The 44,123-nt window shown below is 68.3% G+C and carries 41 protein-coding genes (1 of these 41 running past the window's edge); 15 read left to right on the top strand and 26 right to left on the bottom strand.

What is annotated here, in order from left to right; translation table 11 throughout:
• Positions 1-438 precede the first annotated feature (438 nt).
• Positions 439-879 carry a Fur family transcriptional regulator gene (locus H7A85_RS17565; protein ID WP_182087263.1) on the top strand — a complete coding sequence of 147 codons (441 nt, stop codon included), beginning with the start codon at positions 439-441 and terminating at the stop codon, positions 877-879.
• Between the two features lie 41 nt (positions 880-920).
• Here H7A85_RS17565 and H7A85_RS17560 read toward each other — a convergent pair whose 3' ends face one another.
• Positions 921-1,355 carry an OsmC family protein gene (locus H7A85_RS17560; RefSeq protein ID WP_182087262.1) on the bottom strand — a complete coding sequence of 145 codons (435 nt, stop codon included), beginning with the start codon at positions 1,353-1,355 and terminating at the stop codon, positions 921-923.
• Between the two features lie 184 nt (positions 1,356-1,539).
• Here H7A85_RS17560 and H7A85_RS17555 point away from each other — a divergent pair, with 184 nt between their 5' ends.
• The 4 genes from H7A85_RS17555 (at position 1,540) to H7A85_RS17540 (ending at position 4,403) form a co-directional block, all read left to right on the top strand.
• Entirely contained in the window at positions 1,540-2,499 is a 960-nt protein-coding gene (locus tag H7A85_RS17555) for a tyrosine recombinase XerC (RefSeq protein WP_182087261.1), read from the top strand.
• Complete coding sequence (locus H7A85_RS17550) at positions 2,462-3,682, top strand: TraB/GumN family protein (protein WP_244631257.1); 1,221 nt, start codon at positions 2,462-2,464, stop codon at positions 3,680-3,682. Before H7A85_RS17555 ends, H7A85_RS17550 begins: the two co-directional genes overlap by 38 nt.
• Before the next feature lie 105 nt (positions 3,683-3,787).
• Positions 3,788-4,087, top strand: a complete 300-nt coding sequence (locus tag H7A85_RS17545; protein WP_182087260.1) for a hypothetical protein — start codon at positions 3,788-3,790, stop codon at positions 4,085-4,087.
• A gap of 76 nt (positions 4,088-4,163) precedes the next feature.
• A complete protein-coding gene (locus tag H7A85_RS17540; RefSeq protein WP_182087259.1) occupies positions 4,164-4,403 on the top strand; it encodes a hypothetical protein in 240 nt (79 codons plus the stop codon).
• 86 nt (positions 4,404-4,489) lie between these two features.
• On the opposite strand, the gene lpdA is transcribed toward H7A85_RS17540, so the two are convergent.
• The 14 genes from lpdA to H7A85_RS17470 all read right to left on the bottom strand — a co-directional run bounded on the left by lpdA (position 4,490) and on the right by H7A85_RS17470 (position 19,511).
• The gene (gene lpdA / locus H7A85_RS17535; RefSeq protein WP_182087258.1) at positions 4,490-5,908 is read right to left on the bottom strand and encodes a dihydrolipoyl dehydrogenase; all 1,419 of its coding nucleotides are present in this window, start codon (positions 5,906-5,908) and stop codon (positions 4,490-4,492) included.
• Between the two features lie 21 nt (positions 5,909-5,929).
• Complete coding sequence (locus H7A85_RS17530; protein ID WP_182087257.1) at positions 5,930-6,328, bottom strand: MAPEG family protein; 399 nt, start codon at positions 6,326-6,328, stop codon at positions 5,930-5,932.
• 85 nt (positions 6,329-6,413) lie between these two features.
• Positions 6,414-6,893: a hypothetical protein gene (locus H7A85_RS17525; RefSeq protein ID WP_182087256.1), complete on the bottom strand. Its 480-nt coding sequence runs from the start codon at positions 6,891-6,893 to the stop codon at positions 6,414-6,416.
• Positions 6,893-7,654 carry an SDR family oxidoreductase gene (locus H7A85_RS17520; RefSeq protein ID WP_182087255.1) on the bottom strand — a complete coding sequence of 254 codons (762 nt, stop codon included), beginning with the start codon at positions 7,652-7,654 and terminating at the stop codon, positions 6,893-6,895. The genes H7A85_RS17525 and H7A85_RS17520 overlap by 1 nt, the downstream gene beginning before the upstream one ends.
• Positions 7,655-7,720: 66 nt before the next feature.
• Complete coding sequence (gene odhB, locus H7A85_RS17515) at positions 7,721-8,992, bottom strand: 2-oxoglutarate dehydrogenase complex dihydrolipoyllysine-residue succinyltransferase (protein ID WP_182087254.1); 1,272 nt, start codon at positions 8,990-8,992, stop codon at positions 7,721-7,723.
• Between the two features lie 51 nt (positions 8,993-9,043).
• Positions 9,044-12,052: a 2-oxoglutarate dehydrogenase E1 component gene (locus H7A85_RS17510; protein ID WP_182087253.1), complete on the bottom strand. Its 3,009-nt coding sequence runs from the start codon at positions 12,050-12,052 to the stop codon at positions 9,044-9,046.
• 248 nt (positions 12,053-12,300) lie between these two features.
• Positions 12,301-13,206, bottom strand: coding sequence for a succinate--CoA ligase subunit alpha (sucD, locus tag H7A85_RS17505; protein WP_182087252.1), 906 nt, complete (start codon positions 13,204-13,206; stop codon positions 12,301-12,303).
• 53 nt (positions 13,207-13,259) lie between these two features.
• A complete protein-coding gene (gene sucC / locus H7A85_RS17500; RefSeq protein ID WP_182087251.1) occupies positions 13,260-14,447 on the bottom strand; it encodes an ADP-forming succinate--CoA ligase subunit beta in 1,188 nt (395 codons plus the stop codon).
• A 412-nt stretch (positions 14,448-14,859) separates the two neighbouring features.
• Positions 14,860-16,041 carry a cell division protein ZapE gene (zapE, locus tag H7A85_RS17495; RefSeq protein WP_182087250.1) on the bottom strand — a complete coding sequence of 394 codons (1,182 nt, stop codon included), beginning with the start codon at positions 16,039-16,041 and terminating at the stop codon, positions 14,860-14,862.
• A gap of 96 nt (positions 16,042-16,137) precedes the next feature.
• Positions 16,138-16,677, bottom strand: a complete 540-nt coding sequence (locus H7A85_RS17490; protein ID WP_182087249.1) for a protease inhibitor Inh/omp19 family protein — start codon at positions 16,675-16,677, stop codon at positions 16,138-16,140.
• 167 nt (positions 16,678-16,844) lie between these two features.
• Entirely contained in the window at positions 16,845-17,507 is a 663-nt protein-coding gene (locus H7A85_RS17485) for a carbonic anhydrase (protein ID WP_182087248.1), read from the bottom strand.
• A gap of 30 nt (positions 17,508-17,537) precedes the next feature.
• The gene (locus H7A85_RS17480; protein WP_182087247.1) at positions 17,538-18,335 is read right to left on the bottom strand and encodes a DUF429 domain-containing protein; all 798 of its coding nucleotides are present in this window, start codon (positions 18,333-18,335) and stop codon (positions 17,538-17,540) included.
• Entirely contained in the window at positions 18,332-19,234 is a 903-nt protein-coding gene (pdxY, locus tag H7A85_RS17475; protein ID WP_182087272.1) for a pyridoxal kinase PdxY, read from the bottom strand. The genes H7A85_RS17480 and pdxY overlap by 4 nt, the downstream gene beginning before the upstream one ends.
• Positions 19,235-19,256: 22 nt before the next feature.
• Positions 19,257-19,511, bottom strand: a complete 255-nt coding sequence (locus tag H7A85_RS17470; protein WP_182087246.1) for a hypothetical protein — start codon at positions 19,509-19,511, stop codon at positions 19,257-19,259.
• Between the two features lie 124 nt (positions 19,512-19,635).
• Here H7A85_RS17470 and H7A85_RS17465 point away from each other — a divergent pair, with 124 nt between their 5' ends.
• The 4 genes from H7A85_RS17465 (at position 19,636) to H7A85_RS17450 (ending at position 26,723) form a co-directional block, all read left to right on the top strand.
• Positions 19,636-20,265, top strand: a complete 630-nt coding sequence (locus H7A85_RS17465) for a LemA family protein (RefSeq protein ID WP_182087245.1) — start codon at positions 19,636-19,638, stop codon at positions 20,263-20,265.
• A gap of 14 nt (positions 20,266-20,279) precedes the next feature.
• A complete protein-coding gene (locus H7A85_RS17460) occupies positions 20,280-21,080 on the top strand; it encodes a TPM domain-containing protein (protein ID WP_182087244.1) in 801 nt (266 codons plus the stop codon).
• A gap of 2 nt (positions 21,081-21,082) precedes the next feature.
• On the top strand, positions 21,083-21,721 hold the full coding sequence (locus H7A85_RS17455) for a TPM domain-containing protein (protein WP_182087243.1): 639 nt from the start codon (positions 21,083-21,085) through the stop codon (positions 21,719-21,721).
• Positions 21,722-21,839: 118 nt separating this feature from the next.
• Complete coding sequence (locus tag H7A85_RS17450) at positions 21,840-26,723, top strand: NAD-glutamate dehydrogenase (protein ID WP_182087242.1); 4,884 nt, start codon at positions 21,840-21,842, stop codon at positions 26,721-26,723.
• Between the two features lie 260 nt (positions 26,724-26,983).
• Here H7A85_RS17450 and H7A85_RS17445 read toward each other — a convergent pair whose 3' ends face one another.
• From H7A85_RS17445 to H7A85_RS17415, 7 genes are all read right to left on the bottom strand, one after another.
• A complete protein-coding gene (locus H7A85_RS17445) occupies positions 26,984-27,310 on the bottom strand; it encodes a hypothetical protein (RefSeq protein WP_182087241.1) in 327 nt (108 codons plus the stop codon).
• Positions 27,311-27,433: 123 nt separating this feature from the next.
• Positions 27,434-29,047 (bottom strand): bifunctional phosphoribosylaminoimidazolecarboxamide formyltransferase/IMP cyclohydrolase, encoded by a 1,614-nt coding sequence (gene purH, locus H7A85_RS17440; RefSeq protein WP_182087240.1) that lies wholly within the window; start codon positions 29,045-29,047, stop codon positions 27,434-27,436.
• 118 nt (positions 29,048-29,165) lie between these two features.
• Complete coding sequence (locus H7A85_RS17435) at positions 29,166-29,957, bottom strand: DUF2189 domain-containing protein (protein ID WP_182087239.1); 792 nt, start codon at positions 29,955-29,957, stop codon at positions 29,166-29,168.
• Positions 29,958-30,098: 141 nt separating this feature from the next.
• Entirely contained in the window at positions 30,099-30,269 is a 171-nt protein-coding gene (locus tag H7A85_RS17430) for a hypothetical protein (protein ID WP_182087238.1), read from the bottom strand.
• Positions 30,270-30,346: 77 nt separating this feature from the next.
• Positions 30,347-32,041, bottom strand: a complete 1,695-nt coding sequence (locus H7A85_RS17425) for a heparinase II/III family protein (protein WP_182087237.1) — start codon at positions 32,039-32,041, stop codon at positions 30,347-30,349.
• Positions 32,042-32,240: 199 nt separating this feature from the next.
• On the bottom strand, positions 32,241-33,608 hold the full coding sequence (locus H7A85_RS17420) for an RsmB/NOP family class I SAM-dependent RNA methyltransferase (RefSeq protein WP_182087236.1): 1,368 nt from the start codon (positions 33,606-33,608) through the stop codon (positions 32,241-32,243).
• A gap of 138 nt (positions 33,609-33,746) precedes the next feature.
• Positions 33,747-34,481: a Uma2 family endonuclease gene (locus H7A85_RS17415; protein ID WP_182087235.1), complete on the bottom strand. Its 735-nt coding sequence runs from the start codon at positions 34,479-34,481 to the stop codon at positions 33,747-33,749.
• A 69-nt stretch (positions 34,482-34,550) separates the two neighbouring features.
• On the opposite strand from H7A85_RS17415, the gene H7A85_RS17410 reads away from it, so the two are divergent.
• Positions 34,551-35,069, top strand: a complete 519-nt coding sequence (locus H7A85_RS17410) for an ankyrin repeat domain-containing protein (protein ID WP_182087234.1) — start codon at positions 34,551-34,553, stop codon at positions 35,067-35,069.
• Between the two features lie 73 nt (positions 35,070-35,142).
• Here the strand turns inward: H7A85_RS17410 and htpX are convergent, their stop codons facing one another.
• Positions 35,143-36,084: a zinc metalloprotease HtpX gene (htpX, locus tag H7A85_RS17405; RefSeq protein ID WP_182087233.1), complete on the bottom strand. Its 942-nt coding sequence runs from the start codon at positions 36,082-36,084 to the stop codon at positions 35,143-35,145.
• A 184-nt stretch (positions 36,085-36,268) separates the two neighbouring features.
• Between htpX and H7A85_RS17400 the strand changes: the two genes are divergently transcribed.
• The 4 genes from H7A85_RS17400 (at position 36,269) to H7A85_RS17385 (ending at position 39,022) form a co-directional block, all read left to right on the top strand.
• Positions 36,269-36,487, top strand: a complete 219-nt coding sequence (locus tag H7A85_RS17400) for a DUF1674 domain-containing protein (protein ID WP_182087232.1) — start codon at positions 36,269-36,271, stop codon at positions 36,485-36,487.
• Positions 36,488-36,709: 222 nt separating this feature from the next.
• Complete coding sequence (locus tag H7A85_RS17395) at positions 36,710-37,126, top strand: thermonuclease family protein (RefSeq protein WP_244631256.1); 417 nt, start codon at positions 36,710-36,712, stop codon at positions 37,124-37,126.
• Between the two features lie 220 nt (positions 37,127-37,346).
• On the top strand, positions 37,347-37,667 hold the full coding sequence (locus H7A85_RS17390) for a multidrug efflux SMR transporter (protein WP_182087230.1): 321 nt from the start codon (positions 37,347-37,349) through the stop codon (positions 37,665-37,667).
• Between the two features lie 44 nt (positions 37,668-37,711).
• On the top strand, positions 37,712-39,022 hold the full coding sequence (locus tag H7A85_RS17385) for a cyclopropane-fatty-acyl-phospholipid synthase family protein (RefSeq protein WP_348519701.1): 1,311 nt from the start codon (positions 37,712-37,714) through the stop codon (positions 39,020-39,022).
• Here H7A85_RS17385 and H7A85_RS17380 read toward each other — a convergent pair.
• A complete protein-coding gene (locus H7A85_RS17380; protein WP_182087229.1) occupies positions 39,013-39,510 on the bottom strand; it encodes a DUF1003 domain-containing protein in 498 nt (165 codons plus the stop codon). The genes H7A85_RS17385 and H7A85_RS17380 overlap by 10 nt on opposite strands.
• Positions 39,511-40,297: 787 nt before the next feature.
• Between H7A85_RS17380 and H7A85_RS17375 the strand changes: the two genes are divergently transcribed.
• Positions 40,298-41,308 carry an HD-GYP domain-containing protein gene (locus H7A85_RS17375; RefSeq protein ID WP_182087228.1) on the top strand — a complete coding sequence of 337 codons (1,011 nt, stop codon included), beginning with the start codon at positions 40,298-40,300 and terminating at the stop codon, positions 41,306-41,308.
• A 6-nt stretch (positions 41,309-41,314) separates the two neighbouring features.
• On the opposite strand, the gene acs is transcribed toward H7A85_RS17375, so the two are convergent.
• Together acs and H7A85_RS17365 are read right to left on the bottom strand one after the other, a co-directional pair.
• Positions 41,315-43,264: an acetate--CoA ligase gene (gene acs, locus H7A85_RS17370; RefSeq protein ID WP_182087227.1), complete on the bottom strand. Its 1,950-nt coding sequence runs from the start codon at positions 43,262-43,264 to the stop codon at positions 41,315-41,317.
• Positions 43,265-43,358: 94 nt separating this feature from the next.
• A protein-coding gene (locus tag H7A85_RS17365; protein ID WP_182087226.1) for an AI-2E family transporter crosses the window boundary here: on the bottom strand, positions 43,359-44,123 show its 3' portion. Its footprint extends 306 nt past the window's final position; 765 of the gene's 1,071 nt are visible here — the last part of the coding sequence; its start codon lies off the right edge, out of view — the gene reads right to left on this strand; its stop codon occupies positions 43,359-43,361.

Here is a 44,123-nt window from a genome sequence, read left to right as displayed (position 1 = left end):
GGAAGAAATCCCCCAGAACCAACCGTCAGCTCAACTTCCCGGCTGACGCTTCAGAACCTCAAGGCCCCGTCCCGTCCGCCCCGGCGCCACCGCCGTCGTCGATGAGCGGTGTATAGGGGGAACCAACGGGGAAGGTCAACAGGGAAATGCAGGAAATTTGGAGAAAGTTGAATTTCGCAATTCAAGCAATGAGTTGGCGCGACCCGACTTCGTCACCTCGGTGAAACATGCCTGTCATTCTACCTCACCCGCCCCGTCACCTGTACTCTTCTACTCCCCGGATCCTCGATTTTCCCGCACTCCGCGGTTCGGAACGCGGGCCTTCCCGCGTTTCGGCAATTCAGGCCGCTCCTTCTTTCCTTCTCGCTCGAGAGCGTCCCGTCTTCGACGACATCCTTCGCCGTTTTCCCTCCGCGCATGATCGGCTATGGAAAACGCATGAGCACGTTGCAGCCATCGCCCGCGACCACACCGGACTACGAGACGCTTCTGCGCGAGGCGGGCGTGCGCATCACGCGCCCGCGCCGCACGATCCTGGCGATCCTGCGCGATCATCCCAATCATCCGGACGCGCTCGAGATCTTCCGCAGCGCCTCGGCGGTGGACCCATCCATCTCGCTGTCGACCGTCTACCGGACGATGCGGCTCCTCGAGGAGAAGGGCGCGATCCACCGTCATGCCTTCGGCAACGGCCCCTCGCGCTTCGAGCAGGCGGACGGCGAACACCACGACCATCTGATCGACATCGACACCGGCGACGTGATCGAGTTCTCGTCCGAGCGCATCGAGGCACTGCAGGACGAGATCGCCCGCTCGCTCGGCTACGAGATCGTCTTTCACCGGCTGGAGCTTTACGGGCGCAAGCGCACGAAAGGCTGAAAGGTCGCGGCGCGGGTCGCCCGCGCCGCGACTGGTCGTTTTCAGACGAGCTTGGCGTCCAGCGTGACCTCGATGGCGCCGAGCGCCTTGGAGATCGGGCAGCCGGCCTTGGCCTTGTCGGCGAGTTCGTGGAACTTCGCCTCGTCGATGCCCGGCACCTTGCCTTCCAGCGTGATCGCGCTGGAGCGCACCTCGAAGCCGCCGGACGCCTGTTCGACGCTGACCACGGCGCGCGCCTTCAACTCGTCCGCAGGCGTGCCGTTCTCGGCCAGGAAGTGCGACAGCTGCATGGCGAAGCAGCCGGCATGGGCGGCGGCCAGAAGCTCTTCCGGATTGGTGCCGGACTTGCCGCTTTCGTCCTCGAAGCGGGCCTTGAACGAGTAGCCGTGATTGTCGAGCGCGCCGGACTGGGTGGTCAGGGCACCCTTTCCGTCCGCAAGCGCTCCGTTCCAGATGGCGGTGGCGTGACGCTTCATTCTGGGCTCTCCTTTGGCAACCGCTTGGCGAAAGCGGTTCTTTCATCGGTTTTTGGGGCGTTCGGGTTCGAACGCCGCTCGAACCTGCGAAATGGAAGGCGCGCCGGGATCGTCCAGCGGCAACCCGGCATTTACCAATCGCGCGCTTTGGTAGTGCCTACCGATCTCGGGAAAGAAAGCCCCTATGCCCGAAGCGCTTCTCCTGCCCGCGACACCCGCCCTTCTGGACCATAAGGCGGCCTGGCTGGAGCGGCTGGAGCACGAGCGGCATGTCGGTGCGAACACCCTGACGGCCTACGAGCGCGACGTTCGGCAGTTCTTCCAGTTCCTTGGGAGCTACCATGGCCGCCCGGCGACGCCGAGCGACTGCGCCGATCTAAAGACTGCGGACCTGCGCGCCTTTCTGGCCGAGCGGCGCCGCGACGGGGCGGGGCCGCGCTCGCTGGGTCGCATCCTGTCGGGCGTGCGCTCCTTCGTGCGTCACCTGGAACGCGAGGGACTGGCGAGCGCCGCCGGCGCCGCGGCGATGCGCGCGCCCAAACAGCCGAAGACCCTGCCCCGTCCGCTGGCCGTCCCGGATGCCCTGGCGGTGACGGAGGAGGCGGGCGCCATGGCCTCGTCGCCCTGGATCGCGGCGCGCAACGTCGCGGTCTTCACCCTTCTCTACGGATGCGGTCTTCGCATATCGGAAGCCTTGGATCTCGATGGCGGGGCGTTGCGCGATCCCCGCGCCCGCTCGATGACGATCCTTGGCAAGGGCCGCAAGGAGCGTCTCGTGCCTCTCCTGCCGGCGGTGTTTCAGGCGGTCGACGAATACCGACGCCTTTGCCCCTTCGATCTGGCACCGGGTACCACCCTGTTTCGGGGCGCGCGCGGCGGGCCGCTCCGCCAGCAGATCATCCAAGGCGAGATGGCGCGCCTGCGCGGTCTTCTCGGCCTGCCCGATTCCGCCACGCCCCATGCGCTGCGCCATTCCTTCGCAACGCATCTCCTGGCCAAGGGGGGCGATCTGCGCACCATTCAGGACCTTCTGGGCCACGCGTCCCTGTCCTCGACGCAGATCTACACGGCCGTGGACGGGGCGCGTCTTCTGAAGGTCTACGAGGATGCCCATCCCCGGGCGCGGCGTGCCCGTGCCGGTTGAAGGGGAGCTGTTCAGCTTTTCGTCGGATTTCGCTGATAGCGGTGGGATCCCCTCGCTCGGCGGGCCCGGCTCGCTGGCCCGGGCCTTCGAAACCATGGATCCGACGATGAAGCGCGCCTGGCGTCAAACGCTGCCTCTTCTTCTGACCGCGCTGCCGCACCTGTTTCCGCTCCTCCTGTGTGCGGCGCTGCTTCTGGCCGCCACGGTTTCGCGCGCGGATGCGCAGACGCCGGGCGAAGCCGCGCTCCAGTGCCGGACGAGCCGCAGCCTCCTGCCCGATCTGCGGCAAAGCGCCGGGTGGGACGCGTCCCAAGCGAAAGCGGACGCCACGCCCCACGGCCGGGGCCGCTTCTTCCGCGTCGAGCGCGACGGGGTGAAGCCGTCCTGGCTGTTCGGCACCATGCACCTGTCGGACCCGCGCGTCCTCGACCTGCCGCCGGCCGTGGACGCGGCGCTCGGGCAGGCTGACGGCGTGGTGATCGAGACCACGGACATTCTCGACCCTACGAAGATGGCCGGCACCCTTCTCGCCCGCGCCGACCTGACCACGCTGCCCCCCGGCCCGTCGCTGCCCGAGCTCCTGGGCGAGGCGAACATGGCCAAGGTCGCACCGGCGCTGGAAGCCAGGGGCATGCCGCCGGCGACCGTGTCCCGCCTCCAGCCCTGGTTCGTCGCCGCCGGCCTTCTCCTGCCCGATTGCGAGGTGGCGCGCGGCAAGACCGGGGCCAAGGTTCTGGACGTCACGATCGCCGAGCGGGCGAAAACGACGGGCAAGTCGCTGGAAGGCCTGGAAACCGCAGCCGAGCAGCTGGAAGCGCTGGCTTCCATGCCCCTCCCCCTTCAGGCCGACAATCTCGTCGCCAGCGTCGATCTCACCGACCGGCTGCCCGACCTCTTCGAGACGATGATCGATCTCTACCTCCGGGGCGAGATCGCCCTGATCGGCCCGGCTACGGAAAGCGCGGTTCCCGCCGGCACCACGGACGCGAACTCGGTCGCCATCACGCAGGAGTTCGAGGATCGCGTCGTCCATCGTCGCAACGCGCTGATGGCCGAGCGCCTCCAGCCGATCCTCGATCAGGGCGGCCGGTTCGTCGCGGTCGGCGCGCTGCATCTTCCCGGCGAAACCGGGTTGGTGGAACGTTTGGAAAAGGCCGGCTGGCGCGTGACCCCGGTCGAATAGCCGCACGGGGAACCTGGGGTTCCGGCTTCGTGTTGAAGCTTCTGAAAGGCGCTGTCGCCCCGTGCCGAGGGCACCGGAACCGGCGGACGGCGCGGCAGGCTCCCGATGCGCGCTCGCACCCTCCTCCTTCTCCTGCCGCTTCTGAGCGGTTGCACCGCAGTCGACGGCCCCGCCTTTTCGGAGCGCGGCCCGGCCTACGACCCGCCGATCGGCGTCGTGCCCGATTTCTATCGCAAGCCCGTCTCACGCACCTGCGAGAACTATGCCGACCAGACCGCGCGCAATTCCTTCGAGAACCTATCGGACGGCGAGGATTCCTTCGGCGTGTCCGCGCTCAACCGCACCCGCGCCGAGCGCGAGGGCGACCGGGCCTACCAACGCTGCCGGGAGGGGCGCCTCTCCTGACATGAAGGATAGGTGACAGCGCCCCGCGATGGGTCCACACTCCCTCCCGTGTTCCATCCTTGGGAGGTTTGAACGGATGTCGAGATACCGGATCGAAACGGGGCGGGTCGAAGGTGCGACCTGGGTTCCCGGCGCCTGGCATGACGCGATCAACGCGGTCACGCCGGATCAGGCGGTCGGCGCGGTGCGCGATGTGCTGACCCAGTCCGGCTTCGAGGAAAGCTGGGGCGACCATGCGCGGGTCCTGGATGCCGAGCGTCACGAGGTCGCCCGTGTTTCGCTCGACCAATCCTTCTGGACCGCCGGCACCGCCTGACTCCGGCGCCGGATCGTCGTGGTCTGAAAAAAGGGCGGCCCCTCTGGAGCCGCCCTTCTTCGTTTGCGTCAGGATGCCGGCGCGGATCAGACGTGGATCGGCTTGGCGAAGGCGCCGAAGGCGGCCTCGCGCACGGCTTCCGAAAGGGTCGGGTGCGCGTGACAGGTGCGCGCCAGATCCTCGGCCGAACCGCCGAACTCCATCAGCACCGCGATCTCGGCGATCATATCGCCCGCGCCGAAGCCGACGATATGGCCGCCGAGTACGCGGTCGCTCTTCGCTTCGGTCAGAACCTTCACGAAGCCGTCGGTGTGCAGCATGGCGCGGGCGCGCCCGTTGGCGGTGAAGGGGAACTTGCCGACCTTGTACTCGATCCCGTCCGCCTTCAGCTCTTCCTCCGTCCGGCCGACGGAGGCGATCTCGGGCGAGGTGTAGACCACGGACGGAATGACGCCGTAGTTCACGTGGCCGGCCTGGCCCGCCAGGATCTCGGCCAGCGCGATGCCCTCGTCCTCCGCCTTGTGGGCGAGCATCGGTCCCTTCACCACGTCGCCGATGGCGTAGATGCCGGGCACGTTGGTCTGGTAGTGCGCGTCGATCTCGACCCGGCCCGCCTTGTCGCGGGCGACGCCCGCTTCGTCGAGGCCGAGCCCGTCGGTGAAGGCGCGCCGGCCGGTGGCGACCAGCACGACCTCGGCTTCCAGCACTTCCGGAGCGCCGCCCTTGACCGGCTCGAAGGTGACGGAGGCGCCCGCCCCCGTCTTCTCCACCGCCGTCACCTTGGCGCCGAGCTTGAAATGGAAACCCTGCTTCACCAGCATCTTCTGGAACTGGGTGGACACCTCGACGTCCATCGGCCCGAGGATCTTGTCGAGATACTCGACCACGGTGACGCGGGCACCCAGCCGCGACCAGACGGAGCCGAGCTCCAGGCCGATCACGCCGCCGCCGACGACGACCATGGTGGCCGGCACCTTCCCCAAGCCGATCGCATGGTCGGAGGAGACGATCGTCTCGCCGTCGAAGGCCACATCGAGGCCCGGAATGCCGGCGACCTCGGAGCCCGTGGCGATGCAGATCGCCTTGGTCCGGAGCGTGCGCTTGCCCCCGTCCGCGCCCGTTACCTCGACCTCTCCCGCCCGGACGATGCGGCCCGTGCCGGTGATGCCTTCGATCTTGTTCTTGCGGAACAGGAAGGCGACGCCGTCGACATTCGCCTTCACCGTCTTGTCCTTGTGGCCGAGCATTGTCGGCAGATCGAGCTCGGGGGCCACCTTGATGCCGAGATCGGCGAAGGAATGGCCGGCCTCGGCATACATTTCGGAGGCGTGCAGCAAGGCCTTGGACGGAATGCAGCCGACGTTGAGGCAGGTTCCCCCGTAGGTCTGGCGCTTTTCCACCACGGCGACCTTCAGGCCGAGCTGCGCGGCCTTGATGGCGCCGACATAGCCGCCGGGGCCCGAGCCGATGACGACGAGATCGAAGGGGGTGGAGGTGTCGGACATGGGGAACTTCTTCTCAACGGTTCAAAGAAAGCGGAACAGCATCAGGACGAGCCCGAGAACGGAGCCCAGCCAGACGAGGGAGCGGATATAGGGGATGCCGGCGAGGTAGAGCGGCACATAGACGATTCGGGCGACGAACCAGAGGATCGCGCCCCATTCGCCGATGCCACCGGTGCGCCCCGAAACGGCAAGGCCGAGCGCAAGCGCCACGAAGGCCGGATAGGTTTCCTGGAAGTTCGAAAGGCAGCGCGCGGCGCGGCCGGCATAGGTGCCGAGCGGCTTCGCCTCGCCGTCGCGCGCGCCGGCGTTCCAGTCGGTCCCGCGCTCGCGCGTCGCCAGCTGCCCCTGCAGCATGATCTGCACGAACAGAAGAACCACGGACCAGCCGAGAAGAACGAGTTCGGTGGGAAGAGCGGTCATCGGCGTCCAGCCTCCAATGGCAGGCGCCAGCCGCCCGCGTTGCGCCAGCAACTGGAACGAAAGCGCGCGGAGGGAACGGGGAGCGTCACTCAGTGCCCTCGCCGGTGCAGTGCCCTTTCGCCGCGTCGAACGTGTCGCGCACCTCAGCCAAGCTGCCTTTGGTGATCGCCAGCGGGCGGAACGGCGGCTCGATCTGCGCCGCCGGCTGGACGAGGCGCAACTCGTAGCATCCGGCAAAGACGCTCGTCCCCGCGTCGCTCACCGCTTCGACCACCGTCGGCACACTGGAGAAGATCGATCCGGCCGCGCCCTCGCTCGATGGCGTGAATAGCCGGACGCGCACATGCCGCGTCGTATCGTAGCCGGCCGCGAACTCGGCGAAGGGCTTGGCGGCATCGCCTTCGAAATACGACCACGCCCGCGCCAGCTCTTTCCGCTCGATCGCGTTGTAGAGGGACTGAACGACGGCCTCCGGCGTCGAGCGATCGTCGCGGTAGTCCGGCAGGGTCTGCGCCGTGGCGGGCGCGGCGGCCAGAACCAGCAGCAGGATCGAGGCGGCGCGCATCACGGCAGGATCGAGCGCGCGCCGGACACGTCGAGGATCGTGCCGGTGGAATAGCTGGCCTCATCGGAGGCAAGCCAGAGAATGGCGCGCGCCACCTCGTCGACCGTTCCCGGACGGCGCATGGGCAGCGTCGGCGTCAGGTCCGCGACGCGGCCCGGCAGACCGCCGGAAGCATGGATCTCGGTGTCGATGATGCCGGGGCGCACCGCGCAGACGCGAACGCCCTCATCAGCCACTTCCTTGGCAAGGCCGACCGTGAACGTGTCGATCGCGCCTTTGGAGGCGGCGTAGTCGACGAACGTGCCCGGCGCACCGAGCTTGGCGGCGGCCGAAGACAGGTTGATTATCGTCCCTCCCCGGCCGCCGTGCCGCGTCGACAGGCGGCGCACCGCCTCTGCCGCGCACAGGATCTTGCCCGAAACGTTGATTCGGAACATCCGCTCCAAACGCGCGGCATCCATCTCGTCGACGCGCGCCGGCTGGTCGACGACGCCGGCATTGTTGACGAGAACGGCCAGCCGCCCCATCCGGTCGGCAGCCTCGAAGATCCGCGCGATGCCTTCGGGCGACCCGACGTCGCCGCGCACCGTTTCGGCCCGCCTGCCCACCCGGCGGATGTCGTCGGCCACCGCCGTCGCCGCCGCTTCGTTGGCCGCGAAGTTGACGAGCACGTGGTAGCCGGCAGCACCTGCCAGACGCGCCGTCGCCGCGCCGATACCGCGCGAGCCGCCGGTGACGATCAGGACGCCGCGTTCGCTCATGACGAGTTCCTGCTTTGGCTCATGAAAACGAGGGGCCGGTCGCCCGGCCCCTCGAACGACGTGGGATTAGAGATCGAGAACGAGACGCTCCGGATCTTCCAAGCTGTCCTTGACGCGCACCAGGAAGGTCACGGCTTCCTTGCCGTCTACGATGCGGTGGTCGTAGGACAGCGCCAGATACATCATCGGGCGGATCACGACCTGTCCGTTCACGGCCATCGGCCGCTCCTGGATCTTGTGCATGCCGAGAATCCCCGACTGCGGCGCGTTCAGGATCGGCGTCGACATGAGAGAGCCGTAGACGCCGCCATTGGTGATGGTGAAGGTGCCACCCTGCATGTCGGCCATCGTCAGCTGGCCGTCGCGCGCGAGCTTGGCAAGGCGCCCGAGTTCCTTCTCGACCTCGGCGATCGACATCTGGTCGGCGTCGCGGATGACCGGCACCACGAGGCCCTTGTCGGTGCCGACCGCCATGCCGATGTGGGCGTAGTTCTTGTAGATGATGTCGGTGCCGTCGATCTCGGCGTTGACGGCAGGGATTTCCTTCAGGGCGTGGGTGATCGCCTTGGTGAAGAAGCCCATGAAGCCGAGCTTCACGCCGTGCTTCTTCTCGAAGAGATCCTTGTACTTCTTGCGAAGCTCCATCACCGCCGTCATGTCCACCTCGTTGAAGGTGGTGAGCATCGCGGCCGTGTCCTGCGCGTCCTTGAGGCGGCGCGCGATGGTCTGGCGGAGCTTGGTCATGCGCACGCGCTCTTCGCGCGACGCGTCGTCGCCCGAGGACGGCGCACGGGGCGCGGCCGGCGCCTTGGCCTGCGGGGCGGTCGGCGCCGAGGCGCCCTTGGCGATGGCGTCGAGAACGTCGCCCTTGAGCACCTGGCCGCGCTTGCCCGAGCCTTCGACGTCGGAGGCCTGGAGGCCCTTCTCCGACAGGATCTTCTGCGCCGACGGAGCGGCCGGAACGGCGGCCGACTGGCCGGCGGCAGCGGGAGCGGCCGGCGGCGCGGACGCGTTGCCGTAGCCCTCGACGGCGCCGGAAGCGGCGGCCTGCTCACCGGCGGCTGCCGGCTTCTCGGTCGGCGCCTTGGTGCCGGTGCCCGAACCCTCGCCGATCACCGCGATCAGCGCTCCGACCTCGACCGTTTCGCCTTCCTTGACGAGGATCTCGGACAGGACGCCGGCGGCGGGCGCGGGCACTTCCACCGTCACCTTGTCGGTTTCCAGTTCGGCGATCGTCTCGTCCTGCGCGACGGTGTCGCCCGCCTTCTTGAACCACTGGCCGATCGTGGCCTCGGTCACGGATTCGCCAAGGGTCGGGACTTTGACTTCGGTGCTCATCTAAGATCTCACTGAATGGTGTCTTGAGGGGAAGGCGAGGCGAGGCGGCCGTCAGGCCGCCGCGTCTCCGAGCGCTTCCTCCAGGAAGGCTTCGAGTTGGGCGAGGTGCTTCGACATGGTGCCGACAGCCGGGGATGCCGCCGCTTGGCGCCCGGCATAGCGGGCGCGCCGCTTTTCCGTGCCGATCCGGTCGAGCACCCATTCCAGATAGGGCTCGATGAAGCTCCAGGCGCCCATGTTCTTGGGCTCCTCCTGGCACCAGACGATCTCGGCTCCCTTGAAGCGCGACAGCTCGTTGATCAGGGCTTTCGCCGGGAACGGATACAGCTGCTCGACGCGCAGGAGGTAGATGTCGTCGACGCCCCGCTTTTCGCGCTCTTCCAGAAGGTCGTAATAGACCTTGCCGGTGCAGAGCACGACGCGGCGGATGTCCTTGTCCTTCCGGAGCTTCACCGTGACCGAGTTCGGCTTCATCTCGGCATCGTCCCAGAGGAGACGGTGGAACGAGGTTTCGCCGGCGAGTTCCGACAGGTCCGAGGTCGCGCGCTTGTGGCGCAGGAGCGACTTCGGCGTCATCAGGATCAGCGGCTTGCGGAAGTCGCGCTTCATCTGCCGGCGCAGGATGTGGAAGTAGTTCGCCGGCGTCGTGACGTTGGCGACCTGCATGTTGTCCTGGGCGCAGGCCTGGAGGAAGCGTTCCAGGCGCGCGGAGGAGTGCTCCGGCCCCTGCCCCTCGTAGCCGTGCGGCAGAAGCATCACGAGGCCCGACATGCGCAGCCACTTGGCTTCGCCCGACGAGATGAACTGGTCGATCACGACCTGCGCGCCGTTGACGAAGTCGCCGAACTGGGCTTCCCAGAGCGTCAGCGCGTTCGGCTCGGCGAGGGAGTAGCCGTATTCGAAGCCGAGCACGGCCTCTTCCGAGAGCATCGAATTGATGACCTCGTAGTTCGCCTGCCCCTTGGCCAGATGCCCGAGCGGAATGTAGCGCTCCTCGTTGCGCTGGTCGTAGAGGACCGAATGGCGTTGGCTGAAGGTGCCGCGCTCCGAATCCTGGCCCGACAGGCGGATCGGCGTGCCTTCCGTGAGGAGCGAGGCGAAGGCCAGCGCCTCGCCCGTCGCCCAGTCCAGATTCTCGCCGGTCTCGATCGCCTTGGCGCGGTTGTCGAGGAAGCGGCCGATGGTCTTGTGGACCTCGAAGCCTTCCGGCACCTCGGTCAACTTCTGGCCGAGCTCCTTCAGCGTCTTGGCGGCGACGCCGGTGACGCCGCGGCGCTGCTCGTCTTCCTGGTCGGCCCGGCGCAGGCCCGACCACGCGCCGTCCAGCCAGTCGGCCTTGTTCGGGTTGTAGCTCTGGCCGGCCTCGTACTCGCCGTCGAGTTCGGCGCGGAACTCGGCGCGGCGCGCCTCGACGTCGGCGTCCGACAGGACGCCGGCTTCCACCAGGCGCTTGGCGTAGATTTCCAGCGCCGTCCGGTGCTCGCGGATCTTGCGATACATGATCGGCTGCGTGAAGCCGGGCTCGTCGCCCTCGTTGTGGCCGAAGCGGCGATAGCAGAACATGTCGATCACCACCGGCTTGTGGAACGTCTGCCGGTATTCGATCGCGATCTTGGCGGCATAGGTCACCGCTTCCGGGTCGTCGCCGTTGACGTGGAAGATCGGCGCCTCGACCATCTTCGCCACGTCGGACGGATAGGGCGAGGAGCGCGAGAAGCGGGGATTGGTGGTGAAGCCGATCTGGTTGTTGATGATGAAGTGGAGCGTGCCGCCGACGCGGTGTCCCTTCAGGCCCGACAGACCAAAGCATTCGGCCACCACGCCCTGGCCGGCAAAGGCCGCATCGCCGTGGATCAGAAGCGGCAGGACGCGGTTGCGGTCCTCGATGGCGACCGGCTCGGTGCGCGTGCGCCCGCCCCCGATCTGGTCCTGCTTGGCGCGCGCCTTGCCCATCACGACCGGATTGACGATCTCAAGGTGCGACGGATTGGCCGTCAGCGAGAGGTGGACCTTGTTGTTGTCGAACTCGCGGTCCGACGAGGCGCCCAGGTGATACTTGACGTCGCCCGAGCCTTCGACGTCCTCCGGCTTGTAGGAGCCGCCCTTGAACTCGTGGAAGATGGCGCGGCGCGGCTTGTGCATGACCTGGGAGAGGACGTTCAGGCGGCCGCGATGGGCCATGCCGAGAACAATCTCCTGAAGGCCCATCTGGCCGCCGCGCTTGATGATCTGCTCGAGTGCCGGGATGAGCGCCTCGCCGCCGTCGAGGCCGAAGCGCTTGGTGCCCTTGTACTTGACGTCCAGGAACTTCTCGAAGCCCTCCGCCTCGATCAGCTTGTTGAGGATGGCGCGCTTGCCCTGGTCGGTGAACTCGACGCCCTTGTTCTCGCCCTCCATGCGCTCCTGGATCCACTGCTTTTCCAGCGGATTGGAGATGTGCATGAACTCGACGCCGATCGTGCCGCAATAGGTGCGCTGCAGGATGTCGACCATCTGGCGGAGCGTGGCGAACTCGACGCCGAGCACGTTGTCGATGAAGATGCGGCGGTCGTAGTCGGCGGCGGTGAAGCCGTAGTTCTCAGGGGAAAGCTCGTTGTAGTCCTCCTCCGGCGCCGCCAGACCCAGGGGGTCGAGCTTGGCGTGGAGGTGGCCGCGCACCCGGTAGGCGCGGATCAGCATCAAGGCGCGCACCGAATCGCGCGTCGCCTGGAGGATGGCGGCCTCCGACGGCGCCTCGCCCTTCGGCGCGGCGGCTGCCGCCTTGTCGCGCAACTTCTTCTCGACGCGGATTTCCGCCTCGCCCCAGTTGCCGTCGAGAGCGGCGACGAGTTCGCCGTTGGGCGTCAGCGGCCAGTTGGTCCGGCCCCAGGAGGGCCCTTCCGCGTTCTTGACGACGGTCGCCTTGTCGTCCGCGACCGAGGAGAAGAACGAGCGCCATTCCTCCGAGACCGAGGACGGGTCGCGCTCGTAGGCGGCGGCCAGCGTCTCGATGTAGTCGGCGTTGCCGCCGTAGAGGAAAGAGGTCGCCGCGAAGGTTTCGTTCGCCGGATTGCGTGCCATGATGGTGACAAAGCGGCTCCCGCCGAACCGGGCGCCGTCTCCCTGAAAGATAACGGAAGGCGAAGGCTTGGATTTAAGCTTTCGCCGCTCACTCGAACGCGTTCCGACTGGGGGACTTGCCCGGAGAACCGAACAGGCCGCGCGGTGTCGGAACACCCGCGCGGCACGTTTCTGCGTGTCCTATCAATCCGACGAGATAGGGGCGGGATCGTTAAGATTCGATCCTTTTCGCCCCTTGTCCCCGGTCATCAGCCCTTAAGGACCTCGACCAGCGTCTTGCCAAGGCGCGCCGGCGAGGGCGACACCTTAATGCCGGCCGCTTCCATCGCCGCGATCTTGGATTCCGCGTCGCCTTTGCCGCCTGACACCACCGCGCCGGCGTGGCCCATGGTGCGACCCTTGGGCGCCGTGCGGCCCGCGATGAAGCCGGCCATCGGCTTCTTGCGACCGCGCTTGGCCTCGTCGATCAGGAACTGGGCGGCGTCCTCTTCGGCCGAGCCGCCGATCTCGCCGATCATGATGATCGACTTCGTCTCGTCGTCGGCGAGGAACATTTCGAGAACATCGATGAACTCGGTGCCCTTGACCGGATCGCCGCCGATGCCGACCGCCGTCGTTTGCCCCAAGCCCTCGTTGGTGGTCTGGAACACGGCCTCGTAGGTCAGCGTGCCCGAGCGCGAGACGATGCCGACGTTCCCCTTCTTGAAGATCGAGCCCGGCATGATGCCGATCTTGCATTCTTCGGGCGTCAGGATGCCCGGGCAGTTGGGGCCGAGGAGGCGCGACTTCGACTTTTCGAGGCGCGCCTTGACGCGCACCATGTCGAGCACCGGAATGCCTTCGGTGATGCAGACGATGAACGGCACTTCCGCTTCGATCGCCTCGATGATGGCATCGGCCGCGCCCGCCGGCGGCACGTAGATCACGGACGCGTCTGCCCCGGTCTTCTCGCGGCCTTCGGCGACGGACGCGAAGATCGGCAGCGCCGTGCCGTCGACGCCGGACGACCAGCTTTCGCCGCCCTTCTTGGGATGGATGCCGCCCACCATCTTGGTGCCGTAGTAGGCGAGCGCCTGCTCCGTGTGGAAGGTGCCGGTCTTGCCGGTCAGGCCCTGGACGAGGACCTTGGTGTTCTTGTCGACGAGAATGGACATGGTGTCTTATCGGACTCCGGAAATGGGATCGATCGGCAGCAGACGGGCGCGGCTCAGACCGCGGCCACGATCTTCTGCGCGGCGTCGTCGAGATCGTCAGCGGCCGTGATGGCAAGCCCGCTCTCGTTGAGGATCTTCTTGCCGAGATCGACGTTCGTGCCCTCCAGGCGCACGACCAGCGGAACTTTCAGGCCAACCTCCTTCACCGCCGCGACGACGCCCTCCGCGATCACGTCGCAGCGCATGATGCCGCCGAAGATGTTGACGAGGATGCCCTGCACCGCGGGATCGGCCGTGATGATCTTGAAGGCCGCCGCGACCTTTTCCTTCGAGGCGCCGCCGCCGACGTCGCAGAAGTTCGCCGGCTCCTTGCCGTAGAGCTTGATGATGTCCATCGTCGCCATGGCCAGCCCGGCGCCGTTCACCATGCAGCCGATGTTGCCGTCGAGCGCCACATAGGCGAGATCCCAGGCCGAAGCCTCGATCTCCTTGGCGTCTTCCTCGGTCTCGTCGCGAAGCGCCTTCATGTCGTCGTGACGGAAGAGCGCGTTGCCGTCGAACGAAACCTTGGCGTCGAGAACGCGCAGGTGACCGTCGGTCATGACGATCAGCGGGTTCACCTCCAGAAGCGCCATGTCCTTGTCGGTGAACGCCTTATAGAGCGCCGGGAACAGGCTCTTGGCATCCTCGCGCGCCGCGCCGTCGAGGCCGTAGGCGTCGGAGATCCCGGCCACGTCCGCGTCCGTCACACCCGTTTCGGGGTCGATCGCGATCGTGTGGATCTTTTCCGGCGTGTCGTGGGCGACCGCCTCGATGTCCATGCCGCCCTCGGTGGAGACGACGAAGGCGACGCGCCCGACCGAGCGATCGACGAGGAGCGAGCAGTAAAGCTCACGCGCGATGTCGGCGCCGTCCTCGATATAGAGGCGGTTGACCTGCTTGCCGGCCTCGCCCGTCTGCGCGGTGACCAGCGTGTTGCCAAGCATTTCCGTGGCGTGGGCGACGGCTTCCTCGACCGACTTCGCCAGGCGCACGCCGCCCTTCGCATCGGGGCCGAGTTCCATGAACTTGCCCTTGCCGCGCCCGCCCGCATGGATCTGCGACTTCACCACATAGAGCGGCCCGGGGAGCTGCTTGGCCGCAGCTTCCGCCTCGGAGGCGCTGGTGATGGCGACGCCGGACGCCACCGGCGCGCCGAAACCCTTGAGGACCTGCTTGGCCTGGTATTCGTGGATGTTCATGAAAACTTCCCGTCTCGGATGAATGCGAGGAACGATGGGGAGGATGCCGGACCGATGCCCCGGGCCATGCCACGCATCGTGGTCCGGCGAGGGGAAGGAGGAACAGGTCGGGTCATCGGGAACCGGGGACTTTTGCAAACTGCCGGGCCCGTATGAGCCCGTTGAAGGAACACGCCGCGCCCTGATGGTCCATTCCCGGAAGAACCGGACGAAAACCACGCGCCAGATGGGCACGAGATATCCCGGCCTGAACCTTTCTGCAACGCTTCCAAACCGGTGCGAGCAATTTCAACCGGTTAGCTCATGTGGGGCTTACGTAAGCGTCATTCGTCTTTTCATGTGTTTCCAAGGGGTAGCCAGAGAAACGGCATGTCGGAGAATTTTCACATAAAGGCGAAGCCGCGGGTCGCATTCAGCCGTCGTTCGATGCCGCCCGCCGCTCCGTCTCCACTAGATAGTCGTCCGAGCGCATCTCGATCAGGCGCGACACGGTTCGATCGAACTCGAAAGCTTCGGTGCCGTTGGCCGCGACATACAGCCGATCGGCCGGCGCTTGCGCCGAGACGATCAGGCGGCGATGCGCATCGTAGAGCGTATCCACCAGAAGGATGAAGCGCTTGGCCTCGTTGCGCTCGGCCAGCCCCATCACCGGCAGATGGTCGACGACCAGTGTCCGATAGCGCGCGGCGATCGCCAGAAAGTCGGCGGCGCCCAGCGGCTGCGAGCAAAGGTCGGCAAAGGCAAAGCGCGCGGCACCGGCCCCCGCGCGCGGCACGGGGATCGTGCGCCCACGCAGGGACACCGTGTCCGGCGCTTCCCTCTCGCCGCCGAGGACCGAACGCCACAGGGCGTCCATACGGCGGTCGGTCTCGGCCCCGAGCGGCGTCACGTAGAGATCGCCCGCCCCGATCGTCTCCATCCGGTAGTCGGTCGGCGCGTCGAGGAACACGACGTCGGTATGGGCCTTCAACGTATCGACGAAGGGCAGAAAAAGCGGGCGGTTCAGCCCGTCGCGGTAGAGATCGTCCGGCGCGACGTTGGAGGTCGCGACAAGCGTCAGCCCGCGCGCGAAGAGCGCGTCGAAGAGGCGCGACAGGATCATCGCGTCGGCGATGTCGGTGACGGTGAACTCGTCGAAGCACAGGAGCCGGGTTTCCGCCGCCACGCTCTCGGCGACGGGCGGGATCGGATCGTCGCCCTTGGCCTCGCCCGCCTTCACCGCCGCCCGGTGCGCGTTGATGCGCCCGTGCATCTCGGCCATGAACTCGTGGAAATGGAGACGGCGCTTGGCCCCGATCGGCGCCTTCTCGAAGAACAGGTCCATCAGCATGGACTTGCCGCGTCCGACCGAGCCGTAGATGTAGAGCCCGCGCGGTGCGGATGCCTTTTCGCGCTTGCCGAAGAGCCAGCCGAGCGCGCTGGATTTGACCGGCAGCGCCGCCGTCTTCAACTCGGCGCCCAACCGGTCCAGCCGGTCGGCGATGCCCGCTTGTACGGCGTCGTCGCGCAAGGCCCCCTCGCGTACGCGGCGCGCCAACTCGGCGCGCACCGGGCCCCGTTCCGACCCGACGGAGCCGTAGCCTTCATGCGCCATGGGGAACCGATGCCTCTGACATGAATGCCGGCTTCGTTTCGCCACTGAAACGAAGCCCTTCGGGGCCGCGCGAGCCGCGCGGCCTTCCCGCTAGGATCAGCGGTAGAGGCTGACCGACTGCCCGCCGCTGGTGGTGCCCTCGTAGCGGGTGCCGCCGGTGTTGGAAAGGGTCGCGACGGTGGAGCCGCCCGAATCCTTCAGGACCACTTGGGAGCCAGAAACGTCCCAGGCCGATACGTCGGCGACCTGGCCTGGGCAGCCGCGCGAGGCGGCGCGGTAGCCGCCGGTCCACTGGGTCAGCGCCATGAAGATCTGGCAGTTTCCGCCGCCCGACGACACGCGCCATGCACCAACCAGCCCTTCGCGCGTCACCGGCGCGGCGGATGCGGTCTGCGTCGGAGCGGGCGCGGCGCCGTTCGCCGCCGTGTCGGTGACCGGCGGGGGCGTCTGCGTCACGGGGCTGGCCGGCGGCGGCGGCGGGGGCGGCAGCTGGTTGGAATAGACCTGACCGGTCGGGGCCGGGCGCAACGGGGCCGGGCCGCCGGACGAGCCACCGAAGGTCGGAGCCGCCGACTGGCAGCCTGCCACCGTCAGAAGCGCCGCGAGCGCCGTGCCCGTCTTGAAAATATGGGTCATCCCGTTCCCCGTCTGGTTGGTCGCCGCACCCGGTCGCGGGCTCGTCGCGTATCCCCTTTTAAAAAGGGTGTTTACCAAGTTTCGCAAGCAAGGCTCCGGCGAAAACCCCAAACCATCCCCCATTCTGTGGCCTCCCCGACACGGCGAAGCGGAATGGGGAGCGCCGATCAGATCACCGCGTCTTCGACGTCCACGAGCGGGCGGTGGAAATCGCCGGTCTCGGCATCCATCGCCCAAAGCTCTGCGGTGGAGATGTCGAACCAGGCGCCGAACAGGCTGAGTTCGCCCGCCGCCTCTCGCGCGGCGATGTAGGGGAAGGTGCGCAGGTTGGCGATGGAGGTGCGGATCGAGATGCGCTCCAGCGCGGTCTGCTTCTCGCCCGCCGTCATCATCGGGCTGGCGGCGATCGGCTCGGCCACCGGCTCTAGGATGCTCATCCACTTGCCGATGAAGTCGCCGGGCGACAGCGGCTCGGCCCCGACGTTCAAGGCCGCCTTGATGCCGCCGCAGCGCCCATGGCCCATGACGACGACGTTGCGCACGTTGAGCGCCTGCACGGCGAACTCCAGCGCCGCCGACGTGCCGTGGAAGTCGCCGTCCGGCGCATAAGGGGGCACGAGGTTGGCGACGTTGCGCACCACGAAGAGTTCGCCCGCGCCCGCGCCGAAGATGGTCTCGGGCGCCGCCCTCGAATCGCAGCAGGCGATCACCATGGTTTCGGGCGCCTGCCCGTCGCGCGCCAGAGCGCGGTAGGTCTGCGTTTCCTGGAGGTAGCGGCCTTCCACGAAGGTGCGGTAGCCGTGGAGGAGGGAATCGGGAAGAAGGGGCATCCGGCGCTCCGTCGCGGGTTCGGAACGCTTCTAACCCGATTTGTCCCGCGACGCACAAGGGGGTAGCCAGATCGCCACCGGCAGCCCGTGCGCGTCGCGCTCCAGGGGTTCGGGACAGGGCCGCGCTTCCCCTCGCGCGGCCGAACGCGCCACGAGCAGCATGGCGCAGGCATCGATCCGGTCGTCCTCTCCCGCCCCGCGAGGGCGCGGCGCGCCCAGAAGCGCCGGGGGAAGGTCATGGCGACGCAGAACCGCGCGCCGTTCCTCCAGCCCCGGCGCCTCGCCGATGCCCTTGCGCTTCTTGGGATGGGCCATCGCTGCGCCCCCGTTCAGCCGCGCGAAGGCGGCTTCCGGGTGGCTTTCCAGAACCCGCTCGGAAAGCGCCGGGTCGGCGCGCAGGAGCGTGTCGAGCTCGAGGATCTTAGGAAACAGCATGAAGCCTTGTCGCGAAACGCCACGCGGCGGGTTGGACAGGGCGCGGGCCAGCGTCGAGACGCGGGCATGAGCGATGGCGAGTTCCGCCATCGCGCGACGGGGCCCGGCCGCCGCTTCCACCACCGCGCGCGCGGGAATGGCGAAGATGCTGGACCGGCGGGCCCCGAGACCCTCGCGCACCGCCTGTTCGGCACCGCGACCATGCCCCGAAATCCGCTCCGGCAGGCCGATCGGCATGTCGACCACGACCAGAGCGTCGCCGGGAAGATCGGCCAGAAGCGTCTCGAAACGGGGAAAGACCTCCAGCTCCCCTTCGCCCGGGCGGCGCTCGATCGCCGCCACCCAGCCGGCCGGGCATCCGTCGACCCCGGCGAGCGCGCGAAAGGCGCTCAAGCCCTCGTCTTGCCTCCGACGGGCGCCAAGCGGCGCATCTGCACCATGGCCATCGGCGTCTTCAGGCTGTCGGCGTCGGTTTCCAGCGCCAGCTCGTCGCGGCCGCGTTTGGTGGTGCGCGCCAGGATCTCGAACACGGCGGCCGTCGTGCTCTGCAGCGCCTTTTCGCCGGAGATGCCGGACAGGATGCGCGCCAGGAACACCGCGCCCGTGAGGTCGCCGAGCCCGTTCGGCACCTCCTCGATGCGCCGGTGCTCGGCCAGCACGGAAAGGCTGCCCTCCACCAGGAGATTGCCGATACCACCGCGTAAGAGAGGAAAGGCCGAGGTGACGACGACGCTGGAGGGCCCGAGCGCGGCGGCCGCCTCGGCCAGATGCGCATTGGTGGAAAGCTCCAGCCCGGTCAGGAATTCAAGCTCGAAGCGGTTGGGCACCGCGATGTCGGCGCGCGGGATGAGGTGATCGCGGATCGCCTCCAGCGTCTCGGCCGGCTGGTAGAGCCGCCCCCCCGCTTCCGTCCCGTCGCCGACCACCGGGTCGCACAGATACACCGCCTTCGGATTGGCGCGCCGCACCGCGTCCACGAGGCGCGCCACCGGCTCCACCTGATGGCTCGCCCCGAAATAGCCGGTGACGACGCCCCCGACCTCGCCGAGCCAGGGCGCGCGCACGAGGTCGTCGACAAAGGCCGAGAACGCCGCCTCATCCGGCACGATGCGCGTTGCGGGCCCGTGGCCGGGATGCCAGGGCAGGGTGACGGTCGGCACCGACCACACGGGAAACCCGAGCGATTCCAGCGCGAACACCGCGGCGCGGTTGCCCACCGTGCCGCGCGCCACGTGGCTGGAGATGGAGATGACGGCCGGCTTGTCGCCGGGGCTCGGAGAAGCGACGGACACGATGCGATCGGCTCCGCTTAAATCAGGAGGAAAGCTGGTTCGCCAGCATGGCGGCGAGCACCACGAAGGCGAGGAGGCCGGCGAGCCGGCCGATGCGCATGCCCCAGACCTCCATCCGGTCGGCGGGGTCGGCGTCCGCGCCCCAAAAGTGACGGCGCACGCCATGGGCCATGCTTCCGGCCGCCGCCCCGGTCTGCGGGTCGGTTTCCTCCCGCACGCGGCGCAGGATCGCCTCGGCTTCGGCCTGCCGGGCTCGGTCGTCGGAGGGGCTCGTCATGAAGCGGGACCCTGACGGAAAAGCCGATCGAGGGCAAGTTGCGGGATCGGGCGCCGCCCCACGCGCGACAAGCGGCGGCATCGCTCTATAACGGGTTGCGACCATCCGGCTCGAAGAGGGACCCATGATCGCCGCAGCCTTCCGCCTCCGCGCCCTGCCCCGCGCCCGCTCCCTCCTGCCGGCGCTGGCCGCGCTTCTTCTCGTTCCGCTCCTGTCGGCCTGCGGCGTCAACAACGTGCCGACCTACGAGGAGCAGGCAAAGGCCGCCTGGGCCGAGGTGCAGAACCAGTATCAGCGCCGCGCCGACCTCATTCCCAACCTCGTGGAAACGGTGAAGGGTTTCGCCGCGCAGGAGCGCGAGGTGCTGACCGCCGTGGTGGAAGCGCGTGCCAAGGCGACGCAGACCACGATCAACGCCGACCAACTCACCGACCCGGCCGCGGTCCAGCGATTCCAGGCGGCGCAGGATCAGCTGTCGGGCGCTCTGTCGCGCCTTCTCGTCACCGTGGAGCGCTATCCCGACCTGAAGTCCAACGCCAACTTCCTCGCCCTCCAGAGCCAGCTGGAAGGGACGGAAAACCGCATCGCGGTGTCGCGGCGCGACTATATCGAGGCGGTGCGGGTCTACAACACGGAGCTGCGCACCATTCCGGGCCGCTGGATCGCCGGCATCCTGTATCCGGAAGCCAAGCCGATGCAGGCCTTCGAGGCGAGCGCCGGGGCCTCGACGCCGCCCACCGTGTCCTTCCAATAGGGATCTTGAGCGCGATGCGCGCCTTGTCCCCCCTCCTGATCGTCGTCTGCTTCTTCCTCGCGCTGCCGGCCGGCGCGCAGGACTTTCCCGCCCTGACCGGGCGCGTGGTGGACGAAGCGAACCTCCTCTCCGCCGGCCAGCGCGAAGGGCTGGAAACGAAGCTTGCAGCCCTGGAAGCCAAGACGAGCGACCAGCTCGTCGTCGCCACCGTGCCGAGCCTCGGCGGTTACGAGATCGAGGACTACGGCTACCGCCTCGGCCGCGCCTGGGGCATCGGCCAGGCTAGGCAAAACAACGGCGCCATCCTCCTCGTGGCGCCAGCCGAGCGGAAGGTGCGTATCGAGGTCGGCTACGGGCTGGAAGGCACCTTGACCGACGCCCTCACCCGCACCGTGATCGAGGGCGACATCCTGCCTCTCTTCCGCTCGGGAGATTTTGCCGGCGGCATCGAGGCCGGCACCGGCACGCTCGTCGAAATCCTGTCGGGCAACGGCGCGGCGGTGGCCGAGCGCGCCGAACGCCTGCCTCCCTGGGAGCGGGGAACCCGCAACGAGGATCCGCGCTTCCTGGCGCTTTGGAGCCTCCTGTTCTTCGGCGGCTGGGGCTTCTTCCTGCTTCTGGCGTTTCTGGCCGCGCGCCGGACCGGCACCTACGGCACCCGCACCACGCGGCGTGGGCGCAACGGGCGCGTCGTCACCACCTTCGGTCCGACGATCGGCGGCATGGGCGGCGGCGGCTGGTCGAGTTCGGGTGGCGGCGGCTTTTCGGGCGGGGGCGGCTCGTTCGGCGGCGGCGGATCGTCGGGGAGCTGGTAGCCATGACCTTGCGCTTTTCCCCCGAAGACCATGCCCGCGTGCGGGACGCCATCGCGCGCGCCGAAACGCGCACCAGCGCCGAGATCTACGCCGTGTTCGCCCGCTCGTCGGGCGAGAACGGCGGTTTCGGCGCGGCGGCCATCGCGGTGGCGGCCCTGATCCCGGCGGCCTTCGCCGCGACGCTGATCCTAGAGCTTGCCGGCCGCCCCGTCGGCGGCGTCGAGGCGACGGGCATCCTCTTCATTGTCGCAGCGCTCCTGTCGCTCGCCCTCGCCGCCCTGCCCGGCCTTCGCCGCCGCCTCGTGCCGGCGGGCTTCGCGCGCGCCCGTGCCTCGCGCATGGCCGCCGCGCAGTTCCTCGCCCACAACCTCCATGTGACCGCCGATCGAACCGGCGTCCTCCTCTTCGTGTCGGAGGCCGAGCGCCATGCCGAGGTGATCGCCGATGCCGGCATCGCCGCCCATGTCGACCAGGACACCTGGGACGAAGTGGTGGCGGGCCTCGTCGAAGCTGCCCGTGAGGACCGGCTGGCCGACGGGTTCGCGGACGCCGTCACCTATGTCGGCGAAATCCTCGCCGGCTCGTTTCCGCCCCGCGTGGGGGTAGGCAACGAGATCCCCGACCGCCTGGTGGAAATCTGAGCACGATGCCTGTTGTTCCGCCACCGGACCCATGTTCCCGTCATCCGATCGTGAGATGATTCGCCAGGGGCTTTCCGACGGGGAGCCCTTCGAGACGACCGCCCGAGCGAGGACCGCCATGACGCCCGAACCGACCCTGCAGAAGAACCGGATCCTGGCCGACGTCCTCGCCCATCTTCCGGCGGAAGGCCCCGCCGCCCGGCTGAGCCCGCTCCTGTTCGCCCGGCCGCCGGCGGAGGATCTTCTCGCCATCCAGCCCGAAGCGCTCGCCCGCCTCGCCGAGGAAGCGGTCTCGGTGCTCGGCCGACACCAGCCGGGCGAGGCCACCGTTTCGGTGCGGCGCCTGCGCGGCGAACTGCGTGCCGGCGAGCCGATCAGCGTCGCGACCCTCGTCCATGACGACATGCCCTTCCTGTTCGACTCGGTTCTGGCCGAGATCGCCGACCGGGCGCCCGCGATCCACGAGATCTCCCACCCGATCCTCGCCGTCCAGCGCGACGGGGCGGGCGCGATCGCGGGGTTCGGCGACCAGCGCTCGGGGCCCGAGACCGGCGAATCCGTCAGCCTGATCCAGGTCGTGTTCGAGCCGATGCCCGACCCCGCCGGCGAGGAGGCGCTCGCCGCCCGCCTGCGCGAAATCCTCGCCGAGGTCGCCGCCGCCAATGCCGACTTCGAGGCGATGCGCGAGCGTGTGCGCGCCGAGGCGCAACGGATAGAAGTGCGCGCAAACGAGCGCACCGAGCCCGATCTCGCGGCGGCCGACCGCGAGGGCGCGGCGCTTCTCGACTGGCTGTGCGAGGGCAACTTCATCTTCCTCGGCATCCGCGAGTTCGCCTATTTCCGCGAGGGCGAGGCGCTGCGCCAGGTGGAGGGCGGCGAGCTCGGCATCCTCCGGAACCCGGAGGTCCGCGTCCTGCGCCGCGAGGGCTCCGCCGGCGAGCCGAGCCCGGAGCTGCGTAGCTTTCTGGAAGACCCCGAGCCGCTGATCGTGGCCAAGGCCAACGCGCGCTCGCGCGTCCACCGGCGCACCTACATGGACTATGTCGGCATCAAGCTGCGCGACGCGCAAGGCGCGCTCGTCGGCGAGCTTCGCGTCGTCGGCCTGTTCGCGGCCAGCGCCTACACCCGCCCGCTCGCCACCATTCCCTATCTCCGACGCAAGGCGGCCGTGGTGACGGAGCGCTTCGGCTTCGCCCCGCGCTCGCATTCGGGCAAGGCGCTCGCGGTGGCGCTCGAGACCTATTCGCGCGACGAGATGTTCCAGATCGACGTGGATCTTCTGGAGCGCTTCGCGGGCATCGTCACCGAGCTCGGCGAGCGCCCGCGCATCCGCGTCCTGCCGCGCATCGACCGGTTCGACCGCTTCGTGTCGGTTCTCGTCTTCGTGCCGCGCGAGCGCTATGACGCGCGCCTGCGCGACGAGATCGGGGTGCTGCTCGCGGAGCGCTACGACGGCCACGTCTCGGCCTACTACCCGAACTTTCCCGAAGGCGCGCTCGCCACCATCCACTTCATCATCGGCCGCACGGGCGGGCCGACGCCCGATCCCGATACCGGCGAGCTGGAAGCCGAGATCACGGGGATCGCGCGCGACTGGTCGCTCGGCTTCGAGCGCGCGGCCGCGCGCACCGGCCAGCTCGGCGCCCTGATGGCGCTCGGCTCCGGCCTGCCCGGCGGATACCGCGACGCGGTCGACCCCGACGAAGCGGTGGAGGATGCCGGCCACATCCTGTCGCTGACCTCCGCCGCCCCGCTCGGCCTCGACTTCTACCGCCGCGACGACGAGCCCGGCGCGCCCTTGCGCCTTAAGCTCTTCAACCTCGGCGAAGCGCTGTCCCTGTCGCGGCGCGTGCCGATCCTGGAGAACATGGGCTTCTCGCCGCTGGCCGAGCAGACGCACGAGATCGTGCGCCCCGACGGCACCCATGTCTGGCTGCACGACATGGAACTGACGCCGCGCTCGGGGTTTGAGGCCGCGCTCGGCGACAAGGGCCTCGCCCTCGAGGCGACGCTGGAGGCGGTGATCGACGGGCGGATCGAGAACGACGCCTTCAACGCACTGGTTCTTTCGGCCGGGCTCGACTGGCGCGAGGCCAACCTTCTGCGCGCCTATGCCCGCTATCTCCGCCAGACGGGTTTCGCCACGACGCCCGACTTCATGGCCCAGGTTCTGGAGCGCCAGCCGGCGGTCGCCCGGGCGCTCGTCGCGATGTTCGCGGGCGCCTTCGACCCGGCGCTGGAGCGACGCACGGACGATCTGCCCGAGGAGCTCGCGGGCGACGCGGAGGCCGCCCGCGCGGCCGCGCGCGGCGCCTTGCAGCCGCTCCTGGACATCCGCGCCGAGCTCGACGCGATCACCAGCCTCGACGAGGACCGTGTGGTGCGCCGGCTTCTCGGCGTCGTTCTCGCCACGCTGCGCACCAACTTCTACGCGGTGCCGGACGTCTCGGCCGATCCCGGCTCGACGCCCGCCGCTGTCAAGCCGGCGCTCGCCTTCAAGCTCGATCCGCACGCCATCGAGGGGCTGCCCGCGCCCGTGCCGTTCCGCGAGATCTTCGTGTTCGACGCGCGCGTCGAAGGCGTCCACCTTCGCTTTGGCCCCGTGGCGCGTGGCGGCCTGCGCTGGTCCGACCGGAGCCAGGACTATCGCACCGAGATCCTCGGCCTCGTGAAGGCGCAGCAGGTCAAGAACGCGGTGATCGTGCCCGTCGGCTCCAAGGGCGGCTTCTACCCCAAGCAGCTCCCCGACCCGTCCAACCGCGAAACGTGGTTCGAGGCGGGGCGCTCGGCCTATGTCGTCTTCATCGCCTCGCTTTTGTCGGTCACCGACAATATCGAGCCCTCGGGCGAAACCGCGACGCCGACCGGTGTCGTGCGCTACGACGACCTCGACCCCTATTTCGTGGTGGCGGCCGACAAGGGCACGGCGACCTTCTCCGACACGGCGAACGCGGTGGCGCGCGCGCGCGGCTTCTGGCTGGACGACGCCTTCGCCTCCGGCGGCTCGGCCGGCTACGACCACAAGGCCATGGGCATCACCGCGCGCGGCGCCTGGGAAGCGGTCAAACGCCATTTCCGCGAGATGGGCCACGGGGGCCAAGCCTGGGACATCCAAAACGAGCGGTTCACGGTCGCCGGCTGCGGCGACATGTCGGGCGATGTCTTCGGCAACGGCATGCTCCTGTCGCGCCGGATCCGGCTGGTCGCCGCTTTCGACCACCGCGACATCTTCATCGACCCGAACCCGGACGAGGCCCGCTCCTTTGCCGAGCGCGAGCGCCTTTTCGCCCTGCCCCGCTCGTCCTGGGCCGATTTCGACCGCTCGGCGATCTCGGCGGGCGGCGGCGTCTTCTCGCGCCGCGACAAGGTGATCCGTCTTTCCCTGCAAGCCGCCGAGACCATCGGCTTCGACAAGCTGTCCGGCACCCCGGCCGAGATCATCGCCGCGATCCTGCGCAGTCCCGTCGATCTCCTCTGGTTCGGCGGCATCGGCACCTACATCCGCGCCTCGACCGAAACCAATCTCGACATCGGCGACCGTGCCAACGATCCCGTGCGCATCACCGCGCGCGAGCTTCGCGCCCGGGTCGTCGGCGAGGGGGCCAATCTCGGTCTCAGCCAGGCCGGCCGCATCGAGGCGGCGCGCGCGGGCGTCCGGCTCAACACGGATGCGATCGACAATTCGGCGGGCGTCAACACGTCCGACGTCGAGGTGAACTTCAAGATCGCCCTCCGGGCTGCGCTCGCCGAAGGTCGCATCTCGCGCGAGGAGCGCGACACGCTGCTCGGCTCGATGACGGAGGACGTGTCCCATCTCGTGCTCGCCAACAACTACGCGCAGACCCTGGCGATCTCGCTGGAGGAAAAGGCCGGCGTTTCGCGCCTTGCGCTCCAGGCCCGGCTGATGGCGGCGCTGGAGGAGACCGGCGCGCTCGACCGCGCGGTGGAAACCCTCCCCTCGCCTGCCGCGATCGCCGACCTTCGCGCCCGGGGCCAGACCCTGTCGCGACCAGAGCTGGCCGTACTCCTCGCCTATGCCAAGATCGACCTCTTCAACGCCCTCGTCGCCGGTCCGCTGCCCGACGACCCCTATCTTGCCGGCCGCCTCCTCCATTACTTCCCAACCCCCATGCGCGCGCGCTTCGAAGCGGACATCCTCGCCCATCGGCTCCACCGCGAGATCATCGCGACGGGGCTCGCCAACGAGTTCGTCAACCGGCTCGGCGTGTCCTTCGCCACGGTCTTGCGCGACGCCACCGGCCGCTCCGCCAGCGCGCTCGCCGCCGCCTATGTCGCCGTGTTCGACGGGTTCGGCATCGCCGACCTTCTAAAGCGCATCGACGCGGTGGATGCGCGCGTGCCGGGCGACGTCCAGAACGAGCTCTACGCCGCCGTGTCCTTCTTCCTACAGGTCGGCGTCAGCATTCTCGCCCGGCGCGGCGCGTTCGATCTCGCGGAGACCGTCGCCATTTTCGGGCGACTTTCGTCCGAACTTGCGCCCTCGCTTTCCGAACTGGCCGGCGGCGATGCGAGCCGCGAGGTCGCGAGCCGTCAGGCAGACTGGACGGCGAAGGGCGTGCCCGACGAGTTGGCCTCCCGTGTCGCCGCCCTCACGCTCCTACGTCTCGTCCCGGACATCGAAGATGTTTCACGTGAAACAGGTCGATCGGTGAAGGAAGCGCTCCAGGCCTATGTCGAGATGAGCCGTTTCCTTCACGTCGATCAGTTGGAACAAGCTCTCATCGCGCAGCAGCCCGGCGACTACTACGAAACCCTGGCGCTGGAACGGGCCGGTAGTCAGATCGCTCGGGAACGGCGGCGCCTGACGATCCTCGCGCTGCGCGACGGGACGGGCGACGATCCCGTCGCCGAGTGGGCAGGAGCGCAAGGTGACATGCTCCAGTCCGCCGCCGAGCGGTTGCAACGGCTGGCGGGAACGGGCGACACCTCGGTCGCCCGCCTAACGCTGGCCGCCGGCCTGCTTCAGGACATAGGCATCTAGTCGGCCGATCCGAACGCGCAAGGAGGAGGATGGTGGGTGGCTCCACCATCCGCCGGCCACGCTCGGGCAGACCGGTGAACCTCCCAACTAACCAAAGCCTAGCCATCCCGCGAGTGGGCGGACACGACATCGAGCGGTGAAGCGGGGCGCCCGCATGCGCAACCCGCTTCACCGCTCGCGCGAACGAACGCTCCGGGTGCACAAGCTTACCGGGCATCCCGTAAACGCCCTTCGTTCGCCCGGCGGTCAGCCGGTCAGCATCACGTCGGATGCGGCTGGTCCGGTACGGCGGAGGGCGGGATCACCGGCGTCGTGCCCGGGTCGGGGGCGGGAACGGGCGCTTCGATGGCGCTGCCGCCCTCGTCGGGCGGCGTCAGAACACCGCCGCAATCCTGCAACTGACCGCTCAGCGTCTGCGCTTCTCCGGTTTGGGGTAGCGCGGAACACGGATCGGTGGAGGGAGGAATGGCTTGCCCGGGTGCATCCTCGTTGCCCGAAAGCGGCGGCGGTTCGGCCGTCTGCGACCATCCGGGCGAAGCGCCGAGGATCAGGGCGGACAGCAAGGGGGCGGCGAGACGAAAGCGCATGGCAGGTCTCCTTTCGAAAAGGAAACGCCGCGCCCCGCGGATGGCTCCCTTCCCTTCCGCCCGCGCCACCTCAGGCCTCCCGGCGCCGCCGTGTTCCGCGCGGCGCCGGGAGGGCGGGTCCCTTCAGTGGCGGAAGTGGCGCATGCCGGTGAACACCATGGCGATGTCGTGCTCGTCAGCGGCCGCAATCACCTCGGCGTCGCGCATCGAGCCGCCGGGCTGGATCACGGCGCGCGCGCCGGCCGCGACCGCCGAGAGAAGACCGTCGGCAAAGGGGAAGAACGCGTCCGAGGCCACCACCGAGCCCCGCGTCAGCACCGCACTGCCTGCGGTTTCGGCCGCATCCTCGGCTTTCCTCGCAGCGATGCGGGCGGAATCGACGCGGCTCATCTGGCCGGCCCCGACCCCGACCGTCGCCAAGTCCTTGGCGTAGACGATGGCGTTGGACTTCACGTGCTTGGCGACGCGGAAGGCGAAACGGAGGTCCGCCATCTCGGCGTCGGTCGGCGCGCGCTTCGTCACCACCTTGAGATCGAGACCCTCCACCGTGCCGTTGTCGCGCGACTGGACGAGAAGGCCGCCGGCGACGGATTTCACCGCGAGCCCCGCCTCGCGCGGGTCCGGAAGGCCGCCGGTGAGGAGCAGGCGAAGGTTCTTCTTGGCGGCGACGAGCGCGATCGCCTCCTCGTCGGCGTCGGGCGCGATGATCACCTCGGTGAAGACCTTGACGATCTCGGCGGCGGAGGCGGCGTCCAGCTTGCGGTTCAAGGCGACGATGCCGCCGAAGGCCGACACCGGATCGCAGGCGAGCGCGCGGGCATAGGCTTCTCCGAGGCTCGCCCCTTCGGCGACGCCGCAGGGGTTGGCGTGCTTGATGATGGCGACGGCGGCCGTGCGCTGGGGATCGAACTCGGCGACGAGCTCGAAGGCGGCATCCGTGTCGTTGATGTTGTTGTAGGAGAGTTCCTTGCCCTGAACCTGGCGCGCGGTGGCCACGCCCCGGCGCCCCGACCCGTCGAGATAGAAGGCGGCGGACTGGTGCGGGTTCTCGCCGTAGCGCAGGGACGACTGGAGCGTGCCCGCAAAGGCGCGGCGCGCGGGCGCCGGCTCGTTTTCGGTCGCCGCAAACCACGTGGAGACGGCCGCGTCATAGGCGGCGGTAACCCCGTAGGCCTTGCCCGCGAGGCGTCGGCGCGTGTCGACGCCGATCTCGCCCTTGCCCTGCGTCAGCTCGGCGAGAAAGGCGGCGTAGTCGGCGGGGTCGGTCAAGACCGAGACATAGGCGTGGTTCTTGGCGCCGGCCCGGATCATCGCGGGTCCGCCGATGTCGATGTTCTCGATGATCGCCAGCCGGTCGGCGCCCGACGCCACCGTTTCGGCGAACGGGTAGAGATTGACGACGAGAAGATCGATGCCGGAGATCCCATGCTCGTCCATGGCTTGAGCGTGCGCCGGGTCGGCGCGCACGCCCAGAAGCCCGCCATGAACGCCCGGATGCAACGTCTTCACGCGGCCGTCCATGATCTCGGGAAAGCCGGTGAGTTCGGAAACGTCGCGAACGGTGAGCCCCGCCGCCTCGATCGCAGCGCGCGAGCCGCCGGTGGAGACGAGCTCGACGCCGAGCGCGGAAAGACCCCGCGCCAGATCCACCAGCCCCGCCTTGTCGAACACCGACAGGAGCGCGCGGCGCACCGGATGACGGTCGGGGGCGGGAGTGCGGTTGGCGGCGACAGCCATCGGAAGCATCCTTTTCGAAGCATGGGGCACGCCCATCGACGGGATGTGCCTTTCCATCGCCCCCCATTAGGCCGGGCCGGCACGCGAAACAACCGCCGCGCCGGCCCCGATGGGACCTTCAGCCCATCGCGCGGCGGTAAAGATGCCAGGTCGCGTGGCCGAGAACCGGTAGAACCAGGGCGAGCCCGACCAGCAATGGCACCGAGCCGAGGATCACGAGCCCGGCGACGATCAGCCCCCAGGTGCCCATGATGCGTGGGTTGGCGCGCACCGCTTCCACCGAGGTCGCCATCGCCTCGCCCGCGCCGACATGCCGGTCGAGGATCAGGGGCAGGGAAATGGCGCCGAGCGAAAAGGCGACCGCCGCGAAGGCGAACCCGACGATGTGCCCGACCATCACCAGCGTCCATCCGGCCGGCGTCGACAGGAGGTCGCCGAGGAAGCCGAGATAGCTCGAGGTGCCGGTTTCGGGCGCCAGCAGCGCGAACAGGCCTTTCGCGCTGACGAGCCAGAGAACGAACAGCGCCAGGAGGGCGAGCGCGACACGCGCGATCGCGCCGCGCGCCGGGCTTTGCAGCGCGTCGAAGGCATGGCGCCACGAGGTCGGCTCACCCCGCTCCTCGCGCCGGCTGATTTCGTAGAAGCCGAGCGCGGCGACTGGGCCGAGAATGGCAAAGCCCGACACCAGCGGAAACAGGAGGGGAAAGGCGTCCGAGTTCGTCAGGCCGAAAGCGATGGCAAGGCCCGCCAGGGGATAGATGAAGGCGAGAAACACGAGATGCGTCGGGCGGCGCAGGAAATCGGCCCAGCCGAGGCGCAGGGCTTGCGTGAGGTCGGTGAGCTCGATCCGTCGGATCGCGGGCACCGGGTGCGCGGCTCTTTGGCCGGCGTCGAACGGCATGGCTTTCATGGGATCGTCTCCTCCGGCCTGGGGGGACAACCGATCGATACGCGACGCAACCGGCGGGAGCGGGCGGCCGGGAGCCGAACTCCCCATGCGTGAAGCCCGGGAGGTTACGCCCCTTCGCGGGGCTTGGCGACCCCTCGCCGTTCAAGGGCGGACGGCCAGCGCCTCGTCACCCGGCTGCCGGGGCCCACGAAGCGGCTCCGTCTGGCGCCCGAGGTCGTCCAGCGTATTGGGAAGGACGGTGACGGCGCGGTTCATGCCGCCGCAGCCGGACAGGAGAAGGCCCAGCCCCGCGAGAAGAAGTGTTCGGTGCATGGGACCTGCCGCCTTCCGTGATGGACAAACGAGCAGATAGGGCGGCGGGGGACGGGCGTTCAGCCCATGCGGTTTTTTCACCCCTGGCGCTCGAAGCGCCAGTTGAGGTCGGTCCGGTCGAGGCAGTCGAGCGGCAGGACGATCTGCTGAGTGCGCCGGGGGCCGGCGGCATCGGCGAAGAAGATGGATTCTTCCAGCTGCGCCTCGCCGTCGGAGAAGAACCACCAGATCTCCTCGCCATGGACGAGGCGGAGCCCTTCGCCCGCTTCCTCCACCCGCACGTCGGGGTGGAGATGGAAGCGCAGCGTTCCCATCGGCTCTTCCGAGGCCATTCGGTGGCAGCGGCCGGCGGCCTGGAACAAACGGTCGACGCCCTCGATGCGGCGCCCGTCGCGCGATACGAAGAGCTGGCGCTCATGGACGAAGCCGAAGGCCTGTCGGTAGCCGTCGTGGGCGGCGGTGAGGAGCTGGCCTTCGCGCGTTTCCTCGCGGTTCACCGGCACGCGCGTCGGGCCGGGCAGAAGCGGGCCGCCGAGAAAGCGGTCGACGGCTTCGGAGCGCGAAAAGCGGGACGAGGACTGGTCGTTGAGCGTCAGCGTCGAATGGGCAGCCGTGGTGCGCGACAGGCGGCGCCAGCCGGCGTCGAGCTTCACCGGCGCCCCGCAATTGACCACGAAGCGCCGGCCGCCGGCGGAGAACTCGAAGGCGAGCGTGCCGGCATGGGCGTCGCTGGACACGTCGGGCGCCGGCGGCGCGCCGGTATCGGCCAGAACCACGGTCAGCCCGGCGGCGAGGCGATGATAGCCGGACTGGCGCATCTGGCTGATCGGCTCGCCCAGCGTCTCGTCGTGACGCAGGAGCGCGGCCGCCAGATGATGGTCGGGCACGCCCGCGCCGTTGAAGAGGGCGAGCGCCCCGTCGCCGTGGCGGAAGAAGCGCAGCGCCGGCAGCATCCGGTCCACCGCGCCGAACACCGGGCGCGGCACCGCCTGCCCGCGCTCGGCGAAGAGCTGGCAGAGCGGGACGAGGTCGGCGAGGATGCTGGAAACGGCGGCGGGATTGCGCGACAGGTGGCCGCCGTCGGGGTGGATCTGGCGATCGAGCTCCTCGCCCAGAAGCTTGGCCTGAAGCTTCAGCGCCGCGCCCGGGCGCGGCTCGGCCAGCGCTGCCGCGCACAGTGCCATGCGCAGGCGAAGGCGCGGCGTGCCGTTGGGGGCGGAAGGCGCCATGCGGCGCAGCTGGCGCACCTCGGCGCTCAGCCCGCGCGCGAAACGATCGACGAAGGCGGCGTCGGCGCCGCTGAGGATCGTCGGCGCATGGGCGATCCAGCTGATGACCCGGCGCGCCGCCACCTCGTGCTCGTAGGCAAGGCCCGTGCGCTGGCGCCGCTTGAGGCGCAGCCAGTCGCCGACGAGGGCGCGCACGTGCTCGGCCGACAGGGCATCGCCCGCCCTGGTGAAATGGCGCAGCCAGCCGAAGGCGTGCAGTTCCGCCCGCCACGGCCGCGCCTCGTCGCGCAAGGAGAAGGGCGAGCGCCCGTTGAGCTCGACGAGATAGCCGCCGAGCCAGACATGGCCGACATAGAAGCCCCGCGCCACCGAAGCATCGCCGAGCCGGAGATCGGACAAGGGGGCGGCGGGAAGCTGCGGCGCGTTCCAGGCGAGGCTGAGCGGACGGGCAAGGGCCGAGCGCAGGCGGGCGGCGGTCCGGCGCGTGATCTCGCGCACCATCAGCCCGGCAAGGCGGGGTTCGTCGACGAATCCTGTCGTCATCCGCATTCCTCCGCGAGGCGCAACGCCTGTTCGAAATGGTCCGCGAAGAAGACGTGAAGCGCGGATCGGTCGAGGACCAACTTCCGCCAACAGGGTTAACGATGTCTTAAAGGATAGGGCCCGTAAGCGGGCAGGCTGATGCGAGGCTGGCGCGACGAGGGACGAAGGGCGATGGAAGCCTCCTCGTCGCTCCCGCGCATCACCCGGTGCGGCGGAACCTTGCGGCGAAGAAGCCGTCGAGCCCCGAGCGCTCCGGCGCGCCCCGATCCAGCATGGCGGGCGTCGTGCGCAGGAAGCCCTCCGCGCTCACCGCCGCTTCGAGACCGGGAACTTCCTCTGCGCGGACCGGCTCCAGCCGGAAACCGGGCGTCTCGGCGGCAAAGGCGCGCGCCACCGCCTCGCCCTCCACCGGGTCGAGCGAGCAGTTGGAAAAGACGAGAAGCCCGTTGGGGGCGACCAGCGCTGCGGCCTGACTTAAAAGACGGGCCTGGACGCCGGCGAGCTTCTCCACCTCCTCGCCCGTCTTGGTCCAGGCGACGTCCGGATGCCGACGGATCGTGCCGGTGGAGGAGCAGGGCGCGTCGAGAAGCACGGCGTCGAAGGGCTCGGGCGGTTGGTAGGCCGCGAGATCGCCGACATGGGTTTCGGCTTCCAGCCCGAGGCGGGACAGGTTTTCGCGCAGGCGCCGCATGCGCGAGGCGGAAATGTCGAGCGCGGTGACGCGCGCGCCGCGTGCGGCGAGCTGCGCCGTCTTGCCGCCGGGCGCGGCGCACAGGTCGATGGCGCGCCGGCCCGCGAGATCGCCGAACAGCTGGGCGGGGAGCGCGGCGGCGGCATCCTGCACCCACCATTGCCCTTCGGCAAAACCCGGCAGGTCGCTCACCGCCCCTTCCCCGCCGACGAGCCGCACCGTGCCGGTCGGCAGCGCCTCGCCGCCGAGCCGCTCGGCCAACGCGTCCGGTGCGCCGCGCACCGTCAGGTCGAGCGGCGCCGGAACGCGGTGGAGCGCGGCGATACGGGATGCCTCCTCTTCGCCATAGGCGGCGGCGAGGCGCTCCGAGAGCCAGGGCGGACAGTCGAGGCGCGGATCGTCGAAGCTTTGGAGAAACGCGTCCTTTTCTCGCGCGATGCGGCGCAGGACGGCGTTGACGAGCTTGTCGAAGCGCCCGGTGCGCGGGTCGAGGCGCGCTTGCTCGACGCCGAGGTCCACCGCCGCCGAATCCGGCACGTCGAGAAACAGGATCTGCGCCGCCCCGACATGGAGGATGTGGCGAAGCGCGGCGGCCTTGGGCGGCAGCGGCTTCTCGATGCAGGCCGACACGATCGCCTCGATCGTGCCGCGCCGACGCAGGGCGACGAGGAGGATCGCCTTGACCAGCCCCTGGTCGCGCGCGTCCAGCGCCCGGAAATCGGGATGCCCGTGGCCCCGGTCGGTCAGGCCGTCGAGCGAAGTGCGCGTATCCACCACGGCGGCCAGCAGCCGCGCGGCGACGCGCCGGCTGGACAGGCCCGGCCGCTCGGGCGGCGTGGCGACGACGGGGCGGACGGCTTTGCGCGGCTTTTGCATCGCGGATGCTATGGGCCGCGCGGGGAGCGAGGGCAAGGGCCGGTGCGTCGGGCATCCATGCCACATGGGCGCGGCTTGCGGATTTCGCGAAGCTGATGGACCTCCGGTCGGCTCGACCCGCCGGGCGCTCGATATGGATCAGCGTCGATCGGACGAAGGGCCGCCGTTCTCGCCCTTCACGAGTTGGAGACGAGGCCGATGACCGGGAGCGAGCGTATCGTAGATATCGCGCAGGCGAAGCGTCGATTCGATCTCGGGTAGATCAACGATATCCGCAAGATCTTCGTACTTCGCTGCGGACCAGACGCCTTCCTCGCCGCGTCTGTAGAGCTTCGCCGAAACGATCCCGGGTTCGACGAACAGGATCAGCCGGATCGTCTCGTGCCTCTGATACTCGTCGAGCTTGTCCGTCGTATCCACCTGGCTCGTTCCGGGCGAGGACACTTCCACGACGAGCGTCGGACGAGCCGCGACGAGCGCGGACGGATCGGGGGGCCCGCAATCCACCACCACATCGGGAAACCGGATGCCGTCCGCGCCCGTCCTCACCGCCGTGTCGCTGGAGGTGGTCCGGCATCCGTCGCGTTTGGCCTGGGGCCCGATCGATATCACGATATTGCTGACGACGACGTTGTGCGCCTGTTTGGCGCCCGCCATCATCTCGACGACGAACCCATCCACCAGTTCGAAATGCCCGTCCTGATCGAACACCCAATGGAGGAATTCGTCGGCGGATACCTTGCTTGGCTCGGGAACTTTCACGTCCTGCCCTCCTTGCCCCGCCAACTCTAGCATGCGCCTTGCGTCTCCCTCCAGTTGACCGAAGGCGATCGGCCCATCCTGCGGCGCGAGCGAGCGGGGGCCGAGCGGCATCGGTTGCGTTCGAAGGCTTCAGGCGTCAAACGTTCCGACCTCGAACCCCCATCCACCAAGGACACCCCGATGAGCGAGCCGATCCTCGACGACGAGACCCTGGCCTTTGCGGCCCGCGTGTTCCAGGCGGCACGAGACGGCGAAGCGGGGTTCCTCGAAGGACTTCTCGCCGGCGGCCTGCCGCCCAACCTCACCAACGATAAGGGCGACACGCTCCTGATGCTGGCGAGCTACCACGGCCATGCGGAGCTTTCGGCCGCGCTGATCCGCCACGGCGCGGACCCGGACCGGCCGAACGACCGGGGCCAGACGCCGCTCGCCGGCACCGCCTTCAAGGGCGACGCCCGGACGGCCCGCGCGCTCCTCGACGGGGGCGCGGCGGTGGACGGGGCCGGGCCGGACGGGCGCACGCCCTTGATGATGGCCGCCATGTTCGACCGGGTCGACATGGTGCGCCTCCTTCTGGAGCGGGGCGCCGACGCCCGCCGCCGGACGCCCGAAGGGCTCGATGCGCTGGGGGCCGCGCGTGCCATGGGCGCGGCCAACACGCCGGCCATCCTGGAGGAAGCGGTCCGGGATCGGACTTGAGCCGCCCTCGAGCGCGCGAGGCTCGAGTGTCGTCCGACGACGCCGGACCGAAGAGCCGAAACTCGCCGGCTCCTCAGCCCCAGGGGCCCTTGCGCGGCTTGGCGTTGCCCGACCACGGCCCCTGCCGGACGGCGGCGGGTGTGGGCGACGGCGCGGAAAAACGCCCCTGCCCCATCTCGCCTGCGATGGCGACGAGCGCATCGATGCGGTTCTGCGTGTCCGGGTGGGTGGAGAACAACCCGTCCATGCGCTGGCCGTTCAGGGGATTGATGATGAACATATGGGCCGTCGCCGGATTGCGCTCGGCCGGCATGTTGACGCTGCGCCCGGCCGCATTGGCGATCTTGGCGAGCGCGGAGGCGAGCGCCATCGGGTTGCCCGAGATTTCCGCCCCGCGCCGGTCGGCGGAGTATTCGCGCGTGCGCGAGATCGCCATCTGCACGATCATCGCGGCGAAGGGGGCGACGAGCATGGCGACGAGAACCCCGATGAACCCGAGCGGGTTGTTGTTTTCGCGGTTGCCGCCGAGAAAGAAGGCGAAGTTGCCGAGCATCGAGATGGCGCCGGCCAGCGTCGCCGTCACGGTCATGATCAGCGTGTCGCGGTTCTGCACGTGGGCGAGTTCGTGCGCCATCACGCCGGCGATCTCCTCGCGCGACAGGCGCCGGAGAAGGCCGGTGGTGGCGGCGACGGCCGCGTTCTCGGGGTTGCGTCCCGTGGCGAACGCGTTCGGCTGGTCGTTCTCCATCAGGTAGACGCGCGGTATCGGCAATCCGGCGCGCGCCGTTAGCTCCTCAACGATGCGATAGTATTCCGGCGCCGTGCGCGCATCGACCTCGCGCGCGCCGTGCATGCGCAGCACCATCTTGTCGGCGTTCCAGTAGGAAAAGAGGTTCATCGCCGCCGCCATCACGAAGGCGATCCCCATGCCGCGCCCGCCGCCTAAGAGAAACCCGACCCCCATGAAGAGGGCCGTCATCGCGGCGATCAGCATGGCGGTCTTGGTGGCGTTCATGGGCGTTTTCGAACTCCTTCGATGCGGGAATGGGCGACGGCCCGGATTTTTCGCTTGCAGGGGCCCGCGCCAAACCCGATCTGTCGGGAAACAACTGGGGAGGGCAAGGGTTCGGGTCAACGCCTTCGAGGCGGCGCCGGACCGCCCCACCCGATCCCGATGCCGTGAGCGATCCGGAGCCATCATGAGCGAGCCGACCGACCCCACCGTTCCTTTTCCCGCCAGCCCCGAGCGCCGCCCGGAAGACCTCTTGCCCGCCGCCCGTCGCGCGCTGGCGGAGGCCGAGGCGCGCCGCGCGGCGGCCACGGCGGCGAGGCTGCCGGAGGAGGTGAACGGGCGCGGCGGCGCCGAACCCACGCGCTTCGGCGACTGGGAGAAGAACGGGATCGTCTCGGATTTCTGATCACCTCGTGTTAGGACACACGTCCTGCGAGTGAGTGCAAGCCCTCTGCTTGATGCAGGATGTATCTCATCTTCGGACGGATTTGAGCGCCGTTTATCCTCGGAACTACCGACGCATGAAACGGTTGTGGGAATTTAATCCCTTGCCGTCAGAACTGTCGACATGCGCTGTCTCCCCCTCCTCCTTTTCGCCGCTTCGATCGTCCCCGCTTGGGGAGGTGAGATGCCGCGCGAGATCGAAGGGCCGATCCTCGCCGATGTCGTCAAGGTGCGCGATGGCGACACGATCGAGGTGGAAGCCTTCATCTGGCCGATGCAGACGGTCCGCGTCGCCGTCCGTTTGCGCGGCGTCGATGCGCCCGAACTCAAGGGCGAGTGCCCCGCCGAGCGGGATGCGGCCGCCGCCGCACGGGACCGGCTCGTCGAATTGATCGGCAAGGGTCCGGTTCGTCTCGCGCGGGTTTCGGGTGACAAGTATTTCGGCCGCGTCCTTGCGGATGTCGCCACGGCGGACGAACCCGACCTTGGAGCCCGCCTGCTGCGCGAAGGGCATGTGGATGCCTATGACGGCGGACGCCGGCGCAACTGGTGCGCAGCGGCGGGGCTCGGATCGCCCCGCGTCGGGGTGCGTCGGGGTTGAGGGGCTCGCACGGGGAAGGTCCAAGCGTGAGCCCCTTTTCACTTTCCTGCCCCACCGTCCACGCACAGCTCACCGGTCTCAAGCCGCGCCTCCCCGGCTTGAATCCGCGCGGGTCGGTCCCATCTGCGAGTCCAGGCAGGGACGACCCTGCTCGGGTCCGCCCAAACGGTGCGGCCGAACGAGACGGGACGACCCGGATTTCAAGGATCGAGTCCCGTCCATGCCTTGGATCTTCCTCTTCGTCGCCGGTCTCCTGGAAATCGGCTGGGCTTCCGCGATGAAGCAGTCCGCCGGGTTCACCCGTCTCGGCCCCAGCCTTCTGACCGTCGTCCTGATGCTGGCAAGCTTCGGCCTTCTGGCCAGCGCCATGCGCACCCTTCCGCTTGGAACGGCCTATGCCGTGTGGACGGGAATCGGGGCGCTCGGCGCCTTCGTCGTCGGCCTCGTCTGGTTCGGCGAAAGCGCAAGCCCCTTGCGCATCGCCGCCGCGATCCTGATCCTGTCGGGCATCGTCTTGATGAAATACGCCTCGTCGTCCTGAAACAGGCGGACAGGGGCGGCCGAGGGGTCTAGAACGGGTTTCACGTGAAACATCTGTTCGGCTCCATGACCTCTACCCCGACACAAGACGACGTCCGCATCGCGAAAAACCTCGCCGATCTCGTTCGCACGCTCGATCTCGGCGTTCCCGTCGAACTTTGGACGGGCGAGCGCATTGGCGACAGTCAGGGTCCGGCGGTGCGCATCGCGCATGCCGAGGCTTTGTCCCGCCTCGTGTTCAAGCCCAAGGTGGAAACGCTGGTCGGCTTGTGGATGGACAAGAGCATCGACATCGTCGGCGGATCGTTTCTGGATCTGGCCGATCGGCGTGGATCGAAGGGACGCTCGCGCGGCGCCTGGAAGCGGATCGACAAGATCGGCCTCGCCCGGCTCCTGCCCGCCCTTTGGCGCACACGCAAGGGCGCGGCCGACACCGGGCTCGCGCAGGCCGGCGCCGACGCCGGGGCCAGCGGTTCCACCAAACAGGCGATCCAGTACCACTACGACGTTTCCAACCGTTTCTACGAACTCTTCCTCGACAAGCGGATGGTCTATTCCTGCGCCTACTTCGACGGCTGGCACGGCGATATCGATAAGGCCCAGGAAGACAAGCTCGAGATGATCTGCCGAAAGCTCAGGCTGGGAGCCGGCGATCGGTTCCTGGATATCGGCTGCGGCTGGGGCGCGCTCCTGATCCATGCCGCCTCGCGCCACGGGGTGATTGGGCACGGCGTCACCCTTTCCAAGGCGCAGTTCGATCTGGCGACGCGGCGCGTGCGCGAGGCCGGGCTTGAGGACCGCGTGACGATCGAGCTCAAGCCCTTTCAGGAACTGACGGGCACGTTCGACAAGATCGCCTCGATCGGCATGTTCGAGCATGTGGGCTTTGCCCATCACGACGAATATTTCGGCGCGGTGCGAAAGCTCCTGCGCCCGCGCGGGCTCTACCTCCATCACGCGATCACGCGGCCCGCCAAGAAGAACCTGAAGACCTTCCACAAGGGTTCGCGCGAATATCGCGCCATCACCCGCTACATCTTCCCAGGGGGCGAGCTCGATTATATCGGCCACTCGCTCGAACGGCTGGAAGCGCACCGTTTCGAGGTGCACGACGTCGAGAACTGGCGCGAGCACTACGGGCGCACCTGCCGGATCTGGGCGGAGCGGCTGCACGAGAATTTCGAGGCGGCGGCCGCGGAGGCCGGCGAGCCGGTGGCCCGGCTCTGGCTCCTTTATCTCGCCGGCTGCGCGCTCGCCTTCGAGCGCGGCACGGTGATGATCAACCAGACCCTCGTCTCGAAGCGGGACAAGGGTCCGTCCGGCCTGCCGCCGACGCGCGCCGACCTCTACGCCTGAAGGCGCTGCCGCGTTTCGACGGCCTCGAGCCCGGCATCGTCCAGCCTTTCGCGCTGAGCGGCGACCAGGAAGCGGATCTCGTCGCGCAGTTCCGCCACCTGATCGCTGAGCGCGTTGATCTGCGCCTCGGCGCGCTGGTTGGTGTCGTAGTCGAGGCGCGCCTCGAAGCGATCCTTGGCCGCCTGCCGGTTCTGGCTCATCATGATGATGGGGGCCTGAAGCGCGGCCAGCATGGACAGCATCAGGTTCAGGAAGATGAAGGGAAACGGATCGAAGGCGTTGGCCGCCAGGATCCAGACGTTGAGGATCGCCCACGCTGCCAGAAACAGCGCGAAGCCGACGATGAAGCTCCAGGAGCCGCCGATGGTGGCGACGCGATCGGCCAGACGCTCGCCGAAGGTCATGCCTTCGTTGAACATCTCGTTGGGATCGCGGGCGGGGGACACGCGGCGCAGATGGCCGGCGACGAAACGGATAGCCGTGTTCATGACGCTTGAACCTTCGGGATGGGGGACCGGCCGCCGGCCGCCCTCAAGCCCTCAGGCGAGCGTGAAACTCAACCCAGGCTTCGAGCGCGACCGAGCGGCTCGGTCGATCGACTGAGATCGTTGCTGGGCATGATCCTTCTCGGGATCGGTTTCGGGAGGAGGCAAGAGCAAAAAACGCTTGACCTTTCCGGCATATGGACCCGTCGCGGGTTTTGGTCAAGCGGACGTGATCGAACGCCGCGTTCGAGCGGAAAAGACGATGAAGCGCCCATGAAAAAAGGCCGCTTCCCTTTTGAGGAAACGGCCTTCCGTGAAGTCTGGCGTGCCGGCGGGTCTGCTGACCGCTGCCGGTACCGCGAGGTCGTCAGATCAGCGAAGAAGGCTGCTTCGTCGCCACCATAGAACCCATGGACCCGGCCGGCACTCGGAAATCACTCGACATCGGATCACCTCCTTTCGCTTCGTTGAAAACGAGAGAAAGTATGGGGTCCTCAAGCAAGGAGCGCAAGGGCGAAGGGGGCGATGCGGCAATTCGATCAGCCCGTTCGCCGGAACTTCACTTCAAGGCACCTTGGCGATCGTCGTCCTTCGAGCAGCCCTTCGGGTTCGGAGGGCATGCCCGATGCGATCGCGGGAGCGGGCTGTGTTCGCCAAGCGGAAAACCGTGCGGGAACCTGATCTTCAGCCGTCTTCCCATCTACCCGTCCGGCCCGAAAGCCCCTGCAACGCAACCTTAAATGCTTCGTGCAAGATTGAAGTGTCCGACCGGGAGTGCGGAAAAGGTCGAATGCTGTTGCGGATCGAGCGCCATCAAGCGCGCCTGGGCATGTTCGTGGAAAGCCTTGAAGGGTCGTGGCTCGACCACCCCTTCTGGACGCAGCGCTTCGTCATCAACGACCACGACTCGCTCCTGAAGCTGCAGAACAGCAGCGTCAGCACCCTCGTCATCGACCTGGACAAGGGGCTGGGTCCGAAGGTGCAGAAACTTCCCCCCTCCCCGCCCCTTTCGGCCATCCGATCCACCGCCGCCTCGCCTCGCCTTGGCCGCGCACCCGTCGACCCGCAGATCGCGCGGGCGCGCGAAACCCTTCGCCGCACCACGCGTGCGCTGCGCGAACTCTTCGACGACGCGCGCGGCGGCCAGCCCATCCATCCCGGACGGGCGGCGGCGATCGTCGACGAGGTGGCGAGCGCGATGCGCCATCGGCCCCATGCGCTTCTCGGCATCACCCGGTTGAAGACCAAGGACGAGTACAGCTATCTCCACTCGGTCGCCGTTTGCGCGCTGATGACGCATTTCGGGCGTTTCCTGCGTCTCGATCCGGAATTCGTCCAGACGCTCGGGCTTGCCGGCCTTTTCCACGACATCGGCAAGGCGACGCTCCCGAGCGAGCTCCTGGGCAAGCGCGACACCTTGAGCGAGGAGGAGATGGCGCTGATGCGCACCCATCCCCTCGAAGGCTTTCGCATGCTGGAAAACCAGGACCTGCCGGATATGGTGCGCGAGGTCTGCCTCCATCATCACGAGCGGATCGACGGGGCCGGCTACCCCAAAGGCCTTGCCGACGACGAAATCTCGCTCGGTGTCCGCATCGCGGCGATCTGCGACGTCTACGACGCGGTGACCTCGGTGCGCCCCTACAAGGAAGCGTGGTCGGCCAAGACCGCCTTCCGCCGCATGTGGGAATGGGAGGGCCATTTCGACCGGGTGCTGCTCGACCAGTTCTTCCGCAGCATCGGCGTCAAGGGCCAGAAACCCTCCAACGCCAATCGTTCGCCGGCTCAAGCTAGACCGTAAGCCGGCTTAAGGCCGACGGTTCTCGCGGTTCTCGATCAGCTCGTCGACGACGCCGGGATCGGCGAGCGTCGAGGTGTCGCCGAGCGCGGAGAATTCGTCCTCCGCGATCTTGCGCAGGATCCGGCGCATGATCTTGCCCGAGCGCGTCTTCGGCAGACCGGGCGCCCACTGGATCTTGTCGGGCGAGGCGATCGGCCCGATCTCCGATCGCACATGGGCGACGAGTTCCTTTTTGAGAGCGTCCGTCGGATCCTCGCCTTCCATCAGCGTGACGTAGCAGTAGATCCCCTGCCCTTTCACGTCGTGCGGGTAGCCGACCACGGCTGCTTCCGCGACCTTCGGGTGCGAAACGAGCGCGGATTCCACCTCCGCCGTTCCCATCCGATGGCCCGATACGTTGATGACGTCGTCGACGCGGCCCGTGATCCACCAGTAGCCGTCCGCGTCGCGCCGGGCGCCGTCGCCGGTGAAGTACTTGCCGGGATAGGTCGAGAAATAGGTCTGCTCGAAGCGCTCGTGGTCGCCGAAGACGGTGCGCATCTGGCCGGGCCAGCTATCGGCGATGCACAGGTTCCCCTCCGCCGCGCCGTCCAGAACCTTGCCGTCGGCGTCCACGAGCTCGGGCCGGACGCCGAAGAAGGGCATCGTCGCCGAGCCGGGCTTCAGGTCGGTCGCGCCCGGCAGCGGGGTGATCAGGTGGCCGCCGGTCTCGGTCTGCCACCAGGTGTCGACGATCGGGCAGCGCTCTTCGCCGACCGTGCGGTAGAACCACATCCAAGCTTCCGGGTTGATCGGCTCGCCGACCGTGCCGAGCACCCGCAGCGAGCGGCGCGAGGAACGCTTCACGAACTCGTCGCCCGCCCCCATCAGGGCGCGGATGGCGGTGGGCGCGGTGTAGAAGAGATTGACGGCGTGCTTGTCGACCAACTGCCAGAAGCGCCCGGCATCGGGAAAGTTCGGCACGCCCTCGAACATCACCGTCGTGCCGCCGTTGGTGAGCGGACCGTAGACCGTGTAGGAATGGCCCGTCACCCAGCCGACATCGGCGGTGCACCAGAACACCTCGCCCTCGCGCACGTCGAAGACGGTTTCCTGCGTCATCGAGGCCCAGACGAGATAGCCGCCCGTGGTGTGGAGAACGCCCTTCGGCTTGCCGGTGGAGCCGGACGTGTAGAGGATGAAGAGCGGATCCTCCGCTCCCATCTCCGCCGGCTCGGCCTGCACCGAAGCCGTCTCGCGCGCCTCGTGCCACCAGACGTCGCGCCCTTCCGTGAAGCCGACCTCGGCGCCCGTGCGCCGGACGAGGAGCACCTTGTCCACGGTGTGGCCGGCCGCGGCCGCGATCTCGATCGCCCGGTCGGCGTTCGCCTTCAAGGGAACCTTGCGGCCCGCGCGCAGGCCCTCGTCGGCGGTGATCAGGACCTTGGAGCCCGAGCCTTCCATGCGACCGGCGAGCGCGTCGGGCGAGAAGCCGCCGAACACCACCGAATGCACCGCACCGATGCGGGCCGAGGCTAGCATGGCGACCGCCGCCTCCGGGATCATCGGCATGTAGATCGACACCCGGTCGCCGCGCCGGACGCCGAGATCCCGGAGGACGTTGGCCATGCGGCACACGTCGGCATGCAGTTCGCGATAGGAGATGCGGCGCGAATCGGCGGGGTCGTCGCCTTCCCAGATGATCGCCGTCTGGTCGCCGCGCTCGAGCAGGTGCCGGTCGAGGCAGTTGGCCGAGAGGTTCAGGGTGCCGTCCTCGAACCATTTGATGGAGACGTTGCCGGGCTCGAACGAGGTGTTCTTGACGATCGAATAGGGCTTGATCCAGTCGAGCCGCAGCCCGTGCTCGCCCCAGAACCCGTCGGGATCGGAAACCGAGCGTTGGTATCCGGCCTCGTAATCGGCCTTGGTGATCCGCGCTCCGGCCTTCCATTCATCCTTGACGGCGATCGTGTTCATTCAAAGTCCTCCGCGTTGGCTCCGCGCCGCTCCCGGCTGGCGCTTCGCCTCGCAGACTAGAACGGCTCCCCGCCCGAAGAAACCTTTATCGGGTTCAGGCGTCTTCGGCGCTTTCCACCGGCCCGCCCAGAACGTCCTTCACGTAGAGCTCCTGGATCATCGTCATCAGGACGGCGACCACCGGCACGGCGAGCACGAAGCCGAGGAGGCCGAACAGGAGCCCGAAAACGATCTGGGTGGACAGCGTCAGCGCCGGGGGAAGGGCAGTCGTGTAGCGCTGGGCGATGGGCTGGGCGATGTTGCTCTCGACGCCCTGGATCAGGAGATACAGCCCGAGCGCCCAAAGCGCGGTGTCCACCCCTTGCGCCAGCGAGGCGAGCACGATGATGACGCCGGCCACGAACGCGCCGAGCGTCGGGATGAAGGCGAGGATGCCGGCCTGCAGCGCCAGAAGAAACGCGCCGTTGACCCCGATCAGCGCAAGGCCCGCCCAGGACACGGTGAAGATCAGCAGCATCGAGATGGAATCGCCCGCCACCCACATCAGGAGCGAATGCGCGCTCTTTTCGAGAACCTCGGAAATTCGCGCGCGCTTCTCCTTGGGAAACAAGGACACCAGCCCGTCGCGGTAGAGCGTCGGCTGCCACGACACGAAGATCGCCAGGAACAGGACGACGAAGAAGTTGCCGAGCCCTCCGAGCGCCCCGAACACGGCCTGGCCGGCCGAGGACATGAAGCCGGACGGGTCGGAGACGATCGACTGGATGTCGCCCGACTTGATCTCCTGGCTGACGGGAAGGCCCATGTCCGAAAGCGAGGACAAGAGCTGGTTCGCCTGGTTGCGAACGCCCCCAATCAG

This window comes from Aureimonas sp. ME7 (genome assembly GCF_903970965.1).
In the GTDB taxonomy this organism is placed as follows: Bacteria; Pseudomonadota; Alphaproteobacteria; order Rhizobiales; family Rhizobiaceae; genus Aureimonas.
This window is presented reverse-complemented; position numbering and strand designations above follow the sequence as displayed.

Excerpts from the sequence above, each read along its gene's own strand:
- H7A85_RS17565 (WP_182087263.1), top strand. The coding sequence starts at position 439 with ATGAGCACGTTGCAGCCATCGCCCGCGACCACACCGGACTACGAGACG.
- H7A85_RS17560 (WP_182087262.1), bottom strand. The coding sequence starts at position 1,355 with ATGAAGCGTCACGCCACCGCCATCTGGAACGGAGCGCTTGCGGACGGA.
- H7A85_RS17555 (WP_182087261.1), top strand. The coding sequence starts at position 1,540 with ATGCCCGAAGCGCTTCTCCTGCCCGCGACACCCGCCCTTCTGGACCAT.
- H7A85_RS17550 (WP_244631257.1), top strand. The coding sequence starts at position 2,462 with ATGCCCATCCCCGGGCGCGGCGTGCCCGTGCCGGTTGAAGGGGAGCTG.
- H7A85_RS17545 (WP_182087260.1), top strand. The coding sequence starts at position 3,788 with ATGCGCGCTCGCACCCTCCTCCTTCTCCTGCCGCTTCTGAGCGGTTGC.
- H7A85_RS17540 (WP_182087259.1), top strand. The coding sequence starts at position 4,164 with ATGTCGAGATACCGGATCGAAACGGGGCGGGTCGAAGGTGCGACCTGG.
- lpdA (WP_182087258.1), bottom strand. The coding sequence starts at position 5,908 with ATGTCCGACACCTCCACCCCCTTCGATCTCGTCGTCATCGGCTCGGGC.
- H7A85_RS17530 (WP_182087257.1), bottom strand. The coding sequence starts at position 6,328 with ATGACCGCTCTTCCCACCGAACTCGTTCTTCTCGGCTGGTCCGTGGTT.
- H7A85_RS17525 (WP_182087256.1), bottom strand. The coding sequence starts at position 6,893 with ATGCGCGCCGCCTCGATCCTGCTGCTGGTTCTGGCCGCCGCGCCCGCC.
- H7A85_RS17520 (WP_182087255.1), bottom strand. The coding sequence starts at position 7,654 with ATGAGCGAACGCGGCGTCCTGATCGTCACCGGCGGCTCGCGCGGTATC.
- odhB (WP_182087254.1), bottom strand. The coding sequence starts at position 8,992 with ATGAGCACCGAAGTCAAAGTCCCGACCCTTGGCGAATCCGTGACCGAG.
- H7A85_RS17510 (WP_182087253.1), bottom strand. The coding sequence starts at position 12,052 with ATGGCACGCAATCCGGCGAACGAAACCTTCGCGGCGACCTCTTTCCTC.
- sucD (WP_182087252.1), bottom strand. The coding sequence starts at position 13,206 with ATGTCCATTCTCGTCGACAAGAACACCAAGGTCCTCGTCCAGGGCCTG.
- sucC (WP_182087251.1), bottom strand. The coding sequence starts at position 14,447 with ATGAACATCCACGAATACCAGGCCAAGCAGGTCCTCAAGGGTTTCGGC.
- zapE (WP_182087250.1), bottom strand. The coding sequence starts at position 16,041 with ATGGCGCATGAAGGCTACGGCTCCGTCGGGTCGGAACGGGGCCCGGTG.
- H7A85_RS17490 (WP_182087249.1), bottom strand. The coding sequence starts at position 16,677 with ATGACCCATATTTTCAAGACGGGCACGGCGCTCGCGGCGCTTCTGACG.
- H7A85_RS17485 (WP_182087248.1), bottom strand. The coding sequence starts at position 17,507 with ATGCCCCTTCTTCCCGATTCCCTCCTCCACGGCTACCGCACCTTCGTG.
- H7A85_RS17470 (WP_182087246.1), bottom strand. The coding sequence starts at position 19,511 with ATGACGAGCCCCTCCGACGACCGAGCCCGGCAGGCCGAAGCCGAGGCG.
- H7A85_RS17465 (WP_182087245.1), top strand. The coding sequence starts at position 19,636 with ATGATCGCCGCAGCCTTCCGCCTCCGCGCCCTGCCCCGCGCCCGCTCC.
- H7A85_RS17460 (WP_182087244.1), top strand. The coding sequence starts at position 20,280 with ATGCGCGCCTTGTCCCCCCTCCTGATCGTCGTCTGCTTCTTCCTCGCG.
- H7A85_RS17455 (WP_182087243.1), top strand. The coding sequence starts at position 21,083 with ATGACCTTGCGCTTTTCCCCCGAAGACCATGCCCGCGTGCGGGACGCC.
- H7A85_RS17450 (WP_182087242.1), top strand. The coding sequence starts at position 21,840 with ATGACGCCCGAACCGACCCTGCAGAAGAACCGGATCCTGGCCGACGTC.
- H7A85_RS17445 (WP_182087241.1), bottom strand. The coding sequence starts at position 27,310 with ATGCGCTTTCGTCTCGCCGCCCCCTTGCTGTCCGCCCTGATCCTCGGC.
- purH (WP_182087240.1), bottom strand. The coding sequence starts at position 29,047 with ATGGCTGTCGCCGCCAACCGCACTCCCGCCCCCGACCGTCATCCGGTG.
- H7A85_RS17435 (WP_182087239.1), bottom strand. The coding sequence starts at position 29,957 with ATGAAAGCCATGCCGTTCGACGCCGGCCAAAGAGCCGCGCACCCGGTG.
- H7A85_RS17430 (WP_182087238.1), bottom strand. The coding sequence starts at position 30,269 with ATGCACCGAACACTTCTTCTCGCGGGGCTGGGCCTTCTCCTGTCCGGC.
- H7A85_RS17425 (WP_182087237.1), bottom strand. The coding sequence starts at position 32,041 with ATGACGACAGGATTCGTCGACGAACCCCGCCTTGCCGGGCTGATGGTG.
- H7A85_RS17420 (WP_182087236.1), bottom strand. The coding sequence starts at position 33,608 with ATGCAAAAGCCGCGCAAAGCCGTCCGCCCCGTCGTCGCCACGCCGCCC.
- H7A85_RS17415 (WP_182087235.1), bottom strand. The coding sequence starts at position 34,481 with ATGCCGCTCGGCCCCCGCTCGCTCGCGCCGCAGGATGGGCCGATCGCC.
- H7A85_RS17410 (WP_182087234.1), top strand. The coding sequence starts at position 34,551 with ATGAGCGAGCCGATCCTCGACGACGAGACCCTGGCCTTTGCGGCCCGC.
- htpX (WP_182087233.1), bottom strand. The coding sequence starts at position 36,084 with ATGAACGCCACCAAGACCGCCATGCTGATCGCCGCGATGACGGCCCTC.
- H7A85_RS17400 (WP_182087232.1), top strand. The coding sequence starts at position 36,269 with ATGAGCGAGCCGACCGACCCCACCGTTCCTTTTCCCGCCAGCCCCGAG.
- H7A85_RS17395 (WP_244631256.1), top strand. The coding sequence starts at position 36,710 with ATGCCGCGCGAGATCGAAGGGCCGATCCTCGCCGATGTCGTCAAGGTG.
- H7A85_RS17390 (WP_182087230.1), top strand. The coding sequence starts at position 37,347 with ATGCCTTGGATCTTCCTCTTCGTCGCCGGTCTCCTGGAAATCGGCTGG.
- H7A85_RS17380 (WP_182087229.1), bottom strand. The coding sequence starts at position 39,510 with ATGAACACGGCTATCCGTTTCGTCGCCGGCCATCTGCGCCGCGTGTCC.
- H7A85_RS17375 (WP_182087228.1), top strand. The coding sequence starts at position 40,298 with ATGCTGTTGCGGATCGAGCGCCATCAAGCGCGCCTGGGCATGTTCGTG.
- acs (WP_182087227.1), bottom strand. The coding sequence starts at position 43,264 with ATGAACACGATCGCCGTCAAGGATGAATGGAAGGCCGGAGCGCGGATC.